At 33.9% G+C, this 57,131-nt stretch carries 51 protein-coding genes, 1 other RNA gene and 1 pseudogene; 19 read left to right on the top strand and 34 right to left on the bottom strand.

What is annotated here, in order from left to right; translation table 11 throughout:
- From A9G31_RS03720 to rpsU, 7 genes are all read right to left on the bottom strand, one after another.
- On the bottom strand, positions 1-682 hold a 682-nt coding region (locus A9G31_RS03720; protein WP_065560492.1), incomplete at its 3' end, for an SDR family NAD(P)-dependent oxidoreductase.
- Between the two features lie 181 nt (positions 683-863).
- The gene (uspA, locus tag A9G31_RS03715; protein WP_065560491.1) at positions 864-1,316 is read right to left on the bottom strand and encodes a universal stress protein UspA; all 453 of its coding nucleotides are present in this window, start codon (positions 1,314-1,316) and stop codon (positions 864-866) included.
- A 65-nt stretch (positions 1,317-1,381) separates the two neighbouring features.
- Positions 1,382-2,896, bottom strand: a complete 1,515-nt coding sequence (gene pitA, locus A9G31_RS03710; protein ID WP_065560490.1) for an inorganic phosphate transporter PitA — start codon at positions 2,894-2,896, stop codon at positions 1,382-1,384.
- A 70-nt stretch (positions 2,897-2,966) separates the two neighbouring features.
- Positions 2,967-3,938 (bottom strand): bile acid:sodium symporter family protein, encoded by a 972-nt coding sequence (locus A9G31_RS03705; protein ID WP_034914119.1) that lies wholly within the window; start codon positions 3,936-3,938, stop codon positions 2,967-2,969.
- A gap of 73 nt (positions 3,939-4,011) precedes the next feature.
- Entirely contained in the window at positions 4,012-5,853 is a 1,842-nt protein-coding gene (rpoD, locus tag A9G31_RS03700; protein WP_065560489.1) for an RNA polymerase sigma factor RpoD, read from the bottom strand.
- An 80-nt stretch (positions 5,854-5,933) separates the two neighbouring features.
- The gene (dnaG, locus tag A9G31_RS03695) at positions 5,934-7,715 is read right to left on the bottom strand and encodes a DNA primase (RefSeq protein ID WP_065560488.1); all 1,782 of its coding nucleotides are present in this window, start codon (positions 7,713-7,715) and stop codon (positions 5,934-5,936) included.
- Between the two features lie 143 nt (positions 7,716-7,858).
- The gene (rpsU, locus tag A9G31_RS03690) at positions 7,859-8,074 is read right to left on the bottom strand and encodes a 30S ribosomal protein S21 (RefSeq protein WP_034882800.1); all 216 of its coding nucleotides are present in this window, start codon (positions 8,072-8,074) and stop codon (positions 7,859-7,861) included.
- A 185-nt stretch (positions 8,075-8,259) separates the two neighbouring features.
- On the opposite strand from rpsU, the gene hemB reads away from it, so the two are divergent.
- Positions 8,260-9,273: a porphobilinogen synthase gene (hemB, locus tag A9G31_RS03685; protein WP_065560487.1), complete on the top strand. Its 1,014-nt coding sequence runs from the start codon at positions 8,260-8,262 to the stop codon at positions 9,271-9,273.
- Between the two features lie 281 nt (positions 9,274-9,554).
- Positions 9,555-10,325: a hypothetical protein gene (locus tag A9G31_RS03680; protein ID WP_065560486.1), complete on the top strand. Its 771-nt coding sequence runs from the start codon at positions 9,555-9,557 to the stop codon at positions 10,323-10,325.
- A 164-nt stretch (positions 10,326-10,489) separates the two neighbouring features.
- Here the strand turns inward: A9G31_RS03680 and nudC are convergent, their stop codons facing one another.
- The 6 genes from nudC to epmB form a co-directional block, all read right to left on the bottom strand.
- Positions 10,490-11,293 (bottom strand): NAD(+) diphosphatase, encoded by an 804-nt coding sequence (nudC, locus tag A9G31_RS03675; RefSeq protein WP_065560485.1) that lies wholly within the window; start codon positions 11,291-11,293, stop codon positions 10,490-10,492.
- A 58-nt stretch (positions 11,294-11,351) separates the two neighbouring features.
- Positions 11,352-12,980, bottom strand: a complete 1,629-nt coding sequence (gene yidC, locus A9G31_RS03670) for a membrane protein insertase YidC (protein ID WP_065560484.1) — start codon at positions 12,978-12,980, stop codon at positions 11,352-11,354.
- Positions 12,980-13,222 carry a membrane protein insertion efficiency factor YidD gene (gene yidD / locus A9G31_RS03665; RefSeq protein ID WP_065560497.1) on the bottom strand — a complete coding sequence of 81 codons (243 nt, stop codon included), beginning with the start codon at positions 13,220-13,222 and terminating at the stop codon, positions 12,980-12,982. Before yidD ends, yidC begins: the two co-directional genes overlap by 1 nt.
- A gap of 47 nt (positions 13,223-13,269) precedes the next feature.
- Positions 13,270-13,626 (bottom strand): ribonuclease P protein component, encoded by a 357-nt coding sequence (rnpA, locus tag A9G31_RS11385; protein ID WP_081298058.1) that lies wholly within the window; start codon positions 13,624-13,626, stop codon positions 13,270-13,272.
- 11 nt (positions 13,627-13,637) lie between these two features.
- Positions 13,638-13,778 carry a 50S ribosomal protein L34 gene (gene rpmH, locus A9G31_RS03660; RefSeq protein WP_025314679.1) on the bottom strand — a complete coding sequence of 47 codons (141 nt, stop codon included), beginning with the start codon at positions 13,776-13,778 and terminating at the stop codon, positions 13,638-13,640.
- 203 nt (positions 13,779-13,981) lie between these two features.
- Positions 13,982-15,010, bottom strand: a complete 1,029-nt coding sequence (gene epmB, locus A9G31_RS03655) for an EF-P beta-lysylation protein EpmB (RefSeq protein WP_065560483.1) — start codon at positions 15,008-15,010, stop codon at positions 13,982-13,984.
- Positions 15,011-15,043: 33 nt separating this feature from the next.
- On the opposite strand from epmB, the gene efp reads away from it, so the two are divergent.
- Positions 15,044-15,610, top strand: a complete 567-nt coding sequence (gene efp / locus A9G31_RS03650; protein ID WP_065560482.1) for an elongation factor P — start codon at positions 15,044-15,046, stop codon at positions 15,608-15,610.
- 559 nt (positions 15,611-16,169) lie between these two features.
- The gene (locus A9G31_RS03645) at positions 16,170-16,385 is read left to right on the top strand and encodes a DUF4177 domain-containing protein (protein ID WP_065560481.1); all 216 of its coding nucleotides are present in this window, start codon (positions 16,170-16,172) and stop codon (positions 16,383-16,385) included.
- Positions 16,386-16,598: 213 nt separating this feature from the next.
- Here A9G31_RS03645 and A9G31_RS03640 read toward each other — a convergent pair whose 3' ends face one another.
- Genes A9G31_RS03640 through A9G31_RS03620 form a run of 5 tightly spaced genes read right to left on the bottom strand, consistent with a single transcriptional unit; the run spans position 16,599 to position 18,518 of the window.
- On the bottom strand, positions 16,599-16,982 hold the full coding sequence (locus A9G31_RS03640) for a DMT family transporter (RefSeq protein WP_065560480.1): 384 nt from the start codon (positions 16,980-16,982) through the stop codon (positions 16,599-16,601).
- On the bottom strand, positions 16,982-17,338 hold the full coding sequence (locus tag A9G31_RS03635; RefSeq protein WP_065560479.1) for an EamA family transporter: 357 nt from the start codon (positions 17,336-17,338) through the stop codon (positions 16,982-16,984). Before A9G31_RS03635 ends, A9G31_RS03640 begins: the two co-directional genes overlap by 1 nt.
- Entirely contained in the window at positions 17,326-17,760 is a 435-nt protein-coding gene (gene zur / locus A9G31_RS03630) for a zinc uptake transcriptional repressor Zur (RefSeq protein WP_065560478.1), read from the bottom strand. The genes A9G31_RS03635 and zur overlap by 13 nt, the downstream gene beginning before the upstream one ends.
- Positions 17,761-17,776: 16 nt before the next feature.
- Complete coding sequence (locus tag A9G31_RS03625) at positions 17,777-18,055, bottom strand: RnfH family protein (protein ID WP_065560477.1); 279 nt, start codon at positions 18,053-18,055, stop codon at positions 17,777-17,779.
- Position 18,056: 1 nt separating this feature from the next.
- The gene (locus A9G31_RS03620; protein ID WP_081299331.1) at positions 18,057-18,518 is read right to left on the bottom strand and encodes a type II toxin-antitoxin system RatA family toxin; all 462 of its coding nucleotides are present in this window, start codon (positions 18,516-18,518) and stop codon (positions 18,057-18,059) included.
- 33 nt (positions 18,519-18,551) lie between these two features.
- Between A9G31_RS03620 and smpB the strand changes: the two genes are divergently transcribed.
- Positions 18,552-19,034: an SsrA-binding protein SmpB gene (gene smpB, locus A9G31_RS03615; protein WP_034913656.1), complete on the top strand. Its 483-nt coding sequence runs from the start codon at positions 18,552-18,554 to the stop codon at positions 19,032-19,034.
- 90 nt (positions 19,035-19,124) lie between these two features.
- Here the strand turns inward: smpB and A9G31_RS03610 are convergent, their stop codons facing one another.
- The 6 genes and pseudogenes from A9G31_RS03610 to uxaC form a co-directional block, all read right to left on the bottom strand.
- Positions 19,125-20,252 (bottom strand): glycoside hydrolase family 28 protein, encoded by a 1,128-nt coding sequence (locus A9G31_RS03610; RefSeq protein ID WP_065560476.1) that lies wholly within the window; start codon positions 20,250-20,252, stop codon positions 19,125-19,127.
- A 26-nt stretch (positions 20,253-20,278) separates the two neighbouring features.
- Entirely contained in the window at positions 20,279-20,431 is a 153-nt protein-coding gene (locus A9G31_RS11965) for a glycosyl hydrolase family 28-related protein (RefSeq protein ID WP_218056362.1), read from the bottom strand.
- Positions 20,432-20,558: 127 nt separating this feature from the next.
- A pseudogene (locus A9G31_RS12080) lies at positions 20,559-22,061 on the bottom strand (MFS transporter).
- Positions 22,062-22,158: 97 nt separating this feature from the next.
- A complete protein-coding gene (locus tag A9G31_RS03600; protein ID WP_065560495.1) occupies positions 22,159-23,658 on the bottom strand; it encodes a UxaA family hydrolase in 1,500 nt (499 codons plus the stop codon).
- 13 nt (positions 23,659-23,671) lie between these two features.
- Positions 23,672-25,135: a tagaturonate reductase gene (locus A9G31_RS03595; RefSeq protein WP_065560475.1), complete on the bottom strand. Its 1,464-nt coding sequence runs from the start codon at positions 25,133-25,135 to the stop codon at positions 23,672-23,674.
- A 42-nt stretch (positions 25,136-25,177) separates the two neighbouring features.
- Positions 25,178-26,590 (bottom strand): glucuronate isomerase, encoded by a 1,413-nt coding sequence (gene uxaC / locus A9G31_RS03590; RefSeq protein ID WP_065560474.1) that lies wholly within the window; start codon positions 26,588-26,590, stop codon positions 25,178-25,180.
- A 294-nt stretch (positions 26,591-26,884) separates the two neighbouring features.
- Here uxaC and exuR point away from each other — a divergent pair, with 294 nt between their 5' ends.
- Positions 26,885-27,664, top strand: coding sequence for a transcriptional regulator ExuR (gene exuR / locus A9G31_RS03585; protein ID WP_065560473.1), 780 nt, complete (start codon positions 26,885-26,887; stop codon positions 27,662-27,664).
- A gap of 135 nt (positions 27,665-27,799) precedes the next feature.
- Here the strand turns inward: exuR and lolA are convergent, their stop codons facing one another.
- On the bottom strand, positions 27,800-28,393 hold the full coding sequence (lolA, locus tag A9G31_RS03580) for an outer membrane lipoprotein chaperone LolA (RefSeq protein ID WP_065560472.1): 594 nt from the start codon (positions 28,391-28,393) through the stop codon (positions 27,800-27,802).
- 178 nt (positions 28,394-28,571) lie between these two features.
- Here lolA and A9G31_RS03575 point away from each other — a divergent pair, with 178 nt between their 5' ends.
- From A9G31_RS03575 to A9G31_RS03555, 5 genes are all read left to right on the top strand, one after another.
- Positions 28,572-29,909, top strand: a complete 1,338-nt coding sequence (locus A9G31_RS03575; protein WP_065560471.1) for a replication-associated recombination protein A — start codon at positions 28,572-28,574, stop codon at positions 29,907-29,909.
- Positions 29,910-30,451: 542 nt separating this feature from the next.
- Positions 30,452-32,740, top strand: a complete 2,289-nt coding sequence (gene nrdA, locus A9G31_RS03570) for a class 1a ribonucleoside-diphosphate reductase subunit alpha (RefSeq protein WP_065560470.1) — start codon at positions 30,452-30,454, stop codon at positions 32,738-32,740.
- A 144-nt stretch (positions 32,741-32,884) separates the two neighbouring features.
- Positions 32,885-34,015: a class Ia ribonucleoside-diphosphate reductase subunit beta gene (gene nrdB, locus A9G31_RS03565; RefSeq protein ID WP_065560494.1), complete on the top strand. Its 1,131-nt coding sequence runs from the start codon at positions 32,885-32,887 to the stop codon at positions 34,013-34,015.
- Positions 34,016-34,193: 178 nt separating this feature from the next.
- Positions 34,194-36,848, top strand: a complete 2,655-nt coding sequence (glnD, locus tag A9G31_RS03560) for a bifunctional uridylyltransferase/uridylyl-removing protein GlnD (RefSeq protein ID WP_065560469.1) — start codon at positions 34,194-34,196, stop codon at positions 36,846-36,848.
- 15 nt (positions 36,849-36,863) lie between these two features.
- Complete coding sequence (locus A9G31_RS03555) at positions 36,864-37,787, top strand: AEC family transporter (protein ID WP_065560468.1); 924 nt, start codon at positions 36,864-36,866, stop codon at positions 37,785-37,787.
- 90 nt (positions 37,788-37,877) lie between these two features.
- Here A9G31_RS03555 and A9G31_RS03550 read toward each other — a convergent pair whose 3' ends face one another.
- Complete coding sequence (locus tag A9G31_RS03550; RefSeq protein WP_065560467.1) at positions 37,878-38,567, bottom strand: HD domain-containing protein; 690 nt, start codon at positions 38,565-38,567, stop codon at positions 37,878-37,880.
- Positions 38,568-38,857: 290 nt separating this feature from the next.
- Here A9G31_RS03550 and mprF point away from each other — a divergent pair, with 290 nt between their 5' ends.
- Complete coding sequence (gene mprF, locus A9G31_RS03545; protein WP_065560466.1) at positions 38,858-41,461, top strand: bifunctional lysylphosphatidylglycerol flippase/synthetase MprF; 2,604 nt, start codon at positions 38,858-38,860, stop codon at positions 41,459-41,461.
- Between the two features lies 1 nt (position 41,462).
- Positions 41,463-42,743, top strand: a complete 1,281-nt coding sequence (locus tag A9G31_RS03540) for a virulence factor family protein (RefSeq protein ID WP_065560465.1) — start codon at positions 41,463-41,465, stop codon at positions 42,741-42,743.
- A gap of 112 nt (positions 42,744-42,855) precedes the next feature.
- Here the strand turns inward: A9G31_RS03540 and A9G31_RS03535 are convergent, their stop codons facing one another.
- The gene (locus A9G31_RS03535; protein WP_065560464.1) at positions 42,856-43,752 is read right to left on the bottom strand and encodes a DMT family transporter; all 897 of its coding nucleotides are present in this window, start codon (positions 43,750-43,752) and stop codon (positions 42,856-42,858) included.
- A gap of 692 nt (positions 43,753-44,444) precedes the next feature.
- Between A9G31_RS03535 and A9G31_RS03530 the strand changes: the two genes are divergently transcribed.
- The 3 genes from A9G31_RS03530 (at position 44,445) to A9G31_RS03520 (ending at position 47,161) form a co-directional block, all read left to right on the top strand.
- Positions 44,445-45,422 carry a 2-hydroxyacid dehydrogenase gene (locus A9G31_RS03530; protein WP_065560463.1) on the top strand — a complete coding sequence of 326 codons (978 nt, stop codon included), beginning with the start codon at positions 44,445-44,447 and terminating at the stop codon, positions 45,420-45,422.
- Positions 45,423-45,486: 64 nt separating this feature from the next.
- Positions 45,487-45,851: a transfer-messenger RNA gene (gene ssrA / locus A9G31_RS03525) on the top strand.
- A gap of 821 nt (positions 45,852-46,672) precedes the next feature.
- Entirely contained in the window at positions 46,673-47,161 is a 489-nt protein-coding gene (locus A9G31_RS03520) for a hypothetical protein (RefSeq protein ID WP_065560462.1), read from the top strand.
- Between the two features lie 112 nt (positions 47,162-47,273).
- On the opposite strand, the gene A9G31_RS03515 is transcribed toward A9G31_RS03520, so the two are convergent.
- The 3 genes from A9G31_RS03515 to mazG all read right to left on the bottom strand — a co-directional run bounded on the left by A9G31_RS03515 (position 47,274) and on the right by mazG (position 49,299).
- Positions 47,274-47,966: a glutathione S-transferase family protein gene (locus A9G31_RS03515; protein ID WP_218056358.1), complete on the bottom strand. Its 693-nt coding sequence runs from the start codon at positions 47,964-47,966 to the stop codon at positions 47,274-47,276.
- A 96-nt stretch (positions 47,967-48,062) separates the two neighbouring features.
- Positions 48,063-48,503: a hypothetical protein gene (locus tag A9G31_RS03510; RefSeq protein ID WP_034913613.1), complete on the bottom strand. Its 441-nt coding sequence runs from the start codon at positions 48,501-48,503 to the stop codon at positions 48,063-48,065.
- Positions 48,496-49,299 (bottom strand): nucleoside triphosphate pyrophosphohydrolase, encoded by an 804-nt coding sequence (mazG, locus tag A9G31_RS03505; RefSeq protein WP_218056357.1) that lies wholly within the window; start codon positions 49,297-49,299, stop codon positions 48,496-48,498. The genes A9G31_RS03510 and mazG overlap by 8 nt, the downstream gene beginning before the upstream one ends.
- A 225-nt stretch (positions 49,300-49,524) precedes the next feature.
- Between mazG and A9G31_RS03500 the strand changes: the two genes are divergently transcribed.
- Entirely contained in the window at positions 49,525-51,528 is a 2,004-nt protein-coding gene (locus A9G31_RS03500) for an OPT family oligopeptide transporter (protein ID WP_065560460.1), read from the top strand.
- Positions 51,529-51,674: 146 nt separating this feature from the next.
- Positions 51,675-53,597 carry an ABC transporter ATP-binding protein gene (locus A9G31_RS03495; protein ID WP_065560459.1) on the top strand — a complete coding sequence of 641 codons (1,923 nt, stop codon included), beginning with the start codon at positions 51,675-51,677 and terminating at the stop codon, positions 53,595-53,597.
- Positions 53,598-53,664: 67 nt separating this feature from the next.
- Here A9G31_RS03495 and A9G31_RS03490 read toward each other — a convergent pair whose 3' ends face one another.
- Positions 53,665-54,237 (bottom strand): TetR/AcrR family transcriptional regulator, encoded by a 573-nt coding sequence (locus tag A9G31_RS03490; RefSeq protein ID WP_065560458.1) that lies wholly within the window; start codon positions 54,235-54,237, stop codon positions 53,665-53,667.
- Positions 54,238-54,417: 180 nt separating this feature from the next.
- Here A9G31_RS03490 and A9G31_RS03485 point away from each other — a divergent pair, with 180 nt between their 5' ends.
- Positions 54,418-54,969, top strand: a complete 552-nt coding sequence (locus A9G31_RS03485) for an HPP family protein (RefSeq protein WP_065560457.1) — start codon at positions 54,418-54,420, stop codon at positions 54,967-54,969.
- 218 nt (positions 54,970-55,187) lie between these two features.
- On the opposite strand, the gene nusG is transcribed toward A9G31_RS03485, so the two are convergent.
- From nusG to tuf, 3 genes are all read right to left on the bottom strand, one after another.
- Complete coding sequence (gene nusG, locus A9G31_RS03480; RefSeq protein ID WP_034913625.1) at positions 55,188-55,733, bottom strand: transcription termination/antitermination protein NusG; 546 nt, start codon at positions 55,731-55,733, stop codon at positions 55,188-55,190.
- Position 55,734: 1 nt separating this feature from the next.
- Positions 55,735-56,136 (bottom strand): preprotein translocase subunit SecE, encoded by a 402-nt coding sequence (gene secE / locus A9G31_RS03475; RefSeq protein ID WP_065560456.1) that lies wholly within the window; start codon positions 56,134-56,136, stop codon positions 55,735-55,737.
- Between the two features lie 134 nt (positions 56,137-56,270).
- The coding region (gene tuf, locus A9G31_RS03470) for an elongation factor Tu (protein ID WP_065560455.1) at positions 56,271-57,131 on the bottom strand (861 nt) is incomplete at its 5' end.

Below are 57,131 nucleotides of genomic sequence, written 5' to 3'. Positions count from 1 at the left end.
TAAAATGATTTGGTGTATTAATTAACCAAGACACAGTATTAGCTATATCTTCTGGAGTAATAAATTCAACACCTTGATAAACCTGTGCGGCTTTCTGGTTATCGCCATGAAAGCGAACATTTGAAAACTCTGTACCACCACATAATCCCGGTTCGATATTAGTGACTCTAACCTTTTTTCCTAACAAATCGGTACGCAAATTAGCACTAAATTGTTTAACAAAAGCTTTAGATGCACCATAAACATTTCCGCCTTTATAAGCATAAGTACCAGCCACAGATCCAAGATTAATAATATAACCAAAATTGCGCTCAACCATTTCTGGTAAAATTTGTCGAGTTAGATTTACTAGCCCAATAATGTTAGTTTCAATCATTGTTTCCCAATCGTTATAATCTGCTTCATAAGCAGGTTCTAAACCTAATGCTAGACCTGCATTATTTATTAAAATATCTATGGGCTTAAATTCATTTGGTAGTTGCAATAAAATAGTATTTACTGCATCTTTTTTAGTTATATCTAATGGTAATGAAAAGAAATTAGCACCTAAGTCATCTGCAAGGTTTTGTAGTTTATCTGCACGTCTAGCTACGCCTACAACTTTATAACCATCTGCTATAAGCTTACGGCAGATAGCTTGCCCAAATCCAGAGGATGCACCAGTAACCAAAGCTATATTCATATAAAATCCCCTTATAAACTAAGTTAAAATTGGAGTATATTTCGATAAACGACTATATGTATAAACAAAAAGTAGTAAATAAAAATATACTGAAACACATAGTTACCGGAAAGTTTTTTACAAAAAACTATCTAATATCTATAAAAAAACCCGCTAATTAAGCGGGTTGATATTTAATACTTCATTTAGCAGGTTCTTCTGCTAGTTCTTCATCTTTTAGCGGAACAATCAAAGTATCAATATGTGTATTATTGATAAGTTGACGAGCAGAAGACATTAACTTACTCCAAAAATCCTGATGATGACCACACACGACAAGATCAGCGCCATATTCATGAATTGCTTCGATTAATACTTGGTCAAATTCGCCATTCCCAGAAAGAGTATGAGCTATAGGATATCCCGCATCATTGGCTAGTTTATTTAATGCAATATGCGCATCTTCAGTAATTCGGTCTTTCATATCATTCATATTAATATCAACTAAACCAGTATAAAGATCCGAATAATTAATACCAACATGAATCAAAGATATTTGAGCATTATATGGCCTAGCCATAGAAACTGCTTTTTCGACAAGAACTTCACTTTCAGGTGATAAATCTACTGCAACTAATATGTGTTTATAAGCCATGATACATTACTCCTTCCAATTTAACGGTCAGATAAAACTACAAAATTGATACTCTCTTTTTACTACTAAATCAATTTTTGAGCAAGCCAAAAAAGTGACCCAGATAACAAAATTGAAATTGGAAGTGTTAAAATCCAAGTTAATGCAATATTTTTAATGGTCTTACTTTGAACGCCACCACCATCAACAATCATTGTACCTGCCACAGATGAAGAAAGAACTTGAGTTGTTGAAACAGGCATACCTGTATAACTTGCAATCCCAATTGATAAAGCCGTAGTGATTTGTGCCGACACGCCCTGTGCATAAGTCATCCCTTTTTTACCAATTTTTTCACCAATAGTAATAGCTACACGACGCCATCCTATCATTGTTCCAATCGCTAGCGCTGAAGCTACCGAAATAATGATCCAAATCGGCGCATATTCAACAGTTTTAAGTAAATCGTTATGCAAAGATTTCAGATATTGTTTTTCCTCTGCTGTTACATTAGCTTGTTTAGCAACATGCGAAACAGTATCCGATAAACATAATAATATGCGTCTAGCTTGTGAACGTTGTTCAACAGTGAGTGATTCATAATTATTCATTTTATTAAATAAATTATGAGCAATACCCAGTGTGATAAATGAATGTGAATAGTCACAATGATACTTATTCAAATCGCCTTCTGGAATACTTGTGTCTAATGCAGGTTGTTTACCTATTATCGTAGTTAGATCATCATTGTGAGTAACAAAGTACTCCTGAATATTATCAATAGCATTACGAGTGTTAGTAATATCATAGGTAGACGCATTCATATTAACAATAAAGCCAGCAGGAGCAATACCCATCAATACTAACATTAATAAACCAATACCTTTTTGTCCATCATTAGCACCATGAGAAAAACTCACACCTGCAGCAGAAATAATAAGCATTATTCGGATCCAAAAAGGTGGTTTTTTCTTACCATAAAGTTTTTCTCGCTGCTCTGGAGTCATAAAGATGCGTTCTCTTTTTTTACTACTTTTTTTACTTTGCCCTTTACGTGTCCAATACTTACGCAGACAAAAAATCATTAACCCAGCAATAACAAGACCAACTATTGGTGAAACAATCAAGGATAAAAAGATTTGAATCATCTTAGGAATATTAAGCGCATCAATAATTGATGTATCCATAACCAATGCATTTGCAAGTGCTACGCCAATAATAGAACCAATTAAAGTATGTGAACTTGATGCAGGAATACCAACAAACCAAGTACCTAAATTCCAAATGATTGCTGCAAATAAAATAGAAAATACCATAGCAAGCCCATGAGCAGAGCTTACATTAAGTAATAAATCAGTTGGTAACAAATGCACTATAGCATAAGCCACACTAAGCCCACCAAGTAGTACGCCAAAGAAATTAAATACTCCGGCCATAAAAACGGCAAGTTGTTCTTTCAATGCCCTTGTATAAATAACAGTGGCAACAGCATTAGCAGTATCATGAAATCCATTAATAGCCTCATAAAAGAGTACAAAAAGTAAAGCTAAGACTAATAATATAATGGTTGAAAATTCTAAATCAGCAAATAGATGAAACATAATATATCTTTCTGTTGTTAATTAGCGCCACTATTATCCTTGAGAATAAGCTAATGAGCAAAACAATTTTTTACATTTTTCGTTTAGCATAACGTGCCGCCAAAAAAGCACAAATCATTAATTGGATTTGATGAAAGATCATTAAAGGTAGGATCAAAATACCCATCATCGACATGGGGAAGATAACACTTGCCATTGGAATACCACTTGCTAGGCTCTTTTTTGAACCACAAAATACAATTGTGATTTCATCTTGTTTGCTAAAACCAAAAAATCTTGCACTATAAGTGGTAATAAATAAAACTATAACTAACAGAATAATTGAGAAAAATATAATATTTAACAAAGATAAAAAACCGACTTGCGACCATATACCATTAACAACTGCATCACTAAACGCGACATAAACCACTAATAAAATCGACAAACGATCTGTTTTAGAAATAATATTTTTATACTTATCTACCCATTGACCAATAAAACGTCTAGATAAATGCCCGACAACAAAAGGCAACATCAGTTTCAGCATAATAGAGGTAATGGCATCAATTATGTTCATTGATGCCGAGGTTTGAGTATGTATTAACAATCCAACTAAAAGCGGGGTAATAAACACCCCCAATAACGTTGATGCTGAGGCACTGCAAATAGCTGCTGCCACATTACCTTTAGCTATTGAAGTAAATGCTATTGCAGACTGCACTGTTGCTGGTAAAACACAAAGATAAACAAAACCTAAATAAATATCATGTGATAAAAAAGTGGGCACTAATAACTGCATCATCATGCCTAAAACTGGGAATATTACAAATGTAGTTGTAAATATTAACAAATGTAATCGCCAATTTTTTATACCAGAGACAATTGCTTGAAAAGAAAGTTTTGCACCATGCATAAAAAATAGCAAGCCAATAGCAAAAGTTGTAAGGTATTCAAAAACCGTTTTAGCCTGCCCTTCACAAGGAAAAAAGCTAGCTGTAATCACAACACAAATTAGAATCAATAAGAATGAATCAATCTTAACACGTTGAAATATATTCATGATTTTTAATATCTTTGATTAACAAGAATAAAAAAATCGCCACAAAAGTGGCGATATACAAGAAAGATAAAATTTATTCTAAGAAACTACGAAGCACATCAGATCGACTTGGATGACGTAATTTTCTCAGCGCCTTAGCCTCAATTTGACGAATACGTTCACGAGTTACATCAAATTGCTTACCAACTTCTTCTAGCGTATGATCTGTATTCATATCAATACCAAATCGCATACGTAACACTTTCGCTTCTCTAGGCGTTAATCCTGATAAAATATCGCGAGTTGCGCTACGTAAACTCTCAGAAGTCGCCGCATCTAGCGGTTGCTCAAGAGCTGTATCTTCAATAAAATCACCTAAATGCGAATCTTCGTCATCACCAACTGGTGTTTCCATAGAAATTGGCTCTTTAGCAATTTTAAGCACTTTACGAATTTTATCTTCAGGCATTTGCATGCGTTCAGATAACTCTTCAGGTGTTGGTTCACGACCGATTTCCTGTAACATTTGGCGAGAAATACGATTTAACTTATTAATTGTTTCAATCATATGTACCGGAATACGGATTGTCCTTGCTTGGTCAGCTATAGAACGAGTAATCGCTTGTCTTATCCACCAAGTTGCATAAGTTGAGAATTTATAACCACGACGATATTCAAATTTATCAACTGCTTTCATCAAGCCAATATTACCTTCTTGGATAAGATCTAAGAATTGTAATCCTCGGTTGGTGTATTTTTTCGCAATAGAAATAACTAGTCGTAAGTTAGCTTCAACCATTTCCTTTTTAGCTCGACGAGCTTTAGCTTCACCAATAGACATACGGCGATTAATATCTTTAATTTGCTCAATAGAAAGGCTTGTTTCAGTTTCGATTTGTTGTAGCAAATCAACTTGCGCAGCAATTTGAGTTTCAAAATCTTTTAAATTAGCCGCAAACGCACCTTTCGACGTTAAAGCTTTCTTAAACCAATCCATGTTATTTTCGTTGCCGGTAAAATAAGTCATAAACAGTTTTTTCGGCATTTTGCATTTTTCAACACAAATCTTCATAATAACACGTTCATGAGTTCTAACACGCTCCATCATGCTTCTCATGTTATTAACAAGAATATCAAACTGCTTAGCAACTAAGCGGAATTGTTTAAATATTTCTGATAGGTTTTCGATCTCTTGTTGTGCTTTTTTATGAGCTCGACCATATTTTTTAATAGCATCAGACGTTTTGTCGTGCTGCTCTTTTAATTCGGCAAATTTAGCTTTAGCAACTTCGGGATCGATAGAAACATCATCATCAGTTGATGCCTCGTTTTCGTCATCCTCGCTCTCATCATCGCTATCATCAATTTCAATTTCGGTTTCACTAACCTCTAAATCTTCAGGTAACTCTTCAGCAACTTCTTCAGCATTTGGATCAACAAAACCTGTAATCAAATCAGATAAACGAACTTGTCCGCTTTCGATTAAATTATATTGCTCTAAAAGATAAGTTATTGCTTCTGGATATTCCGATACTGAAGTTTGCACTTGATTAATGCCATCTTCAATACGCTTAGCAATATCAATTTCGCCTTCACGCGTTAACAGTTCAACCGCCCCCATTTCACGCATATACATACGAACAGGATCGGTTGTTCTACCAATTTCTGACTCAACATTAGATAATACTAATGCTGTTGCTGCTTCAACGGCCTCTTCATCAGGGACATTATCTGAAAGTAATAACTCATCAGAATCAGGGGCTTCTTCAAGAACTTGAATCCCCATATCATTAATCATTTGGATAATATCTTCAATCTGATCTGAATCAATAATCTCTTCAGGCAAGTGATCGTTGACATCAGCATAGGTCAGGTATCCTAGCTCCTTACCTCGAATGATTAGGAGTTTTAACTGTGATTGAGAATTTTGCTCCATAAAGGTATCCATTTTAGTTATTTGGTCATTTATATTATGCATGTAGAACAATATCTGGAATCTACACGTATTCTATATATTTAGTCTTTTTTTGATAAAACAAGTATTAAAGTCGCCAATTCTTTTTTCTCTGCGGTGCTTAAGCCGGAGACTCTCTCTTTTGCGATTAGTTCATCTTGCCTTTGGGCGAGTATATTATCATATAACTCTTTTAAAGTATGTGAAAAAATTGAGCCTATTTCGCCATCTTGATAATGACACTCCCAGGTGGATAAACGATTCAACTGCTTATAAAACGGTCTATCCATACACTCTATTAATATTTGTGCAGTAGTTATATTGGGATAACGTTGACATAGTTCAAGTAATTCAACAAAAATCTCGATCCCGGCCATTTTAACCTGGCGAATCACATTTATATCAGAAACTTGCTCTGCAAGATTAGGATATTGAAGTAATAAACCAATTAAAACTCGCATCGTTGTTAATTTCATTTGTGATGTAGGCGCTTTTTCATTTGCCTTTTCATCACGTTGGGAACGATTTTCTTGAATTAATTGTTCTAATTGAGATACATCAAGTAAACCTAAATAATTACCGAGCTTCTGCAATAAATTTAATCTAAAGGCTTTTGCCTTAATTTGATCAAGTAGCGGTAAAGCTAGCGAACTCAATTTTGCTTTTCCTTCAGCCGTTTTTAAATCAACCTGTTTCAAAAGTTCATCAAATAAAAATTTCGACAAATTTGAAGATTCATTTAAATATTTTTCAAAATTATCCTTACCGACTTTACGCACAAAACTATCAGGATCTTCATCTTGAGGTAAAAAAGCAAAAGTTATTTTCTTACCATCGATTAAGCAAGGTAATAAAACATTAAGTGCCCGCCAAGCAGCGCTTCGTCCAGCATTATCGCCGTCATAACAAAATATTACCGAATCTGTTGCTCTAAATAATAATTTAATATGCTCCTCTGATGTAGCCGTACCTAAAGCAGCAACAGCATAATCAATGCCATATTGAGCAAGCGAAACCACATCCATATAGCCTTCAACCACCATCAGTTGTTGAGGATTACGATTGACTTCTAGCGTTTCATAAAGTCCGTAAAGTTGAAAGCCTTTATGAAATATGGGGGTTTCTGGTGAATTAATATATTTTGCAGAATCATTAATGATAGTTCTTCCACCAAACGCTATAACATTGCCTTGTCTATCGCGAATAGGAAACATGATTCTTCCACGAAAACGGTCATATTGATTACCCCTATCGTGGCTGACTTGCATACCGGCTTGTTCATAAAGTGCTTCTTCAGCTTTTGTTTTAACCACACTTTGTGAAGTTAAACGCCAGTCATTAGGCGCAAAACCAATTCTATACCGTGCTATAATTTCTGCATTGAGTCCCCGTTGCTCAAGGTATTTTTGAGCATCAGTGGATGTAGATAATGCTAATTGTTGCTGATAAAAATCGGTGATTTTGCCCATCAAAGTATATAGATCTCGACGTACATTTCTAGATTCAATGTGCTTTGCTTGATCAATTTGATTTTTATCGTCATCAATATAAGGGACACGAATTCCTTGCAAGCTAGCTAATTCTTCAATAGCTTCAGGAAAAGATAACCGCTCATATTGCATTAGAAAATTAACAACAGATCCTGATGCGCCACATCCAAAACAATAAAAGATCTGTTTTTTCTCATTAAGAGAAAAAGAAGCTGTTTTTTCATCATGAAAAGGGCAACAACCAAAATAATTATTCCCCTTTTTTTTCATTTTAACCCGTTTGCCAATCACATCAAGGATGTTGGTTCGAGCAGTTAGATCCAAGATGAAATCGCGAGGAATAAGACCTTTCATGATAAAACTTTAACCAATTATGGTGTTATAAAAAGACAACAAGCCGTATCAAAATACGGCTTGTTAGAATTCTTTATATCAAAAAGATAATAAATTGATTTTTAATATCAATTCTAGTTTTCAGTATAAATAATCTTAAAAGATTAATATAAGCGAGTACGACGAGCGTTTTCTCTTTCTAATTTTTTAGCATGGCGTTTAACAGCTGCTGCTTTAGCTCTTTTACGAATAGTAGTTGGCTTTTCGTAAAATTCACGATTACGAACTTCAGCTAAAACTCCTGCTTTCTCACACGAACGTTTGAAACGACGTAACGCTACATCGAAAGGTTCATTTTCACGTACTTTAATTACTGGCATGTGCCTCTCACCTCAAATTTGTTTAATATCACAAGGGATTAAAATTAGTGCGCAATTTTACCCTCAATCGATATATGTTGTAAAGTAAAAAATAGAATTATTATAAGATAACAAATTAATTTGCTAATAAGTATACAGAGTCAGATAATAAAACAAATCTAATTGAAAATAAACAGGAGTATTTCATGTCATCATTAATTACTGGTCAATATCCAAAGCGCCGCTTACGCCGTAATCGTGCCCATGACTTTAGTCGTCGTATGGTTGCAGAACATAGTTTGACGGTCAACGATCTAATCTATCCAGTTTTTATTGTTGAAGGCAATAATATTACTGAATCAATTACCTCGATGCCAAACGTTAATCGAATGAGTATTGACGTATTGTTAAAAGAAGCGGAACAAGTAGCTAAACTAGGAATTCCTGTTCTTTCACTATTTCCTGCTATTGAACCATCAAAAAAATCTTTATTAGCACAAGAAGCATATAACGAAAATGGGTTAGTACCAAAAGCTGTTCGAGCATTAAAAAAAGAAATTCCAGAGCTCGGTGTACTAACTGATGTCGCACTTGATCCATATACCACGCATGGACAAGATGGCATTATTGATGAACAAGGGTATGTACAAAATGATATCTCTGTTGAAACGCTTGTTAAACAAGCGTTAATGCAAGCTCAAGCAGGTGTAGATATTATTGCGCCAAGTGACATGATGGATGGACGCATTGGAGCAATACGTAACGAACTCGAAAAGCACGGTTTTTTTAACACACAAATTATGGCTTATTCCGCAAAATACGCATCAAGTTTTTATGGCCCTTTTCGTGATGCTGTCGGATCAGCAAAAAATATTAAAGGTGGTAATAAAAAAACTTATCAACTCGATCCTGCTAATAGTAATGAAGCATTACAAGAAATCTATCAAGATTTAAGTGAAGGCGCAGATATGGTCATGGTTAAACCTGGTATGCCTTATCTTGATATTGTTCGAAGAGTGAAAGAAACTTTTGCCGTCCCAACTTTTGCTTATCAAGTTTCTGGCGAATATGCTATGTTAACAGCGGCAATTCAAAACGGCTGGTTAGATGAAAAATCAGCAATTATGGAATCTTTACTTTGCTTTAAACGTGCAGGTGCCGATGGCGTATTAACCTATTTTGCCAAACAAGTAGCCGAATGGTTGCATCAGCAAAAATAATATTTTTTAAATGCTGCTCTTTCCAAATAGGAAAGAGCATTTAATTACCTATATAGCATCTCATATTCATCAAATCACATTATCAATCATACTATTTTAGAGCAATTTTTTACTTCTTCTTAATTCACCAGTCTAAGAAATCTATAATAAACATTAATTATCATATTTATACTAAGTCAATTATTATACTTTACTAGAAAGTGTAAAAAAGTTTCAGGGAAGCTATATGTTTACGTAAAAATCTGATAATATTTACTAGGGTAAGCGATAAGGGAATAAAAATGATTTATGAACTCGTACCGAACGAATTACATGATGAATTTAAAGCTTTTCATCATGACCTAGAAAAATTAACATCACAACATGTGCAATCTTGTCCCTTTTGTAAAAAAACTGAATTCTATATAATTCGTTCAAAACCTAATAAAACATATCGTTGCAAAGGCTGTCATAAATATTTTACCGTTTCAACCAATACTCCTTTCAATCGTTTAATGCCTTATAATTGGTTTGAGTTTATTTTTATTAACCGAATAAATAAAATGGGTTATAAAGAAATTGCGGACCGACTCGAAACCTCACTCGAAAAAGTTACACGACGAGATCGAGCTATTATTAACTATCTTCAAAACCATTATCCATCATTACATAGCTGGTATATACATCAAAAACAAACTAAGTTAATGCCATCTTTAGAGGAACAATATAGCACCATTAAAGCTAAAGTAACCGCCTTATTGAATGAACAAAATCCAACTTGTAAACACTGTGGTTCTAACGAAACAACCAAAATAGGTTCTCGCACTTGCTATCGCTGTAAGCGATGTCGACATAGCTTTAACCTTTTAAGCAACACTAGTTTAAACCGTATACCCAAACCTGAATTGTGGCTACAATTCATTGATTTACTTGTTTCTGGAGCTAATAATTCACAAATAGGAAAAGCTCTAAATTTACACAATGATACAGTTCGTAAATGGCGTTCAGCTTGGTACTACATGATGATAGATTGGCAATGTGAAGCGCTTGCTATTTGGTGTAAAAATAAATAAGAAAATAGGATAAAAAGAAAATGTTCAGTATATTAGCTCTAGAAAAAGATAACGCATATATAACGCAAACCCGTAATTAAAAAAAACATTAACAAAAGCTTTTAATTAGCATCAAACAGTGACGAATCAAAAACAGTTAATCTAACAAGAACAATTCAATATAATTAGTCATTGCCATATTCATCATATTCGCGGCAAAGTATAATTGTATCCTCAATTAATCGTCTAGCAATGGTGCCATACTCAGGAATTTTAGGTAACTCTGTATAATGGTACCAATTTGCTTCAATGAGTTCGTTTTTATCTACCACTATTTCACCACTATCATAATCAGCTAAATAAGCCATCATTAATGAATTTGGAAATGGCCAAGGTTGCGATCCAACATAACGAATATTTTTAATTTTTATTTTTGATTCTTCAAATACTTCTCGTTCAACGGCTGTTTCCATTGTTTCGCCGATTTCAGTAAAACCAGCTAAAACGGTATATAAGTTATCTTGATTATGCCTAACATGTTTTGCTAATAAAATTTTATTATTATGACGAATAGCCACAATAATAGATGGTGAAATTTGTGGATAATAACGCTCTTTGCAGTGATCGCATAGACAACACCATTCCGTGCTACTGATATACATCTCATGTCCACAATATCCACAATATTTGTGGGAACGATAAAACTCAGAAAGTTGCACTGCTCGACCAGCTAAATTAAATAATGATTGATCTGTTCTATCAAGTAATGAACGAACTGAGCTCATCGCATTTTTCATTTCATCACAAATCAGCCAAGCTGTTTTCCCATTCCATTCACCTATCGGTTGAGCAAGTTTATTGATAAAACCAAATTCATCAGCACGCCCAACAGGAAGTTCACCATTAGGCAACCATAATCGTCCATTAGCACTTACAAACCAATAACCGCTTTCATTACCTATCAAATTAAATTGTTGCTGTATATTCATATTATTAACACCAAAGATAAAAACAAAAAAGGAGGATTACTCCTCCTTTTAATCAATACTATTTCTTTTTCTTCTCGTGAAGTCCCTTTTTCTCAAGTTCCCAGTAAATAATTCGTTGCTGAGCAATTGTAAATAAGTTACTAACGATATAATATAAAACCAAGCCTGATGGGAACCATAAGAAGAATACCGTAAAAATTAATGGCATGTAAGTCATTAATTTTTGTTGTAATGGATCGGTAACTGGTGTTGGTGACATTTTCTGAATTAAGAACATAGTACCGCCCATTAATAAAGGCAAAATATAATATGGATCTTGTGCTGATAAGTCATAAATCCATAGCGCAAATGGTGCATGGCGTAATTCAACTGTATTACCTAGCATGTAGAACAATGATAGGAAAATCGGCATTTGAATAATTAATGGCAAACAACCACCTAATGGATTCACTTTCTCTTGCTTGTAAAGCGCCATTGTTTCCATACTCATTTTTTGCCTATCATCACCATAACGCTCTTTCAGCGCTTGTAAGCGGGGTTGTAATAGCTTCATTTTCGCCATTGAACGATACTGAGCACGAGTTAATGGGAATAAAATACCTCGAACAATAAATGTAATAACAATAATTGAGAAGCCCCAGTTACCAACAAAACTTTGAATAAATTTTAATAAATAAAACAACGGTTGTGATAAGAACCATAACCATCCATAGTCAACAATTAAGTCAAGATGATTGGCTGTTTCTTTCAATTGGCTTTGAATTTCTGGTCCTAACCATAATTTTGCACCAATAATTTGAGAACTCCCCGCAGGAATAACTGCTGATTCACTTTTGAAACCAATTGTTGCTTGAGAGTTATTAGCCGTTGCACGAGAATAAAATAAATTATTTTTATCCTGTGCGGGTACCCATGCAGAAGCAAAATAGTGTTGCAACATCGCAATCCAACCCGTTTGGGTATCAACCGATAAAGCTTTATCTTTGATGTCATCAAAACTGTATTTGCTATAATTAGTACTAGAACTAGAATAAGCTGTACCACGGAATGCACTTTGCCCTAATCCACTACCGCCTTCGGTTGGAATATCATCAGGTAATTTAATTGTTTGTTTTAATTGACCATACATGGCAACATCAACAGATGCACTGCTTTGGTTATTAATAGCATACTGAACATCAACAGCATAACTACCACGGTGTAATATATAATATTTAGTATAACTTACACCATTAACTTGATAAGTAAGAGGAACACGCAATTCATCTTGCCCATCAGCTAAAACATATTCTGAATTTTCAGTTTGATAGACAGGACGTTTTGATCCTTGAGTTGCATTATCAGGACCATCCTTACCGGTTAATCCACTTTCAGCAACATAAACAAAATCAGGACGAGATGTTAACAATTGGAAAGGCGTACCAGAATGAAGCGTTTGCTCATATTTCAATAATTGTGCAGCTTGAACATCCCCGCCATAAGTATTAATAGTGAGTGACAACACATCCGATTTTACAATAATTGTTTTACCTTGTGCTGCACCAGCTGTTAACTCATCATCACTTATTTGTTGTGTTAATTGGTTTTCGATTGGAGGTTTAGGAGCGTGATCTTCTTCCCACGCTTTCCAAATAAAAAAAGATACAAAAAGTAAAGCAATGACTAAAATATTACGTTGAGATCCCATTAGTGTTTTTCTCTATTGGTTTTAGTTTTTGGAGGAACAAAATCTTCTCCCCCTTCATGTAAAGGATGACATTTTAATACACGTTTAACGGTTAGCCAACCACCTTTTATTAATCCAAAGCGTCTTAGTGCAATTATTGCATACTGTGAGCACGTCGGTGTAAAGCGACATTTAGGACCTAATAAAGGGCTAATAAAACGTTGATAAACACGAACAAAAAGCACAAAAATATTAACTATCATATAGTTACATGCATAAACATGCTGTTTGATAATCAATTTAAATTTATTTAAGCCTCGTATTTGGCTATGATTCGTTGGCATAATTTATTCAATGTTTCAACGAGTTGCTGATTATCTAAGTCGATAACTGGCTGTTTAGCCATCACAATAAAATCAATATTAGGAAATTGATGTTGGTGAAGCCGAAAATACTCTTTAGACAGTCGCTTTATACGATTACGCTCATGAGCCCGTTTCACTTGTTTTTTAGCTATAGCAAACCCTAACCGCATATGATTACAGTTATTTTTTCGTGCAACTAAAGTTAAAAACGGAGAACCAGCCCGAATGGACTCTTGGAAGACATGATTGAAATCAAAGGGAGTTAACAATCGTAACTCCCGAGGAAAAGTGAACTTAATCACCCAACTTTAAATCAGCTAGCAACAGTTAAACGAACACGGCCTTTAGCACGACGGCGAGCAAGAACTTGACGACCGTTTTTAGTTGCCATACGAGCACGGAAACCGTGAGTTCTATTGCGTTTTAATACTGATGGTTGAAATGTGCGTTTCATGACGATTTATATCCAAATCTAATTATCAACAGGTTGCAGAGTAAAAACTCTACAGCATTAATTAAAGAGGTCGGAATTATAGTGCCTATTTTATTTTTCGTCAATGAGATTTTTACAGATTAATCCCATTAACACCTAGTTACCATACGATAAAATAAAATAGATTATAAAATAATAAGTTATAACTAAAAAAAAACAATTAACTAATTCCAAAAAGTAAGTACTTGTTTGCTTTTCTCACCACCGATTTCGCGCGCTAATTTAGGCACTAAATAACCCGACACTTGCTCGGCAAGCTGTTTCATTATTAATTTAGCTGATTTATCATCAACTAAAAAATGAGCGGCACCTTGCACTTTATCTAATAAATGAATGTAATAAGGCAAAATGCCAATATCAAAAAGTTTATTACTTAACTGAGCCAAAACATTGACATTATCATTAATATTTTTCAGTAATACACTTTGATTTAGCACAATCACATCACTCTTTTTTAAAAGCCCAATTGCGCCAGCAACTGCATTATCAATTTCATTTGGATGATTAATGTGAGTAATTACTACAATTTGCAACCTACTTTCAACAAATAACCTACAAAGTTCAAGCGTTACTCGAGAAGGAATAACAACGGCCAAACGCGTATGAATCCGTAAACGCTTAACATGAGGGATTTTTTCAAGTGCATTAATCAAAAAAGCCATTTCATGATCTTTTGCCATTAATGGATCACCTCCTGATAAAATAATTTCATCAAGTTCAGGATGATTCGCAATATATTCAAGCGCAACAGCAAGATTCTTTTTAGTACCTTGATTATCATAATAAGGAAAATGCCGTCTAAAACAGTACCGGCAGTTAATTGCACAAGCGGTCTTCGTAATCAATAATGCGCGATTGTGATACTTATGCAATAATCCGGGAACAGCGTTATCTTGCTCTTGTAATGGGTCATGACTATACCCTTCAACTTTTAATAACTCCCTATCATCACAAAGCACCTGTAACAAAAGTGGGTCATTACTATCCCCCTTTTCCATTCGATTAATAAAAGCCCTAGGAACCCGAAGTGGAAACTGTTTTTTCGCCTGTTGCATAGGGATTGAGATGGTATTAGGATCTAGTCCTAAATAGGAGTATAAAACATTGATATCTGTTACAACATTGGCAAGATCAAAAATCCACTCATCTTTATTATTTGGTAGTTCAACTTTTTGCTGTATAATATGGCTCATTTTTTGTAATTCAGAATTTTAGTTGGAGCTTTTATGGCATCTTATAGTACTAATGAGTTTAAAGCTGGTCTTAAAATAATGCAAGACGGCGAACCGTGTGTCATTGTTGAAAATGAGTTTTATAAACCGGGTAAAGGTCAATCTATTAATCGTGTAAAAATTAAAAAATTACTTTCAGGCAAAACTGTCGACAAAACATTCAAATCAGGCGAATCAGTTGAAGCTGCTGACGTTATTGATATGAATTTAACTTATCTTTATACTGACGGTGAATTTTGGCATTTTATGAATAACGATACATTTGAGCAACTTTCGGCTGACGCCAAAGCGGTTGGCGACAATGCAAAATGGTTAGTTGATCAAGCGGAATGTATTTTAACTTTATGGAACGGCCAACCGATTGCAGTAACACCACCAAATTTTGTTGAACTTGAAGTGATCGAAACCGATCCAGGTTTAAAAGGCGACACAGCAGGAACAGGCGGTAAACCAGCAACATTATCAACTGGAGCAGTTGTTCGCGTGCCTTTATTTGTACAAATTGGTGAAATACTTAAAGTGGATACTCGTTCAGGCGAATATGTATCACGCGTAAAATAAAATACCGCACAGTGTAATTTAACGTTTATCGTAAAAAAGAGAGTTTTTTAGCCTCTCTTTTTTACTCAAAGATCGATGAACCTAGTCCAGCAAGTCTAATAAGGATAATCAGAGTTATTTAACTGCTATTTACCCTAGGAACATTTAATATTACCCACATTACATATTTTGAACTATCACTAATCCATCTATCTTCGTTTAAGCCTTGGTTTGACAACTTTTTGAGTGACCGGAAACCATATTAACTAACTTGCTTTCACCTTTTACTTTAATTTTATCTAGTTTTTGAGATGTGTTTTTTATAAAAAATGTAAGTAGGTGAACTTTGCCATTTTCTATTATTAATTCATATTTCAATGTTATTTTAAATAATTAAACTATTTTTCTAGCTACGTTGTAAGGTAATTTTACAACTCACACACTAAATTTTTTGAGTAAATCCCAATTATTATGTGCTAGATACTAATATCTAAACAATATATAATGTCGTAAACATTTAATGTTATTTTACTATTAAATATCGTGTTAATTTGAAATAAAATTTAAGGTTATAATTATAATGAAAGAATATAAGGTAGTTGTTTTCCAAGAAAGCGCATTATCTTCGTTAATTTTAGGCTCCGCTATCGCTAATGAAGTTAAATTCTCAGAATTTTTAAATAAACATGCCCAAGAAGGTTGGCGTGTAGTAACTATGGAAAAAGATTTGCGTCGTCTGTTCTTATTTTGGACAAGAGAGGCCTATTTAATTGTGATGGAACGAGAACGTAGTTAAAATAAATTATAACTTTTTTAAAAGTCTTATCAGTAATAATGTTTCAAATTAATAATTGTAAGATTGAAATTTAATATGCTTATTAGGACATATTATTTCCACTAAATAAGATAAACTCAAACTGATCAATTGCTAAATTCAACAAATTAGAAGTATTGCTCTATTGTTAAAAAGTTTCAGGAAATGCTATGTTTCAGTATAAAAGAGGTAACTTTAGGATTTATGTTGTAATTTTTGCTCTGCTAGAGCTAAAAAAACAATACCTATAATGATAGCTAACCCACCAAGCATGCGCGTCAATGTAATTTGCTCATCAAAAACAATAACCGAGACCAACATTACTGTAACTACTTGTAAATGAGAAGCAGCAAAAGCCGGACCCACTGGGGCTTTTTTTAATAATACCATCCAAGTGACAAATGCTCCTGTATAGCCAAGTATGACTAAATAAGCCCAACCATAAGAAAAAATACGAATTAACCAATCAATACTTATTTCAAATGGCATAGCTGATATTGCAGTTAATTTAAAGCTTGTTTGACCAAATGTGTCAAAAAATAATAGTAAAATAAATCCAATAATATAAAATTTTTTCATTATGTAAGCCCCACTAAAACTACGCCAGTAGTAATAAAAAATATACCAATGACACGGAATAAAGTAAGGTGCTCTTGAAATAAGATACGCCCAGCTAACATAACAGTAATGATATTAAATGAACCTAGTAAAATACCTTGCGATAAAGGCACTTTACTTAAAAAAGCTAGCCAAAAAATAAAACCGATAAAATATGTACCAAACCCCAACCAAAGCCAAAAATTACTAATTAATTTTTGCCAATAATGTAAACCTTGCTTATTTTTTGAAGTAATTGCGGCATACTTAAATGCAATTTGCCCAACAGTATCGCAGGCAATATTAATTAGCCAAAGAACAACAATTAAGGTTGACACTGTTGACAAAATCCGTGTATTTCAAGCACACTATGTTTGATTAAAAAATCACTTTGCTGTGCTAACTGTTTAAATTGATATTCAATATTTTGTGAGTGTTTTTCAGTGATTCGCTGACATTTATCGCAAATAAATAAAATTGAAATATGTTCAGGGTCTTGAAAATGTGGACAAATAATATAGCTATTAGAAGATTCCACTTTATGGATAAAACCTTGTTCAAGCAAGAATTCAAGTGCACGATAAATTGTGGGAGGTTTAGCTTGAGGTTCGCTTAGTTTGAGTAGATCTAAAAGATCATAGGCACTCATTGCTTTATTTGCCGTTAACATAATATCTAAAACTGTTCGACGTTGCGTTGTCAGTTTAATACCACGTTTTTTGCATAAAGTTTCAATCTTTTCAATTAACAGATTATGCATTTAATATCCTTTGCCTTTAGCCATAATTTTTTTGTGCAGCTTTTCTTCGTCTTATTTCTTTGGGATCATTGATTAAAGGGCGATATATTTCAATACGATCGCCATTTTTAACCAATTCATTAAGATCACAACGTTTTCCATAGATGCCGATTAAATGCTCATCTAGTTTAATCTGACATAACGATAAGATATTGGATTTTGTAATTGCTTGCAAGACATTCGTTTGCTCATCAACATTACAGTTAATTACTGTAGAATTATTCGGTAACGCATAAACAACTTGAATATTGATCATTTTAATAAATCTGCCTTGCTCTTTTTGAAAACGCATTAACCATACTAGTCATGATTTCTTTAAATACAGGGGTAAAAGTCATATCTAATAATTTATTTTTGAACTCAAAATCTAAATTAAAACTAATTTTGCTTTGGTTTTCAGTAATTTTAACAAATTGCCAACAACCCGATAATTTTTTAAACGGGCCTTCTAAAAGAGTCATATCAATTGAGTTAGGTTCATTGGCTCTATTTAATGTAGTAAAAGATTTTTTAAAACCGAACTTTTCAACCTCAATAAATGCAGCCATAATATTATCTTGTTTTCTAATAATACCAGATGCGATACAATCAGGAATAAATTCTGGATATTTCTCTATATCATTAACTAAAGCAAACATTTGCTCAATTGAGTAAGGCTCAATAACTTCGTGAAAAACATGCGCCATAATAATAAAATAAAAAGTTAAAATTAGTAGCATATAATATCACGTAACTCTATAATAACGCACATTATGACTAAGAAAAAATCACACAAGCCGGGATCGGCAACTATTGCATTAAATAAACGCGCACGCCATGAGTACTTTATTGAAGAGGAAATTGAAGCGGGATTATCCCTGCAAGGTTGGGAGGTAAAATCACTCCGTGCAGGTAAAGTAAATATTAGCGATAGCTACGTTTTACTTAAAGATGGTGAAGCATGGTTATTTGGTGCAACTATTACGCCATTAAATGTTGCTTCAACACATGTTATTTGTGAACCTATGCGCAATCGTAAGTTACTGCTAAATGAGCGTGAACTCAACTCATTATTTGGTCAGATTAACCGCCAAGGCTATACGGTTGTTGCCCTTTCGTTATATTGGAAAAATGCCTGGGCAAAAGTAAAAATTGGTGTTGCCAAAGGTAAAAAAGAATACGATAAACGTACCGATATTAAAGAACGCCAATGGCAAGTTGATAAAGCACGTATTATGAAAAACGCAAATCGGTAATGCTTGGCTTTGATATTGGTTTTACCAATATTGATTTAAAAATTTTATCAAAAAATAACCGCTTTGTAGCGGTTATTTTTTACAGTGGTTTTAAGCGCTAAGGCTTATTAATTTACCATCTTTTTTTACAAACGACTGATTAACATAAATATTAGTACTATTTCTGATATCCAGTGGATCACTGACAATATTATCAATAATTACATTATTAAATAAAAAACTATCTGCATTTTCGATAAAAAATCCCTTTCCTGCTGTAGGTTTAACATCTTTGAACATGTCAACTTCTCCCGCTTGGGCATCAATTTGCATTGATACACGGATATTATCAAACGATATATTAGATATTGGTAATTCTGGAATACCATATAAAAACCCAGCGTAAGCTCGGACATTTTTTGCAATAATATTAGAAAAACTGATATTATTGCATGCTGGTGTTGATTCATTAACTTGTAATGCATCTTTATTCCAAACAATAGGATCATTGCCTTTAGGTCCACAATAATAATAGTAGTTCATGACGAATGCTGAAAGTACTTCGTCCATAACAATATTACTAAAAGTAATATCCGAAATTGTACCTCCTCGACCACGGCGAGTTTTAAATCTTACTCCTCGATCGGTTTTTTGGAACACACAATTAGTAATAGTCACATTTCGAATACAACCACTCATTTCACTACCTAATACTACAGCACCATGACCATGAATCATATTACAATTAGTAATTAAAATATTTTCACAAGGGCTTTTTTCGGCTGTTTCTTCTGTGCCTGCTTTAATTGCGATACAATCATCACCTACATCAATATAGCAATTTGATATTCTAACATTACGGCAAGATTCAGGATTTATACCATCTGTATTTGGTGAATCCGCTGGATTTGAAATCGATACATTATCTACAACCACGTTATTTGATTCCATTGGATGTACCGTCCAGCTTGGTGATTGAGTTAAAAACAGTTTTTCAATCGTTATGCGTTCACAAAAATCAAATCCTATCAAATAAGGTCTTGGATATTTGAGGTTACTACGATCATTACGAAAAATATGCCACCATTTTTTACCATTCCCATCAATTTTACCATCACCAGTGATAATCACATTTTCAATGTTTTTTCCATATATACAAGGCATATATACATCTTGCTTTACCCCTTCCCAACGCGAATTGACAATAGGATAATCATTTGAATTATCAGAAAATAGCAAAGTTGCACCTTGTTCAATAAAAAAAGTTAAATTGCTCCTGTATAATAAATGCCAGCAGGAACTATGAGTTTTCCTCCACCTGATTTTTTAATATGTTGTATTGCCTTTTCAAAAGCAATGGTATTGATTGATTTCCCATCACCAATAGCGCCAAAATCTATTACTGATACAGTTGTCATTATTTTTCCTTTTTATTTTATGAACGGTAATTCAACAGTTTTCTTTACCGCTCACTAATCAACTAATAAATAAAAGAATTTATAATAATTAATCCTGATAATTTATTTAATAAATTCTATTTTGTCGTCATACTTTTTGTTTAAAACCAATATTGTTATTACCAAAGCATTTTTCATAAGCAATACCTGATAAATCTTCTACAACTTTTTTAGTTTCAGGGGTTACGTCTTCCATTTTTCCACCTTCTCGAATACGTGCAACTTCATTAATAATGACAGAATGGGTTGCATGATCTAGCTTCATTCTCCATGCAAAGAAACAACCAATCAATGCCATACCAATAACACCATAAATAATAATGCCATTAATAGCATGAATAGCACTTTGCGGCTGTACATGTGATTTTGATTCAAAACCATATGTGCTTAATACAATACCAAGTATAAACACAATAGATGCCCGAACTAATTTTCCAGCCATCGTCATTGCACCCGCATAAACACCTTCACGGCGTCGATTAGTTACCACTTCGTCAACATCAGCAAGGAAAACATAAACACTCCATGGAATGTAATAAACACCACCTGTTCCTAAACCAAACCAAATAGTAATACCAATAACAATCCAAGTCGCCTGAAGAAGATTAAAATAGTAGATGCCGACATAACCAATCATTGATGAAATAACAATTAGTAGCGCAATAATGAATGGTTTTTTAAAACCTTTTTTCGCACAATACATCATAAAGAAAGCAGTTGAAAATAACTGACAAATACTACTTAATGAATTCATTGAAGCAACAAATGATCGCGGTTAACCTAAACTAAATACAATGAAATAAGTGAATACAGCAGTAAATAACCATTCAGCACCAAAACCAAATAAATACATACCTAAATGAGCTCTAAACGTTTTTATACGGAAGGTTGAAAAAATATCAATAAAAAGCTTTTTGATTGCTTCAAAAAAACTATGTACATATTCATCTTTAACTTGCTCTTTTGGTTTCTCCCAACTGTTACAATAGAGCAAAATTAATGCGGTCATCATAATTGCAGCATAAGTAATACCTGTTAACAAAAATGGGGTTGCTGACTCTTTACTATAAAAATAAAAGAAAACTCCCGGTATTGCAGCGCCTAAGAAATTAGCTACTTTACCAAACATTGCCTTTGAACCAGTCAAATAAGTACGTTGAGAAAAGTTAGATGTCATTTCAACAGGTAAGGTATTAAATGGGATCATAATACTGGTATAAATAATTTCAAATAAAATATATGTAATAAGGTAATACCAAAATCCCATTCCGTTAATCCATAGCATTGGATAAATCGTCATCAACGGAATGCCCATTAGTATGAAAAATCGACGCCTACCAAAACGTTGACCTATTTTAGTTTGATAAAAATTGTCGGTAATAAAACTCATTAATGGGTTTAAAATCACATCTAAATAAGTTGCAATTGAGAAAATTAATGCTGCTTGAACAACTGTTAATCCGCAAAATGTAGTATAAAAATAGAGTAACCAAGCTCCACTAATTGCAAGGGCACCACTCCCGATTAAATTACCACTCCCGTAAGAAAATCTTACTAGCCATGTGATTTTTTTATCTTTATTGTTATTCATGTTATGATTCCTATATTATTTACAAAAATAATAGCCTCCCTGCATTAAGCCAAAAACGACTTAATGACATTATTAACAATTAAATGAATAATTATTTTTAGAGGGTTACGCCACTTTTTAGAATGGCCAAATTCCTGAAATTATTTTCTTCATTGCATGTTTTCTTTCCGTTAGCAATAAGAACGATGTGTTCAATGAATTCAATTAATAATGATTTCATTGAAACTCCTTGGATGAGTTTTCCTGCATTGAAATCGATCCAATTTACTTTTTTATCTGCTAATTGGCTATTAGTAGCAATTTTGACAGTAGGTACAACTCCACCATAAGGAGTTCCTCTTCCTGTTGTAAATAACACCATATGGCAACCCGCTGCAGATAAAGCACCAGTTGCAACCGCATCATTACCTGGAGCGCTGAGTAAATTAAGACCATGTTTTGTTAACATTTGTCCATAGTTAAGGACATCAATAACCTTGCTTCCCCCTGCTTTTTGGGTACAACCCAGTGATTTTTCTTCAAGTGTGGTGCTCCCACCAGCTTTATTACCAGGAGAAGGGTTTTCATAGATAGGTTGATTGTTTGAAATAAAATATTGTTTAAAATCATTAATCATATGCACTGTTTTATCAAAGGTCGACTCATCAACACAGTGCGACATTAGAATATTTTCAGCACCAAACATTTCTGGCACTTCAGTAAGTACACTTGTTCCACCATGCGCAATAATATAATCAGAAAATAAACCGAGCATTGGGTTGGCAGTAATACCAGAAAAACCATCTGAGCCACCGCACTCTAGACCAAATTTCAATTCACTTAAACGACCTAATTCACGCTTATCATTTTTCATAATGGCGTAAAGTTCTCTTAGATGACTTAGAGCTGATTCAACTTCGTCTAATTCTTGTTGTGCGACAAGAAATCTAACTCGAGATTCATCATATTCTCCTAAATCAGCTTTAAACTCTAATATCTGATTATTTTCACAACCTAGCCCAATAACTAACACGGCTCCAGCGTTAGGATGTTTAACTAAATCTTGTAAAATAATTTTGGTATTATTATGATCTTGCCCTAATTGAGAACATCCGTAAGGATGTTCCAGTACGGTGATACCATCAATTTCCAATTGATTATTAAGTTCTTCACAAAACTGTTTAACAATTTGCTGTGCAATACCATTAATGCAAGTTACCGTTGGTATAATCCATAACTCATTACGGATGCCTACTTCACCATTTTTACGACGATAAATTTGAACTTCTTTGTCAGGGATCTCGTGTAATAAATCATTTTTTGACAAATTAGGTTGATATTGGTAATTATTAATATCACTTAAATTAGTTTTTAAATTTTGTGAATGAATATGTTCGCCAACTTTAATAGGGCAAGTTGCATGCCCAATCGGTAGTCCATATTTAATAACATTTTCGCCTTGCTCAAAGTCTTTAAGAGCAAATTTATGTCCTTGTTTGATAGGTTGTTGTAAATCGATATTATGACCATCAACCACAATATTAGCTTCATGCGCTTCTAAATCTGTTAATGCTACACCAACATTATCTTTATTGTTTATTTTTATAAATTTAATCATTATATTGCTCATTTTATTTGCTACACATAACACATTTTTCAATTGCCTGACGCATGCCCTCTTGAGTAATAATCGTTAAATACTGCGTTATTGTTTGGGCTAAGTGAGGAATAGTTAATAAATCATATTCCCAATGTGCATTATCACTTAATACAAAATCAACCAATTGTGCTAATGTCCATTTACCGTCAGCTATATTTTTCCAGCCTAAATCAAAACGCTCTAACCAAATAGCATCATCTTGTAACGGATAACGTTGGTTATTGCGTATGCCACGATAAAAGGCAATTAAAGCAGCAAAAGAGAACACTAAATGTTTAGGTAGCATACCTTTCTCTTTTTGATATGCGATTAATTGAGGCAAGATGCGAGTTTTGAATTTTGTCATGCTATTTAAAGCTATCGACATTAATTGATGTTCAATAAATGGATTTTTAAAACGGTTAATTACTGATTGAGCAAAGTCAACCAATTCTTGATGAGGTAAATTTAAAACAGGGATTATTTCATCAAAAATCGCATTTTTAAGGTAAGATAAGATTTGGGGATCATTCATTGATTCACCCACTGTGTCAATCCCTGCAAGGTAAGCAACAGGTACTAATGCAGTATGTGCACCATTTAAAATAGCTACTTTTCGCTCTTTATATGGTTTGATATCATCAACAATTTTGATATTAATATCACACTTATCTAAACAAAGTTTTTCAGCTAACCAATGCGGCCCTTGAATAACAAATAAATAGAAGTACTCGGCTGAATCAATGAAATTATCTTTATATCCTAACTCTGATTCAAGTTCCGCAATTTGCGTTTTTGGATAACCCGGTACAATTCTATCTACTAATGTTGAACAAAATAAGTTATCATTTTCGAGCCATGAAATAAATTTATCTGATAACTGCCATTGTTCAGCATAATTAAGTATTAATTTTTTAAGGGTATCACCATTATAATCAATTAATTCACAAGGAATAATAATTAATCCACTTTCCTTAGTACCTGAAAAATAGACGAATCTTTCATATAAGAAAGCCGTTAATTTAGCTGGGTAGCTTGTAGCAGGTTTGTCGGTAAGTTTATCACTTTCTACATAACTGATACCGGCTTCAGTAGTATTAGAAAAAACAAATTGAATATTGGGATCTTTCGCCAATGAAAGATACTGCTCATACTGAGTATAAACATTTATTTCGTTATTGACTGAACGAATTAACCTAAATTCTTTTACTGCTTCGTTTTTTTCATTTAAACCACAAATCAAGGTAGTATATAACCCATCTTGAATATTTAACGGTAGTGGAAAGTCTGTATTTAATGGACGAACAATGACAATGCCGGCATCAAGATCTGTTTTTTCATTAAGGATATCTAATTGCCAATCTAAGAATGCACGTAAAAAATTACCTTCGCCAAACTGAACAACTCGTGTGGTATATTTTGCACCAGGAAAATTTTCTCTATTTAATGTTTTCATGAATATAACTCTTTTTTGATTAATTTTTCAACAGGTTAATATCTAACTTAGTTCAATACCAAAATAGTTTTTAGCATTATCAAAACTAATGTTTTTAACCATTTGACCTAATAACTCAATATCACGAGGAGCTTCTCCATCTTCGACCCAATGCCCGATCATGCGGCATAAAATGCGTCTAAAATATTCGTGTCGAGTATAAGAAAGAAAGCTACGGCTATCAGTCAACATACCAACGAAACGACTTAATAAACCAAGTTGAGCAAGTTGCGTCATTTGACGAATCATGCCGTCTTTCTGATCGTTAAACCACCATCCTGAACCAAATTGCATTTTTCCACAAATACCTTCTCCCTGAAAATTACCTATCATCGTACCTAGAATTTCATTATCAGAAGGATTTAAACAATAGAGTATTGTTTTAGGTAACGCATTTTGTTTTGCTTGCGCATCTAGTAATCGTGATAGTGGTTGAGCAATTGGTGAATCATTAATTGAATCAAAGCCCACATCAGCACCCATCAAATTAAACATTCTTGAATTATTATTACGTAGTGCGCCAATATGATACTGTTGTACCCAACCGCGTTTGTTATATTCGCTACCTAAAAAGATAAGTACGGCTGTTTTAAATTGCGCAGTTTCTTTAGCACTTAATACAATGCCCGATAATCGCTTAGTTAAGATGGCATTCAATTCTTTTTCTGAAGCTTCTTCATAAACAACTGTATCTAAAGCATGGTCAGAAACTTTACAGCCGTGTTGCTCAAAATGATCCATTCGTTTTGATAGCGCTTGACAAAGTACATGAAAACTCGAAATCGTCATATCGGAAGCCGCAGATAGTTTGTCCAAGTAAGTAACAAAAAATTCGGAATCAATATTAAATGCTTTATCTGGACGCCAACTTGGTAATACTTTGATATCAAATGAACTATCTTGTGCAATCGTTTTATGATGAACTAAATCATCAATAGGATCATCAGTAGTTCCAACCATTTTGACATTCATTTTTTTCATAATGCTACGAGCAGAAAACGCTTTGGTTTCTAACATTGCATTACATTTATTCCAAATCGTTTCGGCGGTTGATGGGGATAATAAAATATTATCAATACCAAATGGTCGGCGAAGCTCTAAATGAGTCCAATGATATAAAGGATTACCAATTGTATGTGGTACGGTTTCAGCCCAAGCCTTAAATTTTTCAAAATCATCTACATCCTTACCAGTACAAAATTTTTCAGCAACGCCATTAGCTCTCATTGCTCGCCACTTATAATGATCACCTTTCAACCAGATGTCATACAAGTTTTTAAATTGATAATCTTGAGCAATTTGCTCAGGGGGTAAATGACAGTGGTAGTCAAAAATCGGCTGCTCAACAGCATAATTATGATAAAGTTGACGAGAAAATTCAGTATCTAATAAAAAATCTTCAGTTAAAAAATGCATTTATTTCTCCATTAACATTGGAACTTATCTTACAGCTGCAAAACTTAATCTATTTTTATGTATTAGTAATTTATGGGAGCTGTTTAAGTTAACAATAACATATCAGTCAACTTAAAAAGTTGACTGATATCACATAATTAAAACTATTATTTATGTATGACTAAATATTTATTTGTAGGCTATCTTTTATAAACAGAATTTTAATTGCAGAAAATAGAACAATATTATTTAACTCTATTCAATTAGATGGTATTTTAAAACGATGACAAGTTCAGGAGTTAGATAAAAATCACCATGGTTCAAGAACAAAATGAATATCAACGGCTTTACCAAGTGATTGCAACAGAATTAAAAAAACGAATTATTAATGGTATTTATCCAGTCGGTTGTAAATTACCATCTGAAAGATTAATTTGTGAAGAACTCAAAGTAAGTCGTTCTGTTGTAAGAGAAGCGATTATAATGCTTGAAGTTGAAGGCTTTGTTGATGCTAGAAAGGGATCAGGTATTCATGTTATATCAAATAGTATAAAAACCAATATTTTAACAACGTCACAAGGTTTAAATTTTTCAACAACAGGGCCATTTGAACTATTACAAGCCCGTCAACTTATTGAAAGCAATATAGCAGAATTTGCTGCAACGCAAATCACCAAAGACGATATAGCAAAACTTCTTGAAATTCAACATAATGCACATAAAGAAGACCATTATAGAGACTCTGATTGGGATTTAAAATTCCATACACAAATTGCTATGATAACTCGTAATACAGCCCTTACAACTATTGTTCAAGAAGCATGGCAACAACGAACACTAAATCCTTTATGGAAAAAATTACATGAACATGTTCCTGAGCAAGATATTGATAGTTGGTGGGATGAACATGACAAAATACTAGAAGCATTAATTAACCGCGATCCTAAGGCCGCCAAATTGGCAATGTGGCAACATTTAGAAAATACTAAAAAAATGTTATTTGATGCTGCAAGTAAAGATTTTGAGACGAAACTCGATCACTATCTATTTTCGGATAATCCAGTCATCAGTATCAATGAAGATAACTATGAGTAAATATCTTCCTAATCGATCATAAAATCAATAAGATAAATATATTTTTCTCATAGACTTTTTCTTGCTCAATTGGTGTTATTGACATGCAACTTAGCATCAGTTGAGCTTGGACTAAGTTAACCATTAAACAGCATACTAACGTTGATCATCAACAGTTACACCTGCTGGCGGGGTAAATTTAAATTTATCTAATGCGACTTTACCTAGTGTTTGTCGAGACAAGTCATAAAAACTACGTTGGCCATCTTCTTCTATAATAGTAAAGTTAGAAATCATACCTGTAGGTAATACCGAAATAATAAAGTCTTGATTAGACCCATCTGTTGGTTTTAAGGTAAACGAATCTTGTTTACGAGTGACATTATAAACATTCCAAATTGGGTTATGACTGTCAGTAATTAGTAACATTAATCGGTTATCGATCGCTTTTTTCAAGTCCATTACACTAACTTGTTGAACTGCTGGTGTGTATACCCACATATTCTTTCCATCAGAAATAATCGATGTTTCATCAGGTTCGTTCATCGTCCAATTAAAATAGTAAGGTCTACTAACCCATAAATCGCCTTTACCTTCTTGTACTTGTTGATTATCGGCCGTTTTCACATCTTGCGAAAACCTTGCATAAAACCCGTCAATTTTATCTAAACGTTGTTGTAATACTTCTTTATCGCCAGCCCATGCAGATAAACTAACTAATGCTCCAATTAAAAGTAAAAACTTTTTCATAGCCAATCCTTATGTATTTCTTCTATAAAAATATGTTAAATATATTTTGATTACTATATAAGATTGAAATATTACCGTTTTTATTCTAGTGGGGAAAGATATTTTCTTTTCTTTTTTCACTTACAAAATAACAAGTATATAATAGGTTTTATTTTACAAATGCGGATAAATACCTGCCATGCCGAGTATGTCTTTTGAATTTACTACTGATGAATTCAAACCTTTAGCAGCTAGAATGCGCCCACGTAATCTAGCTGAATATATAGGTCAATCTCATCTATTGGATAAAGATAAACCACTGCCCAAAGCGATTGAAGCAGGGAATTTACACTCAATGATCCTTTGGGGGCCGCCAGGCACGGGCAAAACAACTTTAGCTGAAATTATTGCTCATCATGCTAATGCTAAAGTTGAACGAGTTTCTGCCGTTACATCTGGCATAAAAGATATTCGTGAAGCAATTGAACGTGCTAAAATTAATCAGCAAGCAGGGATGCGCACTATATTATTTGTTGACGAAGTTCATCGTTTTAATAAAAGCCAACAAGATGCGTTTTTGCCTTATGTCGAAAACGGTACTGTTACGTTTATTGGAGCAACAACTGAAAATCCATCATTTGAATTAAATTCTGCATTATTATCTCGTGCAAGAATCTATTTGCTCAAATCATTAACCAACCATGACATTGAGCAAATTTTACAGCAGGCAATGGACGATACTAAGCGTGGTTATGGTAATAAAAACATCAATCTACCAGAAGAAACAAAAAAACAAATTGCTGAATTCGTTGGTGGTGATGCAAGGCGAGCACTGAACACACTTGAACTATTAATTGACATGTCAGATGGGCATGAACTTACACCTGATTTACTCAAAGAAGTTATGGGAGAACGTAGTGCGAGATTCGATAATCAAGGCGATCGTTTTTACGATTTAATTTCCGCGGTACATAAATCAATACGTGGTTCCGCACCTGATGCCGCTCTGTATTGGTATGCAAGAATTATCTCTGCTGGGGGGGATCCGCTTTATGTTGCACGTCGATTATTAGCCATTGCCTCGGAAGATGTTGGTAATGCCGATCCTAGAGCTATGCAAGTCGCGCTTGCCGCATGGGACTGCTTTACAAGAGTTGGTCCTGCTGAAGGTGAACGTGCAATTGCACAAGCAATAATCTATCTTGCTTGTGCACCAAAAAGTAATGCAGTTTACCTTGCATTTAAACAAGCAATGACTGATGCCAAATCAAAACCTGATTACGATGTTCCTGAGCATTTACGCAACGCTCCAACAAGCTTAATGAAAAACTTAGGTTATGGCGCTGAGTATCGTTACGCCCACGATGAACCCAACGCTTTCGCCGCAGGTGAAAATTACTTCCCACCAGAAATGGCTAATACAAAATATTATCGCCCAACAACTCGTGGTGCTGAAAAAAATTATACTGAAAAATTAGCATGGATAGAAGAACAAAACCTCTCAAGCTCTATTCAACGTTATAAGTCTAAAAAATAGAGGCTATGATTATTTTTATAAAAATATTTTGAAAGAATTTGATCTAACGAAATACTAACTCAATAATCTTCAACTAAAAATAAAAGAAGATAACAAAAATGCTTGTAAAATAGAGAGTAGTATTTCTACGGACTAATTTGCGTACCCTACTTTCAAATCTTAAAATAATGTTAAAAACTTTCAGGAAAGTATGTTTTTGATTATAAAATATTAAATAATAAAGTACTATTTATCTAAAAATAGCAATCAAATTCTTGTACAAGAAGTACATTTTACCCCATATAAGTTTTACTTTGCTGATAACCAATTGAATGATATCCACTGCATGGCGTAACTTGCATGAATTCTTTCTTTCATTTTTTATGAAAAATAAATTTTAACTATTAAAATCAATAACGTTTTATTTTAATTAATAAATTTAAACCATTGATTAATAATACTACATATAGTGACAAATTCAATTAATAGGTACTACATATTGTATATTTTGATAAATATCAATTATCATAATTAAAAACATACTTTAACATTGGAATGAAAGAATGAATAAATCAATACTCGTCACCAAACGAGATGGAAAGAAAGAACCAATAAACCTTGATAAAATCCACCGCGTCATTACATGGGCTGCTGAAGGATTAGAAAATGTTTCTGTTTCTCAGGTTGAATTACGTTCACATATTCAATTTTACGATGGTATTCGCACATCAGATATTCATGAGACAATTATTCGTGCTGCAGCCGATCTGATCTCACAAGAAGCACCAGACTATCAATATTTAGCTGCACGCTTAGCGATTTTCCATTTACGTAAAAAAGCCTTTAATCAATTTACTCCACCTTCACTTTATGAACACGTTAAAAAATTAGTCGACAGTGAACGTTATGATAAACACTTGCTTGAAGATTATACGCAAGAAGAATTTGAACAAATGGATAAGATTATCGATCACTGGCGAGATATGTCTTTTTCGTATGCCGCAGTTAAACAACTTGAAGGAAAATATCTAGTACAAAATCGTGTCACTGGCGAGATTTATGAAAGCGCGCAGTTTTTATATATTCTAGTTGCAGCTTGCCTTTTCGCTAATTATCCTAAAGATACACGTCTTAGTTATATCAAACGCTTTTATGATGCCGTTTCAACCTTTAAAATTTCGCTACCAACGCCAATTATGGCGGGGGTTCGTACTCCTACTCGACAATTCAGTTCTTGCGTATTAATTGAATGTGATGATAGTTTAGATTCTATTAACGCCACAGCAAGCGCTATTGTTAAATATGTATCACAAAGGGCTGGAATTGGGGTTAATGCAGGGCGAATTCGTGCGTTAGGAAGCTCAATTCGTGGTGGTGAAGCTTTTCATACAGGCTGCATTCCATTTTATAAATATTTCCAAACAGCGGTTAAATCTTGTTCGCAAGGTGGTGTGCGAGGAGGAGCAGCAACTGTTTTCTATCCTCTTTGGCATTTAGAAGTTGAAAGTTTATTAGTATTACGTAACAACCGTGGCGTTGAAGAAAATCGTGTCCGTCATTTAGACTATGGCGTACAAATCAATAAATTAATGTATCAACGTTTAATCAAAAACGAAAATATTACTCTATTTAGCCCATCGGACGTTCCTGGACTTTATGATGCCTTCTTTGCCGATCAAGATAAGTTTGAAACGCTTTATCACCAATACGAACAAGATCCAAATATTCGCAAACGCGAAGTTAAAGCCGTTGAACTCTTTGCATTATTAATGCAAGAGCGCGCATCAACTGGACGTATTTATATCCAAAATGTCGATCACTGTAATACTCACAGCCCATTTAATGCACAATTAGCACCTGTTCATCAATCTAATTTATGTATGGAAATCGCACTGCCAACAAAACCGCTTAACAACGTTAATGATGAACATGGCGAAATTGCCCTTTGCACATTATCAGCCTTTAATTTAGGTAAAATAGAATCTCTAGATGACTTTGAAGAGTTAGCCGATTTAGCGGTACGCGCTCTTGATTCACTACTTGATTACCAAGATTACCCTGTACCTGCAGCTCGTCATTCTTCATTAAATCGTCGTACATTAGGTATTGGTGTTATTAACTATGCCTATTATTTAGCAAAACATGGGGTTAAATATTCCGATGGCAGCGCCAACAATTTAACTCACCGTACCTTTGAAGCCATGCAATACTATTTGCTAAAAGCATCGAATAATCTAGCTAAAGAAAAGGGAACCTGCCCATTATTTAGTCAAACCACATATTCGCAAGGTATTTTACCTATTGATACTTATAAAAAAGATTTAGATACCATTACTAAAGAGCCATTACACTATGACTGGGAATCACTACGAGCATCAATTAAAACCTATGGACTTCGTAATTCGACATTATCGGCATTAATGCCATCAGAAACTTCGTCACAAATTTCCAATGCAACAAATGGTATTGAACCACCACGTGGTTTTATTAGTGTAAAAGCATCAAAAGATGGTATTTTAAAACAAGTGGTTCCTGAGTATAACCATCTGAAAAATTTTTACGAATTACTTTGGCAAATTCCAAATAACACTGGTTATTTACAATTAGTAGGCATCATGCAGAAATTTATTGATCAATCAATTTCTGCTAATACTAATTATGATCCGGCTAAGTTCCCAAATAATAAAGTACCCATGAAACAGCTATTATCAGACTTATTGACTGCTTATAAATTTGGCGTAAAAACACTCTATTATCATAATACACGCGATGGCGCTGAAGATATTCAAGGTGATATTGTTCCAACAACCCATTCGGATGATGGCTGTGAAGGTGGCGCTTGCAAAATTTAACCTTGATTAAAACTAAATAGCTACACGCTAAAATTCAATTTTTTATCGGGGAAAACTAGTAATTTCCCCATTCAACTTGCCTTTTACACTGTCAAAAGGAAGCGGTAAAAGCAACAGTAAATGAGTAGGAGTTCTTTTATGAGTATGAATTACAGTACCTTTTCGCAAGTGCATAACGACCAGCTTAAAGAACCAATGTTCCTTGGACAATCAGTGAATGTTGCGCGTTATGATCAACAAAAATATGAGATGTTTGAAAAGCTAATTGAAAAACAACTTTCTTTCTTTTGGCGCCCAGAAGAAGTCGATATTTCACAAGACCGTATTGATTATGCTGCGTTACCAGAGCATGAAAAACATATTTTTATCAGCAATTTAAAATATCAAACTCTGCTTGATTCCATCCAAGGTCGTAGCCCTAATGTTGCTTTACTGCCACTTATTTCAATACCTGAATTGGAAACATGGGTAGAAACTTGGTCGTTTTCTGAAACCATTCATTCTCGTTCATATACTCATATCATTCGTAATATCGTTAACGATCCATCTGTGGTTTTTGATGATATTGTCACTAATAAAGAAATTCAAAAACGTGCTGGGGACATTGCAGGTTATTATGATGATCTTATTAGCTATGCAAGTTACTATAATTTATTTGGTGAAGGTGAACATAACATCAATAATCACACTGTTTGCATTAATTTACGTGAACTTAAAAAGAAACTTTACTTATGTTTAATGAGTGTCAATGCACTTGAGGCTATTCGCTTCTATGTTAGTTTTGCCTGCTCATTTGCTTTTGCTGAACGAGAACTAATGGAAGGGAATGCCAAAATCATTAAACTTATTGCCCGCGACGAAGCGCTGCATTTAACAGGCACTCAGTTTATGATCAACACACTACGCAGTGGTGAAGACGATCCCGAAATGGCTGAAATTGCCAAAGAGTGTGAACAAGATTGTTATAACTTATTTTTACAAGCCGCTAATCAAGAAAAACAATGGGCCGAATACCTGTTTGAGGGTGGCTCAATGATTGGTTTAAATAAAGATATATTATGCCAATATGTCGAGTATATAACGAACATTCGTATGCAAGCGGTCGGACTAAAATTACCCTTTGAAGCTAAATCAAATCCAATTCCATGGATCAATAACTGGCTTGTTTCTGATAATGTGCAAGTAGCACCACAAGAAGCCGAAATGAGTTCATATCTAGTTGGCCAAATTGATTCTGAAATTAATGAAGATGATTTAAGCAATTTTACATTATAATTTTATACCCAAACACATATTTACCGGAAACTTTTTTACAAAAGGAACAAATTATTGTTCCTTTTGTATAATTAATATCAATCACTAACAATTTGCTTTCTTATAAACGTAGCTTGACAGTCATTTAAAATCGGGTAACGATATAGTTATTGAATTGTCTTAATTTGATAATATAGCTATGACTAAAGCCCATTTGTGTTACCCTGTCTCTCCTCTTGATTTCAGTGATGAACAGATAAATATTACATATCTAAAACAACAGCTTGACGAGTTTCAACAATGGTCCATGGTTCAGTTTGAACAACAAGCTGACATTGATAAATTAGTGCATTTTCGCAGTCAATTTATTGACCGTTTACTTAAGCGCTTATGGCGTTTTTATCAAATACCTAAACATGTTTCTTCCTTCTTTAAACGTAATCGTATCGCTTTGGTTGCTGTTGGTGGTTATGGTCGAGCGGAATTACACCCACTGTCAGATATTGATATTTTAATTTTAAGTGATTATCCGTTGACTAAAGAGATAGAAAAACAGATCAGTGATTTAGTCCGCTTGTTATGGGATTTGCATTTAGATATAGGGCACAGTGTTAGAACATTAAGAATCTGCCTACAAGAAGCAAAAAATGATATCACAATAATGACTAATTTGATTGAATCAAGGCTTATTTCTGGCAATCAATTACTATTAGATGAACTACACAAGCAAATTTTTAGCGATAAAATCTGGCCGTCTCGTGCTTTTTATAAGGCAAAAATACAAGAACAACATGAACGTCATAAGCAATATCACAGCACCTCTTATAATCTAGAGCCTGATTTGAAAAATAGTCCGGGTGGATTGCGAGATATGCAAATTATTCAATGGATAGCGATTCGTCACTTTGGTGGAGAATTTCTACAAAAAATAGCTGATTTCAACTATTTAACCCCTGAAGATATTGAAGACTTTAAAACTTGTCGTAAATTTTTATGGAGAATACGTTTTGCGCTTCATTGTGTCATAACTCGTTATGATAATCGTTTGTTATTCGATCGTCAGTTAAGCATTGCTAACATGTTAGGTTATCAAGGCGAAGGTAATGCTCCTGTTGAGAAGATGATGCATGATTATTATCGTGTTGCTCACAATATTACTGAACTTAATCAAATGTTATTACAACTGTTTTATGAATCTATACTTGAACATAATCCACACAACAAACCTTACGATATTGATAAATATTTTCAAGTTCGGGACAACCTAATTGATGTAAAAGATAATGACATTTTCAAAAAAGATCCCGTCATGATTATGCAGCTTTTTTACACTATTTTGTTGAATCCTCAAATTACAGGACTGTATTCTAATACAATTAGACAATTACGTTCCGCTCGGCGCACACTAACCACTTTACTTTGTGAAGATGCCAAAGCAAGAGTGCTTTTCATGTCGATTATCAGACACCCAGATGCAATTAATAAAGCCATTTTACCAATGCATAAATACGGTATACTTTCTGTCTATATACCGGGTTGGAAACATATATCTGGGATGATGCAATTTGATCTGTTCCATGCTTACACTGTTGATGAACATACCATCCGCTTACTGCTTGAACTTGATAGTCTTAAAACCGAAAGTGGCAAACAAAAACATCCTAATAGTGCAAAAGTCTTTGCTAAATTACCTAAACTCGAATTATTGGTAATTGCTGGTCTATTTCATGATATTGGTAAAGGTAGGTATGGCGATCACTCGGAAATTGGCGCTCATTTAGTTGAAAAATTTTGTCAACTACACGAACTCGAAACCAAAGATACTGATTTAATTTGCTGGTTAGTACGTTATCACTTACTGATGTCTGTTACAGCCCAAAGCAGAGATTTACAAGATCCTGCGGTAATTGGAGAATTTGTTCAATTGGTCAAAAGTAAGCGTCGCTTACAGTATTTGTTATGCCTAACAGTAGCTGATGTTTGTGCTACAAATGAAACGCTTTGGAATAATTGGAAACAAAGTTTAATGCGCGAACTCTATCTTAGTGCAGCAAGTTCCTTTGACTCTGGTATACACCAAATACCCGAACAACGAAGTGTTGCACGTAAAAATAAGCAAGAGGCATTAACCATTTTAGTTAAACAAAATTATGATGAACTAATTATTAAAGAGCTTTGGCAAAACTATCGCATTGACTACTTTGTCCGTTATACAACCGAACAAATTGTATGGCATGCAAAAATTTTATTGCAACATGACTTGGGCAAAACATTAGTAGCCATAAATCCAAATCCATCTCATGGTGGTAGTGAGCTTTTTATTTATTCGCCAGATAGACCTTATCTATTTGCAACTGTATGTAATACGCTAAGTATGCATAATTTAACTATTCATGATGCACTTATCATTACGAATAAAAAAGGATTTGCACTCGATACATTTATCGTATTAGAGCCTAATGGACAGACAGTACAAGAAGATCGAAACCAAGGTCTAGTAAATGCACTTGATAAAGCACTACAACAACCTGTATACAAACCTGTCACCATAAAACCACCGAAACAACGATTGCGATCGTTTTCAGTGCCGACTCAGGTTAACTTTCTTTCAGCCTTTAATGACAGCCAAACCTATATGAAGCTCATAGCACTTGATAGGCCGGGATTGCTGGCTTGTGTGGGCGAAATATTTGCTAATTTAGATTTATCATTACGTAGCGCTAAAATAGCAACTATCGGCGAACATATTGAAGATCTATTTATTCTAACTGATAAAAACAATCAAGCGCTTGATGATGAAACATGTCAAAAACTTCGAGAATCAATCATTATAGCTTTTGATTCAATGAATTAATTTAATTAATAACTTATGCAATTTTTTATTATCTTATTTCCTATTTTTTGTATCTTTATTGTAGGTTTTATCGCACAAAAAGCCTTAAAATTTGATGTCGCCAACTTATCGAAAATGTCACTTTATGTGCTATCGCCCTTTTTGGCATTTAAAACGTTTTATACTCATACTTTAACCACAGATTATCTATTTTATATTGGTCATGTCTTTGGTTTATGCTTTTCATTAGTCATTATCGTCTCAATTTGGTCGATACTCATGAAGTATTCAGTTAAAGAGCGCTGTGCAATGATTTTGAGTTCCTGTTTTATGAACAATGGTAACTATGGTACTCCTGTACTATTAATCTTTTTTGGAGCAGTCGGCTTTGATCTTGGCGTAATAATGATGGTATTACAACAGTTTGTAATGAGCACTGTCGGCATTTACTATGCGGCTAAAGGTAGCGCTCATAGTGACATTGTAAATCAAAAAGACGTTATTAATAAAGTTATTCGCATGCCTGTAGCGTATGGCGCTTTTTTAGGTATTATTTTCCAATTGTGCCACATCCCTTTATCTAAATCGATTATGACTTCAATCGGAATGATCGGTGACGCATCAATTGTAGTGATCATGATTATTTTGGGCATGCAACTGGCAAAAATAAAACTTACTCAGCTTGATTATCCTAAAATCTCATTTGCCTTGCTTGCACGTATGGTGATTTCACCAATTGTGGCATTTTGTATGGTTTACTTTATGCCAATTGAGCCTGTTTATAAACAAGTTTTAATTGTCCTAGCTGCAATGCCAAGTGCCGCCAATACCACATTAATGTCAGTACAATTTGATACTCATCCAGAACTGGTATCAAGTGCGACCTTGCTCAGTACTTTATTAAGCTTGATCACTCTTCCTATTGTACTTGGATTAGTTGGAACACCAATTCCATTTTAGTAAAACCTGTCTTCTTAAAAGAGGCAGGCGTTATACAAATTTTTAAAAAATTAATTATTCATACTCTAACTATTATCGATAAACTAATTTTCAGTAAGAATAATCCTCTCCTTGCCATTCTTTTTCAAATTGTTTAACAAACTGAACTAAAAAATGATGTCTTGGCTCGGCTAGCTTTTTTGCTATGGAGGTATTCATCATATCTTTAAGTAAAAAAAGTTTTTCATAAAAATGATTAATAACGGTATTAGGATGTTTATAATTATTTTCATCCAATGAAGTTCGTGGTGAAATATTAGGATCGTACATAATATTATGCTTATTACCGCCATAATAAAAGGTGCGAGCAATACCAATTGCACCTAATGCATCTAAACGATCGGCATCTTGTACGATCTGCCCTTCTAGTGATAATTCTTTTTTCTGATTAAGATTTTTTCGATATGACATATTCTCGATGATAGCAAAAATCATCTTAATTTCAGTGTCGGTAAGTTTTAGAGACGTTAAATAATCACGCAATTCCATTATTGCTTGCCTCACATCAGCAACCACTTTTTCATCAATCACATCATGTAAATAAGCGCTAACAATCACAATAAAACCGTTCGCTTTTGGTTCATGCTGTAAAATCTTTTTTGCTAACTTTACAACACGTTCAATGTGTGCCATATCATGACCTGAAAAATCATTGGATAGTTTCTGTTTAACAAAAGATTGAACATCCAAAACAAGCTTTTGTTGTTCCTTTGTTAAGAAGGTATTTGATAATTCGTTCATCTCGTTTTTACTCAACAAATTAATTAAAGACAGAATGATAAACATATAAAAATTTTATGTATATATATGCTAAATAATTAGCAAATACGTTATTTAATATAGTAAATCAATATCAATTTAGGCTAAATAGATAGTCTTATTATTTTTATATGAAATATTTACATATAGAAAAACATTGAATGTAAATATTTTTTATCTTTTTTTTATTTTATCACGATTGTTTTCACTAAAATGGAAAGGTAGAATGCGCACATCAAAATATTATCAAAGCAAATATTGGAGTTGATTAAGTGAAAATATCAACGCGTAAAGTTTTGCCTTGGCAGTTAATAGAATACTTCACTCGTTATCGCCAATTTATAGCTCTACTATTTGGTCTATCTATTTTTTTTATAGCACTGATTGTGTGTTGGCACTTACTTAAGGCAATCAATCTTAATGAACTAAAAAGAGCTATTCATCACCTTTCAATGCCTACAATTTTATTTTCGTGTTTATCTGCCATTGGCAGTTATTTAATGTTGATCTGCTACGAATGGTCAGCTGCACGTTATGCGGGCGTCAAATTGAAACCCACAACTATTGTACTAGGCGGAATTTGTGCCTCAGCTATTGGTAATGCAATCGGATTGTCGATCTTATCTGGTGGTGCGGTGCGTTGTCGTCTCTATTTTAAACAAGGATTAACAACTATTGATGTTGCCAGAATGTCAATTTTTGTTACCTTATCATTAGGATTCACTTTACCACTATTAGCAGCGATTACCGCTTTAATTCATCCCCAAAATACGATGTTAGCTTTGCATTTATCAGCAAATAGTGTGTGGATAATTGCATGTAGCGTAATTTGCTTTTATGGTGTGCTATTTATCTTTTTGCAAAATAAGCGATTAGCAGAAAAACCGAATAACAACACCCAATTATATCAATTATTTCGATGGTCTATCCGTCTTCCTAATCTTCGTTTAGCATCTTACCAATTTATTATTACTCTATTTGATGCCATTTTAGCTGGCGCAGTACTTTATTTTCTTTTACCAAAACACCCTGATTTTGCTACCTTTATTATGATCTATATTCTGGCGTTAGTAGCTGGAGTATTGAGTCATGTTCCTGGTGGTGTTGGTGTATTTGAAGCCATTATGTTAGCGGCATTTTCATCCGAAATTAATATAGCTTCATTAACCGTTGCATTAATCATTTATCGCATTATTTATATTTTAATTCCCCTTATTTTGGCGGCTATTTTGCTTTTAATAAACGAGGGAAAACATTTTTTAACCGCACCTCAGGTTAAAGAGACAGAAACAGGGATTGCAGCGCCTATCATGGCGGCAGCTGTATTTTTTGCCGGTGTGGTGATGATGTTTTCAAGTGTACTTCCTGGGTTTAATCACCATTTAGTCAGCACCTTTATCCCCAGTAAAATAGTCAATATTGCTCATCTAATTGCTAGTTTAATTGGCGTTTTATGCATATTACTTGCAGTAGGAGTAAGACGAAGACTCTATTTTGCATGGGGCATTTCGATTATTTTATTATTTTTAGGTAGTATCTGCTCGCTTTTACGCGGATTACATTGGATTGAAGCCAGTGTATTATTAATTATAGCAATATTATTAATCCATTTTAAACATGCTTTCTATCGTAAAAGTCGATTAAGCATATTACCTTTTTCAATTAAATCCTTTGTCATTTGCTTTTGCATTATTGCGCTTTTTGTATGGCTAATTTTATTTATATATCAAGATATTCCTTATAGTCACGATTTATGGTGGCAATTTGAGTTAGACAGCCGAGTACCGCGTGCTCTTCGTGCCGCTTTAGGCAGTTTTATTTTGTTAAGCTTTATTATGTTGTTTTGGTTATTTCGCCCTGCACCACCAATTCTAACTCAACCAGAACAAAACGAGCTAAATAAAGCCTATCAAATCATTTTAGATTCAAAACAACCTGAAGGTGGGCTTGCCATGAGTGGCGATAAGTCATTACTTTTTAATGAATCACAAACAGCTTTTATAATGTATGCCAAACGAGGCAGAAGCATGGTTGCCCTTTATGATCCAATTGGAAACAATACTGATCGTGCTAGTTTAATTTGGACTTTTCGAGATTTGTGCGATCAACATAATCTTCGTCCGGTTTTTTATCAAGTTAAAGCAGCAAATTTACCTTTTTATATGGATATTGGTCTTAGAACTATTAAGCTAGGTGAAGAAGCCTTAGTTAATTTAAAACAATTTGATTTAAGCTCAAAAGATTATAAAGATCTTCGCTACACTTGGAATCGTGGTCAACGAGATGGTCTATCTTTAGTATTTTATTCTCCAGGCACAGCACCACTTGATGAATTAAAAGCAGTTTCAGATGCATGGTTAAAAAGCAAACACGCTAAAGAAAAGCAATTTTCGTTAGGATCTTTTTCCGAGCAATACTTGAACAATTTCACTATTGCGGCAATAAAATATGAAGGTCGTATTATTGCTTTTGTAAATCTGCTAGAAACAAATCAAAATTATAGTGCAAGCATTGATTTAATGCGTGTTGTCCAAGATATTCCTAAATTAACTATGGAGTTTTTAATGGTTGGGTTGATTTTACATTATCAACAAAAAGATTTTAAATTTTTCAGTTTAGGGATGGTTCCACTTGCAGGTATGCAAAGACGTCGAGGAGCTCCCATGATTCAAAGACTAGGTGCATTAGTTTTTAGACGGGGGGGACGTTTTTATAACTTCCAAGGATTACGTCGCTTTAAAGAGAAGTTTGCAACACACTGGGAGCCACGTTATATGGCTGCACCAGCAGGACTTGATCCTTTAGTTGCAATCATTGATACCACCATGCTAATTTCAGGTGGAATAACGGGATTAAAAAAGAATAAGAGATCATAATATGAAAAAAATAATACGCTGCATTTTGTTGTTAATTGTTATGATACTCATAGTACTAGTAGGATTTATTGGTTGGTATCTGATAAAAAACCAAGATAGTGCATCAGTAAAAACGATAACAATCGAAAATGGATTTTCGATTATATCGGCAAAACCTAAACAAACAGCCGAAGCTGCGGCTATTATTGTCGCAACTAACAACAATCATTTTACAGAACAACAACTATTAAACTTATCTGAAAAAATGGGCGCCAAACTAGTTCAGTTTGAATTAAAACCGCAAGCAACTTGTGCTGAGCAAAAAAATCGCTTTAACCAAGCTGTAAACATATTAGGAGAATCTAATTTTGCTGTTGCAGGTATGAGAGAAGGTGCCACTTTTGCTTATCGATGGCTAGCAGAACAGCAAAGTGATGATGCTAAAGCATTATCAATAGAATTCATATTAGATCATAAAGATTGTGATGATCCATTGCCAAAACAAGCTAACCACGGAACGTGGCAAGTAATTTGGAATAATCCACCCGAAGAAAATGTTGCCGTATTCCCACGAGAACAGAAAAAGATTGCTGTCACCACAGGAATTGGCGAATACCAAACCTCACCTGTTGAGCTTTTAAGTTTGCATTTATCTTCAATTTTATTTGGTGATCATCAACAGCTACCTCTTATTGAATTACCCGCAACGAGTAAAGAAGTTCATCCTAAAACCGTTACTCTTTATTATTCTGGCGATGGGGGATGGCGTGACTTAGACAAAGTATCTGCTGAATATATGGCAGCGCATGGTTACCCTGTTGTTGGTGTCGATGCTTTAAAACTGTTTTGGCAACACCGTTCTGTTGAGCGTAGTGCAAAAGATCTCGCCTATTTGATGCAACAATATCGCGAAAAATGGGGTACAACTCGTTTCGTGCTTACAGGCTATTCATTCGGTGGAGATATTTTACCTGCACTTTATAACCGGTTATCAACTACAGATCAAAATAGTGTTCAAGCGATTGTGATGATCGCATTTTCAAAAAATGCCAATTTTGAAATTGAAATCAGTGGTTGGCTTGGTCAATCTGGTAATGAAATGAAAACAGGTCCAGAAGTCAATAACATACCAGCGAGTAAACTATTTTGTATTTATGGTGAAGAAGAGAAAGACGATACTGGATGCTTACAGCCAGAAATGAAAGGTGAAGCATTCAAATTACCCGGAGGGCATCATTTTGACGAAGATTATCAGCATTTAGGGCAAATTATCATGGATGCAATTGATAAAAGAATACAATAATTTCGATTAGTGATATCAAAATATTGCAAATTTATTAAATAAAATCGAGTTCTTTGTCATCAATCTGAAAGGAGCTAATGCTCCTTTTTATATGTTCGACTTAATAAAAAAATTATTTTTTTGTTACTCTAACTACACCTTCTGATAATAACACACCACAAAGCGTAAATAATGTTCCGATAGCAGCAATCCAAGTGAAAGGTTCGTTCAAAATAATAACAGCCGCAATAATAGTAAGAATTGGAACTAAATATAAATAAATACTAATTTTAACTGCACCAATTAATTTAACAGCATAGTTCCAAGATGAAAAACAAATAGCCGAGGCACCAACACCCAAGAATAAAAAATTAAAAATGTTAACGGGATCGGTAAAACGTGATAAATTCCAATCAAAGTCGAAGAGAGATAACACAGGAAACATTAACATCAAACCATAAAAAAAGAATCGCCTTGTTAACAAAATAGTATTGTAACCATAATTGCTACTTTTTTTAGTTAAAATCGAATAACAAGCCCAAAATAAACAAGCCAAAATAGTAAGCAGATCACCAAGTGGATTTAACGAAAGCACAAACTTACCATTAAAGCTAATTAGTCCAACACCAATAATTGCAAATAAACAACCAATATAAAAACGTTTAGGTGGTGTTTCGGTTTTTAAAAAGAAAATAGATAGTATTGCAGTAAATATTGGTGCTAAAGTGGTAATTACTCCAACATTTGAAGCTGTAGTATAAGTTAATGCAATATTCTCACATAAAAAGTAACAAGTTACACCACACAGCCCTGCACATAAAAACATAAACTCTCGCTTAACCCCCTGCCAAGCCAAAAAGCACGGTGATAAGATCCAAAGGGCTAGATAGCCAAGTCCAAATCGAAAAAACAAGATCTCTATTGGCTTAAAATCCGTCAATAAAACTTTAGTTGCAATAAATGTTGTTCCCCAAAGAAACACTGTCATTAATGCGATTAAGTGCCCTTGTGTCCTTTTTGAAAATAACATAATAATCTCTCTGCTCACATAATTATTTCGCAACCAAAGTACAGCTCATTGCTTAATCTTTTATTTAAAATAGTAGTATTCAAAAAAATTTAAAACAATTTATAAGAAGATTTGATAACGAAAGAAAAGGCGCTATTTAAATAATTAAAATTCTAGCAATACTAGCTTTCTATACGTATTAGTGCAAATTATATCAAACAAAATAAGCAAAAAAACTAAAGCAAGTAGTTCTTAATAGATAATGGAAGAAGAAAGGATTTTACAAAATATGCAAATGGAAAAAATATTAGGCAAAAAAAATCCACCCGAAAACTCGAATGGAAGGCAAAAAATGAAAAACGTAATCTGTTAATATAGACAAACTAATTAGAGAAAAGTTCAATTTAATTTCATATATTTCTTAATATTTAATGATAAAAAAAGTAACTTAATGATTTTTAATATAAATTATTTTTAAATTTTTATAAAAATCATCATTCTTATCCATTTAGTTTAATCAAATTACTAAATGATAATACTGCACATTTTCCAATTTATCTGTTACAAGCTTTATTTTTATACTGAAACACATAGTTACCGGAAAGTTTTTAACAAATTTTTAAATCTTCAATTTATGATTGAATTGCTATCCTAAAATCAATAGCTATATACTGTCATAAAATAGCCATGATTAAAATTGTCTAGGAGAGCATATGAAAAAAAATGTTGTTTTATTTAGTAAAATTCCTGCTGACCAACAGGCTAGATTAGAAGAAGCGTTCAATTTAGCTGTTTTTAATCGCGGCTCAAATTCTGATTTAGCTAATTATGCCAAAGTACTAGCGAACGCTGAAGGTATGATTGGAAATATCCCGACAAAGGTTAATGATGAATTTTTATCCCAAACGCCAAAATTAAAAGCGGCTGCAACCATTTCAGTTGGTTTTGATAATTACGACCTCATTGCATTAAAAAAACACGGCATTAGGTTAATGAACACGCCTAAAGTGCTAACCGAAAGCACCGCTGATCTTATTTTCACCCTACTAATGGCAACGGCTCGCCGAACCGTTGAATTATCTAATCTAATTCATAATGGCAAATGGAAAAAAGGGATCACACCGGAATATTATGGAACTGATATTTATGGCAAAACCATAGGTATTTTAGGAATGGGACGAATTGGTCAGGCCATTGCCAAACGGGCTTATTGTGGTTTTGATATGAATATCATCTATTACAATCGTTCCGCTCATACTGAAATTGAACAAGCTTATAAAGCTAAGCGCCTTGAACTAGACAATGTATTAAAACAAGCCGATTTTGTTGTTATCATTCTACCTTTAACCAAAGAAACTACTCAACTAATCACAAAAGAAAAATTAACTTTAATGAAGCCTTCGGCAATACTTATTAACGGCGCCCGAGGAAAAATTGTTGATCAACAAGCTCTGTTTGAAGCACTAAAAAATAAAACTATTAAAGCCGCAGGACTTGATGTATTCGAAGTTGAACCACTACCGACCGATTCCCCCTTACTACAACTTAATAATGTCTTATTATCACCTCACGTCGGCTCTGCAACGGCTGAAACACGATATGCGATGGCAAAATGTGCTGTTGATAATATCATCGCAGCATTAAAAGATGAAAAACCAACTGATAACTGGGTTAACCCTGAAGTTGGCTAACTTGTATTCCATCTTGAATTCACCTATAATGCCCTGATATTGTTCTTAGTTACAATTCACAATTGGGGCTGATTCTGGATTCGACGGGATTTGCGAAACCCAAGGTGCATGCCGAGGTGCGGTAGGCCTCGTAAATAAACCGCAAAAAAATAGTCGCAAACGACGAAAACTACGCACTAGCAGCTTAATAACCTGTATAGAGCCTTCTCTCCCTAGCCTCCGCTCGTAGGACGGGGATCAAGAGGAGTCAAACCCAAACGAGATCGTGTGGAAGCCTTGCTTGGGGCGGAAGCATTAAACTTAATCAAGCTAGTCTATCAGTAGCGTGTTTGTTCGCAGCGGGTAGATGAAATTCAAAAACAAACTACGCATGTAGTACCGAGGATGTAGAGATTTCGGACGCGGGTTCAACTCCCGCCAGCTCCACCACTATATTGCTATATAGAACTCCATAAAGATAATAATATCTAAAAAAACAAAAAATTACTTAATTTTTATGTTTAATTAGACACAGTTAACTCATAATCACTAATCGCCCAATGATCAACATTTGAAACATCTTTTGTTAATTTTTTAGGATCATTAAAATTGCCTTTTTTAGCATTAATCGAAATTTTTTAATGATTTGTTCTGTGAATGTATAAAAACAATATTATTTTACCCTGTTTAAAAGCGACATAAAGCTTTTTTGGCAATATTTCTAGCTATTTTGATAAGGCTAAAATCGCATTTCTCTGTTTAATTTATTAATAAATAAGATGTTTTTTAACTAGGTGAAAGTGTGGGCTGTTTTTGTAAATAAACGTAAATAGAAGTAAGAAGGGTTGTTTTTTGATTGGGAGATATAGCGTGTTTTTCAACATAAAACCTCTCCGATAGGATATTGATTTTATTTGACTTTTTAACAAATTAAGTAGTTTCTGACCAGTTTCTATTTTTATTGCGATGTTATTGATATTATTTTTGGCACATTATCAACTACCAATAACTGCGGCTATGTATCTTTTCAATCAGGGATGTGTGGCTACGTGTTATAAGATTTTGCATAAAATAACATAACTTGGACATTATCACTGATATTAGTTCCCCCGAAAAAAATCTCAAAATACCGGAAACCTTACCACTCCTAACAGACATTGAAAAACCAAAAATATTTAGACTATTATACGCTTAAATATAAAAATTATTGATTGATTATATTTAATATTCCTTTCAAAATATAATTTACACATAAGACAAAGGAGATATGGGTGTTATTTTCAATTACAAGATTTATTGCTGGCGGATGTTTGCCACTTTTGGGAGCCTTTTCTTTTTGCAGTTTTTTATTCAAAAATTATTATATTGGACTCACATTTATCATTATTGGCGTTTTAGCTTACTATCTGGTATTTATTAAATACACAAATATTATTATTAATAAACATATTACAATTTTTAAAAGTGAGTTTAAGGATGAGTTTGTGCGTTCAAATTTTTATTGCGATAAAACCTACGAGAATTTTATGTATTTTGATCGAATGAACAAACAAATTTGTTTTACAGATAAAGATACAAATAAAATTGTATCAAGGCTTAATTATGATGATTTATTCTCTGCTAAATTTGATTTTCTTCCTTATGTTATTATGAAATTTAAATTAATAAACCAAGAGATAGAAATTAAATTTAATTATTTTTCAAAAGATTATATTTCATTAAGAACAAGATTTTCTCGATTAACAACTATTTATGAATAATTAAGTTATTTAGACAGTAATAACGTTGCTTTTAGTGTGCAAAGTATCTGTTTAGCCTCAAAGATTCGAGGCTATCACACGAGTAATTTAAAAATATCTTAGAATTTGTTAATTAACGGTGTAGGCGATAAGGTTCATCCACAACAATAAAATCTTTTTCTTGCATTGCCTCACTTATCCATTCTTTAACACTATGAGTTTGACAAATAGTGTTAATGTAGTTGGTTAACGTTGCCGATGTTTTGATACCGAAATTTTTTAGTCTTAAACACATTGGTGCATAGAAAGCATCAGCAATAGTAAATTCACCAAATAAGTAGTTAGATTGAGGTAAATTAAAATTTAAGAAAGAAGATAATAATTCATCAACAAGAGAAATTTCATTTTTGACATCAGCATGATCACGTAAAATAATTTGCCCAATTTCGAAAAACTCAGCTTCAATATTCATTGGTAAATGTTTTCTAATAGCAGAAAATCCTGAATGCATTTTAGCCACTAAACTGCGAGCATTAGCCCTTTTTTTAGTATCTATCGGCCATAAAGCTAAGTTGGAATGTTTTTCAGCCAAGTATTCACAAATAGCCAAAGAATCAGATATCACCACATCATTATCAACTAAAATTGGTACTGTACCATATTTCGATATTGAGGATATTGTTGCTTTAAAAGCAGATTTATCGTCAAGGTTATCAAATCTAACAAACTTTTCATCAAAAGGAATACCAAAGTGTTTCATTACAACCCAAGGGCGCATAGACCACGTTGAATAGTTTTTATTACCTATATAAAGTTTGTAATTCACTTTCAATCTCCATCCAATTCAGTAATGTAAAGTTTGTTAATATTTATCTACTTGCTTAGTTTTATCGGTAAAGAATTTTAAGAATGATTATTTTTATTACAAATAAACCACATGAGTGCCTTTTTCGGGTTGAAAAGTAGCTTTGCCAAATTCATCTAAGAAATAAGCAATATGATCGGCTTTATCCCCTACTAATCGTCCTTTTACTTTGTTCCATGTCATGAGGACTATCATGGCATCAGGTTCACAGCAAATTAACATGGGTTGTTGAAATTCTTCGTTCCAATAAAATTCACCTCCGTATATTTTATGGGCGGTGAGCAATAAATAACATCCGTATTCTTGCGATATCATGTTGAGTTGTTCTTCTGGAATGCTAAAGTTTTTTTCAGCCAGTTCACTGATGATCATTTCAACAACCGTAATACTTTTTTCAGAGTAATCGAGCTGATTAATGCTCCATTTTGGACTATTTAATATCGCATTTTGTGCCCATGCTTCGATCTCTTGATATAATTCATTTTTTTGTTCAGTCATTTTTATTCACTTCGCTATTGAGTTTAATCTGTTCTAATTGCTTAACACTTTGCCACGCGTCTTCCATTTGTTCAAGCGTTGCATCAATTAAAGATAAGTTTTTTTGTTTGAGTATCGATTCTACTTGTTGAAATCGTCGGGTAAATTTTTTATTGGCTTGCTGTAAACAGAGTTCTGATTTAACTTTTAAATGCCTAGCTAAATTGACGGTAGCAAACAATAAATCACCTAACTCTTCTTCAATTTTTTGTGGATCTTGTTTGGCTCGTTCTAATTCTTGCTCAACTTCACCAATTTCTTCTTTTACCTTATCAAGCACAGATTTTATATCATGCCAATCAAAACCAACCGAGGTGCAACGTTTTTGAATTTTTTCAGCTTGCATTAAGGCGGGTATTGCTTGGGGAATATCATCAAGCAATGAGTATTGTGCTTTTTGATCGCGCTCTTTTTGTTTAAGTTGTTCCCAGTTAGGTTTTTCAACCTTATTTTTGGTGAAAATATGAGGATGACGATAAACTAACTTATCAGCAACCGCTAAACAGACCTCATCTAAATCAAAGCTTCCTTGTTCTTCGGCTAAATCAGCATAAAAGACAATGTGAAATAGTAAATCACCAAGTTCTTTTTTTAGCTCATCCATATTTTGTTTATCAATGGCATCAAGTACTTCGTACGTTTCTTCTAATGTATATGATTTTAAAGATGCAAAAGTTTGAACTCGATCCCATTCACAACCATTAACAGGATCACGAAGTTGTTTGATAATAGCTTGTAAGCGCTGTAATCCGTTCAAAATATACCCCCACAAATAAGTCATTGATCAGTGTCATTGTAAAGGTTTCATAACAAAATGGTTATTTTTTTAAAGGTTAATAGCAATATATTTTGATGTTATTGCTAATTATTTCACCAAAAATGATGATAAAAGCGACTGAAATGTAGCTATTTACGGAACTTCTAGCCGATAAATACTAATTAAGTATATAATATACCCCTATTAAATTAACTTTATTGATATATGAATAATTTACGTGAACTTACTTTAAGAGGTACCATCCTTGGTGCTTTTATTACTGTCATTTTTACTGCATCAAATGTTTATCTTGGTTTAAAAGTGGGATTAACGTTTTCATCCGCAATCCCTGCTGCAGTAATTTCAATGGCAATATTGAAACTATTTTCGGGTTCAACTATTTTAGAAAATAACATGGTGCAAACTCAAGCATCAGCGGCAGGTACATTATCTTCAATTATTTTTGTGCTTCCGGGTTTGTTAATGATTGGTTACTGGCAAAACTTTCCATTTTGGTTAACCTTTGCAATATGCGCCGCAGGTGGAATGCTTGGGGTTTTATTTTCAATTCCATTGCGACATGCCATGGTCGTTAAAAGCAATTTGCCTTATCCTGAGGGGGTGGCTGCTGCTGAAATTCTAAAGGCAGGCTCTAAAACCGATAATAAAGAAGCTAATGATGGTTTAAAGGATATTTTATTTGGCGGCATCGTTGCCTCCACAGTCAGCCTTTTTACTAATGGTTTTCGTGTGTTATCTGAAAGTACTGCTTATTGGTTTACTGCTGGCAAATCCATTTTTCAACTTCCTATGGGATTTTCGTTAGCGTTACTAAGTGCAGGTTATTTGATTGGGATTATGTCAGGAATTGCCATTTTAATTGGAACCATTATTGGTTGGGTATTTGGCGTTCCAATTTTAAGTGCAATTACCGATTATGATACTAGTCTGCCTTTATCTAAAGTTGCAATGGGATTTTGGGAAAAAGATATACGCTTTATTGGTGCGGGAGTCATTGCTATTGCAGCAGTTTGGACACTATTTACATTAATCAAACCAATGATTGAAGGTTTAAAAATATCATTTAAAAGTATGCGTTCAGATGCGTCTGACGATGATATTGCATCAACCGAGCGGGATTTATCACCTAAAACTATTTTATTAATTATGGGTGGTATGTTAGTTATTTTGTTAGTCACTTTTTATAGCTTTATTACAGATAGTGGGCTATCGGCAGGCGTTGCTTGGTCATTAGTGTTTTGCGCTACATTGTTTGCTTTTATTATGGGCTTTTTAGTGGCTGCCGCTTGTGGTTATATGGCTGGACTTGTTGGTTCATCGGCTAGCCCAATATCAGGCATTGCCATTGTTGCTATCATTGTTATTTCATTAGTTCTATTGGGCTTAGGTGAAGCTAATGGTATGTTAGCTTCTGCCGAGGGCTCTAATTTTGCCACAGCTCTTACGCTGTTTACTACCAGTGCAGTGTTATCAATAGCCTGTATTTCAAACGATAATTTGCAAGATCTAAAAACAGGTTATTTAGTTCATGCTACACCATGGAAACAACAAGTGGCGTTATTAATTGGCTGTGTTGTTGGTGCGATTGTTATTGCGCCTATTTTAGAAATTTTATATAACGCTTACGGCTTTACCGGTGCGCTTCCACGCCCTGATATGGATCCAAAACAAGTTTTATCAGCACCTCAAGCAACATTGATGACAAAAATTGCCAAAGGAATAATTTCAAATAATCTTGATAAAACCATGATATATATCGGGCTAGGTATAGGTGCTATTATTATTATTATCGATTCAGTTTTAGCAGCTAATAAAGCTAAGTTTAGGTTGCCAGCGCTTGCTGTTGGTTTAGGTATTTACCTACCACCAAGCATTACCATGCCTATTTTCATTGGTACTTTCTTATCATGGATAATAAAACGTTATGCTTATAAAAAAGCACAATCACAAAATTTAGATCCAGAACAGCAATTTAAGAAAGTTGATCGTAAAGCAGCATTGATTGCGTCAGGGCTAATTGTTGGCGAAAGTTTAGTGGGCGTATTATTGGCGGTTGTAATTGTTATTAGTATTACAAGTGGTGGAAATGATGCACCGCTTGCAATTTCGGCTGATTTAGGTATGTTACCTCAATTTTTAGGTCTCTTTGTTTTTGTTGGTATATGTACGCTCTTTATTCGTCGCGCTTTATCAGCAATTAAGAAATAGTCCTATTGAATAATTAAATTTAAGCCCTTTTCGTTTCAACAAAGGGCTTTTTTGTTTAAATTGATTGTTTTATAACGTTCCTGATTTTAGATGATTAAAACAATTTTTATTAACCTACTTTATTTTGAATAATAGACAAAAATATCATGATAATTTTTGATTCAATCCAAGTGCGCCGAGGCGTTAACTTGCTTTTAGATAATGCATCAGCAACCATTAATCTTCAACAAAAAGTTGGGTTAGTAGGTAAAAATGGTTGCGGAAAATCGACGCTGTTTTCACTAATTAAAGGTGAAATTCAAGCTGATGCCGGCACGTTAAGTATACCATCGCAATGGCAACTTGCTTGGGTCAATCAAGAAACACCTGCATTAGATATCCCAGCGATTGAATATGCTATTGATGGTGATCGTGAATATCGTCAATTAGAAAAGCAGTTAAATATTGCCAATGAGCAAAATAATGGTCAACAAATTGCAGTCATTCATGAAAAGCTTGATACCATAGATGCATGGACAATTCGTGCACGAGCTGCAACATTATTACATGGATTGGGGTTTTCTAATGAGCAATTAATGTCATCCGTTAAATCCTATTCTGGTGGTTGGCGAATGCGATTGAATTTGGCACAAGCGTTAATGTGTCGTTCTGATTTATTATTGCTTGATGAACCAACCAATCACCTTGATTTAGATGCTGTCATCTGGCTTGAAAAATGGCTAAGCAACTATCAAGGAACTTTAATCTTAATTTCTCACGACCGTGATTTTTTAGATCCTTTAGTCAATAAAATTATTCATATTGAACAAAAAAGTTTATTTGAATATACGGGCAATTATTCCTCCTTTGAGATCCAACGTTCAACTAAACTTGCTCAACAACAGTCTCTTTATGAAAGCCAACAACTCAAAGTTGCACACTTACAAAATTATATCGATCGCTTTAGAGCCAAAGCAACAAAAGCTAAACAGGCACAAAGCCGTATAAAAATGCTAGAAAGAATGGAACTGATTGCACCTGCTCATGTTGATAATCCATTTCATTTTAATTTTAAGCCATCTGAATTCTTACCAAGTCCTTTGTTAAGGATGGAAAAAGTTGTAGCGGGTTATGATGATAAAATTATACTAGAAAAAATTAAGCTTAATTTAGTCCCTGGTTCACGCATTGGCTTATTAGGACGCAATGGTGCTGGGAAATCAACACTGATTAAATTACTGGCCGGAGAACTTGCACCTAAAGAAGGCCATATTAATCTCGCTAAAGGTGTTCAATTAGGCTATTTTGCTCAACATCAATTAGAATATCTACGCCCCGATGAGTCACCACTTTGGCATTTAACGCAACTTGCCGAACCGAAAAATACAGAGCAAGAACTACGTAATTATTTAGGTGGATTTGATTTTCAAGGCGACAAAGTCACCGAGCCAGTTAAAACTTTCTCGGGTGGTGAAAAGGCGCGACTTGTTTTAGCTTTAATTGTCTGGCAAAAACCAAATCTTCTTTTATTAGACGAGCCAACCAATCATTTAGACTTAGATATGCGACAAGCTCTAACTGAGGCATTGATTGATTTTGATGGTGCATTAGTGGTGGTGTCACATGATCGCCATTTGTTGCGTTCGACCACCGATGAATTCTATTTAGTCCATGATCATAAAGTTGAACCATTTGACGGCGATCTTGATGATTATCAAAAATGGTTAGCCGAAGCACAAAAAGATGATAACCAGTCAAATGACGAAATAAATTCACCCAAAAAAGAAAATACAAGTAATATATCAGCTCAAGATCGTAAAGAGCAAAAACGTAAACAAGCTGAATTACGTGCACAAATGCAGCCAATAAAAAAACAGTTACAAAAAGAAGAACAAATGCTTGATAAATTAACCCATCAATTAAAGCAAATTGAAGAACAACTGTCTGATCCTGCAATCTATGATGCAAGCAAAAAAAACGAACTTACAACTTTGTTACTAGAGCAAAGCCAACTTAAAAATCAATTAGAAGAAACAGAACTACAATGGTTAGAATTACAACAACAATTGGAATCGTTTAACTTAGATTAAATTGATCATTTCGGTTAATAGGCTTGAGGTAATGGCTATCCATTGTCTATAAGCCAGCTATTTAAATTCATAGGTTATCCTCGCCAATGTTATCGACGATATCATAGATGTACATTTTTGCCTGTTCAAAATCATATCCCTCAATACCAAAAACGGATGTGCAAGATATCATACCTTCAAGTATTAACATAATTAGGCAAGATGCTTGTTCACATGACTTTGTGCCTCCTAGACATTCAAAAATCCTATCTTGAATCCACTTTTTATGTTCACTAACAATAGCGCATATTTCTTCACTTTTATTGTTATATTCAGACTTGGCTCGTACAAACATACAACCACGGTAATTATCATTCTTAAACCATTTTATATGCCATGAAATAATTGCATTGATTTTGTCTTTTTTTTCAGAAAAAACAGCGATAACATCTGTAAGTGATTTTTTAAAACAATCATTCCGCCTAAGTAACACTTTACTTACAAGCCCATTTTTGTCACCAAAATATTTATATAATGTTCTTTTTGATACACCTGCATTTTCTGCAATAAGCTCTAAACTAACAGGATGATAACCATATTCATTAAACAGCGATTCAGCCGCAGCAAGTATCATATCAACAATTTCAGGCTTCAATTTCATTTTTTATTATTTGTAATTGCTAGAATATTTTTGATTCTATCACAACAACTCTAATATAGTTAATTATAAATAATATTTGACCTTTATGGTTAATAAATATACATTAAGTAAACGAGACAGTTTACTTAATAGACTTACTAGTTTTATTAAAATCCCACATTAACCAAACAGGAGAGATTTATGCTAGAAAAATTAAAAGGAGGAGAGGTGATCTCACCTAAACCTAACGCAGTAGCTATATTGAGAGGATTTATTGGGGGTGCTTTAGGGATTTTAACTTTGCTCGTAATCACTCAGTGGGGAGGTACATTAGCAATTATGGCTCCATTTGGTGCAACATGCGTCTTGTTATTTGCTGCACCTAAATATCCATTAGCACAACCAAGAAGTGTTATAGGAGGGCATTTTATTTCGTCTTTTATAGGTGTGTTGTTCATTAATTTATTTAGTAATGGAATTATACCGATAGCATTAGCAGTTGGGACATCTATCGCATTGATGCAGTTACTACGTGTAGTTCACGCTCCAGCTGGTGCAAACCCTATTCTAATCATGATGTCTGGAATTACTAACTATTCATTCTTGATAACACCAGTACTTATAGGTTCGGTTTTATTAGTCATGGTTGCTTTAATAGTTAATAATATAGGAATCGAAGCACGTTGGCCTAACTATTGGTTGGGATATCACTTTGATATGGGTAAAAGAATAAAAAAATCTAAAAAAGAGTAGACTGCCTATATTATATTAATAATAAGTTAAATTATGATCCTATAGTGGTTTTATCTACCTTGGCGATTCACTTTAATAAAATATATTGGCAATAGAACTATTATTCTCAAATTTTCTAAAGGCATTATATTTCTTTCATAAAAACAAAAACCACAAGATAGACTCTTGTGGTTTTCTAAAAGATACAGTTAATTCAGTGAAAAAACTATATCAAAAGATTAGCTCTTTTCAACTTGACTAAAATCTAGTTCTACAGGTGTCGAACGCCCAAAAATAGAAACGGATACTTTTAAGCGGCTTTTTTCATAATCAACTTCTTCTACTACACCATTAAAGTCAGCAAATGGACCTTCGTTAACACGAACAAGCTCGCCTGGTTCAAATAGTGTTTTAGGGCGTGGTTTATCGCCTATTTGTTGTAAACGATTCATGATTGCATCAACTTCACGTTGGCTAATTGGTGCAGGACGATCCGAAGTACCACCAATAAAGCCCATTGTTCTTGGTACACTTTTTACTAAATGCCAAGTTGCATCATTCATCATCATTTCAACTAATACATAACCAGGAAAGAATTTACGTTCACTTTTTCGACGTTGACCACTTTTCATTTCAACAACTTCTTCAGTGGGTACTAAAACTTCACCAAATGCATCTTCCATATTATGTAATTTGATGTATTCACGTAATGACTGTGCAACCCTAGCTTCATAGCCAGAATAAGCTTGAATAACATACCATCGCTTTTGTTGTGTTTCGCTCATATTAACGCCCTATTAATGTTAAATAAAAGATAATTGAACGGAATACCGAGTCCATTCCCCAAAGCGCTAAACCAACAATAAGTGTGATAGCTGCAACCAGTAAAGTTGTTTGTGCTGTTTCTTTACGAGTTGGCCATACAACTTTTCTTAACTCTTTTCTAGATTCTTGTAAAAATAACAAAAATGATTTGCCTTTATTTGTTGTGATCGCAATTAGCAATGTTAATAGTGAAATTACAGCAACCACAATAATCCGAACGATCGTATTAGGTTGATATATATCATTAGGTCCAGCAAAATAAAAATTTCCCCAAACAACAAACGCAATCAATACTAAAACTAAAAACCACTTAAATTTATCTAGAATAGTGTTTGTATCTTGACTCTCGTTACTTACTAGCATATAAAACCCATAATTATGTTATTTATAGTAATATCTATTTTCCAAAATGCTCTTTTATTAAAAACATTTTGCTAAACAGGCTAGATAAGAAAGGGCATCTATCGATACCCTTTCTATGGTAGCTAATACTTAGATTATTTAATAACCCTAGCAACAACACCTGCACCAACAGTACGACCACCTTCACGAATCGCAAAACGTAAGCCGTCTGCCATTGCGATTGGGTGAATTAATGATACTGTCATTTTGATGTTATCACCAGGCATTACCATTTCTACGCCTTCTGGTAATTCGATAGTACCAGTTACGTCAGTTGTACGGAAGTAGAACTGTGGACGGTAACCTTTGAAGAATGGAGTGTGACGACCACCTTCATCTTTGCTTAAGATATACACTTCTGATTCGAAATCAGTATGTGGTGTGATTGAACCTGGTTTTGCAAGTACTTGACCACGTTCGATTTCTTCACGTTTTGTACCTCGTAGTAATACACCAACGTTTTCACCTGCACGGCCTTCGTCAAGTAATTTACGGAACATTTCAACACCAGTACAAGTTGTTTTAGCAGTTGGTTTGATACCAACAATTTCAACTTCTTCACCAACTTTGATTACACCGCGTTCAACACGACCAGTTACTACTGTACCACGTCCTGAAATTGAGAATACGTCTTCAATTGGTAATAGGAATGGTTTGTCGATATCACGCTCTGGTTCTGGAATGTAGCTATCTAATGCTTCTGCTAATTCAACAATTTTGTCTTCCCATGCTGCATCGCCTTCTAACGCTTTAAGCGCAGAACCACGAATTACTGGTGTATCATCACCAGGGAAATCATATTGAGATAGAAGTTCACGTACTTCCATTTCAACTAATTCTAATAACTCTTCGTCATCAACCATATCACATTTATTTAAGAATACGATGATGTAAGGAACACCTACTTGACGACCTAAAAGGATGTGTTCACGAGTTTGTGGCATAGGACCATCTGT

Origin of the sequence: Gilliamella sp. Gris1-4 (genome assembly GCF_001690335.1) — a bacterium.
Taxonomy (GTDB): domain Bacteria; phylum Pseudomonadota; class Gammaproteobacteria; order Enterobacterales; family Orbaceae; genus Gilliamella; species Gilliamella apicola_P.
Note: the sequence above shows the minus strand (reverse complement) of the source record. Positions and strands in the feature narration are given on the sequence as shown.

Coding starts and splice junctions, on each gene's coding strand:
- uspA (WP_065560491.1), bottom strand. CDS start 1,316: ATGGCTTATAAACACATATTAGTTGCAGTAGATTTATCACCTGAAAGT.
- pitA (WP_065560490.1), bottom strand. CDS start 2,896: ATGTTTCATCTATTTGCTGATTTAGAATTTTCAACCATTATATTATTA.
- A9G31_RS03705 (WP_034914119.1), bottom strand. CDS start 3,938: ATGAATATATTTCAACGTGTTAAGATTGATTCATTCTTATTGATTCTA.
- rpoD (WP_065560489.1), bottom strand. CDS start 5,853: ATGGAGCAAAATTCTCAATCACAGTTAAAACTCCTAATCATTCGAGGT.
- dnaG (WP_065560488.1), bottom strand. CDS start 7,715: ATGAAAGGTCTTATTCCTCGCGATTTCATCTTGGATCTAACTGCTCGA.
- rpsU (WP_034882800.1), bottom strand. CDS start 8,074: ATGCCAGTAATTAAAGTACGTGAAAATGAACCTTTCGATGTAGCGTTA.
- hemB (WP_065560487.1), top strand. CDS start 8,260: ATGTCATCATTAATTACTGGTCAATATCCAAAGCGCCGCTTACGCCGT.
- A9G31_RS03680 (WP_065560486.1), top strand. CDS start 9,555: ATGATTTATGAACTCGTACCGAACGAATTACATGATGAATTTAAAGCT.
- nudC (WP_065560485.1), bottom strand. CDS start 11,293: ATGAATATACAGCAACAATTTAATTTGATAGGTAATGAAAGCGGTTAT.
- yidC (WP_065560484.1), bottom strand. CDS start 12,980: ATGGGATCTCAACGTAATATTTTAGTCATTGCTTTACTTTTTGTATCT.
- yidD (WP_065560497.1), bottom strand. CDS start 13,222: ATGATAGTTAATATTTTTGTGCTTTTTGTTCGTGTTTATCAACGTTTT.
- rpmH (WP_025314679.1), bottom strand. CDS start 13,778: ATGAAACGCACATTTCAACCATCAGTATTAAAACGCAATAGAACTCAC.
- epmB (WP_065560483.1), bottom strand. CDS start 15,010: ATGAGCCATATTATACAGCAAAAAGTTGAACTACCAAATAATAAAGAT.
- efp (WP_065560482.1), top strand. CDS start 15,044: ATGGCATCTTATAGTACTAATGAGTTTAAAGCTGGTCTTAAAATAATG.
- A9G31_RS03645 (WP_065560481.1), top strand. CDS start 16,170: ATGAAAGAATATAAGGTAGTTGTTTTCCAAGAAAGCGCATTATCTTCG.
- A9G31_RS03640 (WP_065560480.1), bottom strand. CDS start 16,982: ATGAAAAAATTTTATATTATTGGATTTATTTTACTATTATTTTTTGAC.
- zur (WP_065560478.1), bottom strand. CDS start 17,760: ATGCATAATCTGTTAATTGAAAAGATTGAAACTTTATGCAAAAAACGT.
- A9G31_RS03625 (WP_065560477.1), bottom strand. CDS start 18,055: ATGATCAATATTCAAGTTGTTTATGCGTTACCGAATAATTCTACAGTA.
- A9G31_RS03620 (WP_081299331.1), bottom strand. CDS start 18,518: ATGCTACTAATTTTAACTTTTTATTTTATTATTATGGCGCATGTTTTT.
- smpB (WP_034913656.1), top strand. CDS start 18,552: ATGACTAAGAAAAAATCACACAAGCCGGGATCGGCAACTATTGCATTA.
- A9G31_RS11965 (WP_218056362.1), bottom strand. CDS start 20,431: ATGACAACTGTATCAGTAATAGATTTTGGCGCTATTGGTGATGGGAAA.
- A9G31_RS03600 (WP_065560495.1), bottom strand. CDS start 23,658: ATGATTAAATTTATAAAAATAAACAATAAAGATAATGTTGGTGTAGCA.
- A9G31_RS03595 (WP_065560475.1), bottom strand. CDS start 25,135: ATGAAAACATTAAATAGAGAAAATTTTCCTGGTGCAAAATATACCACA.
- uxaC (WP_065560474.1), bottom strand. CDS start 26,590: ATGCATTTTTTAACTGAAGATTTTTTATTAGATACTGAATTTTCTCGT.
- exuR (WP_065560473.1), top strand. CDS start 26,885: ATGGTTCAAGAACAAAATGAATATCAACGGCTTTACCAAGTGATTGCA.
- lolA (WP_065560472.1), bottom strand. CDS start 28,393: ATGAAAAAGTTTTTACTTTTAATTGGAGCATTAGTTAGTTTATCTGCA.
- A9G31_RS03575 (WP_065560471.1), top strand. CDS start 28,572: ATGCCGAGTATGTCTTTTGAATTTACTACTGATGAATTCAAACCTTTA.
- nrdA (WP_065560470.1), top strand. CDS start 30,452: ATGAATAAATCAATACTCGTCACCAAACGAGATGGAAAGAAAGAACCA.
- nrdB (WP_065560494.1), top strand. CDS start 32,885: ATGAATTACAGTACCTTTTCGCAAGTGCATAACGACCAGCTTAAAGAA.
- glnD (WP_065560469.1), top strand. CDS start 34,194: ATGACTAAAGCCCATTTGTGTTACCCTGTCTCTCCTCTTGATTTCAGT.
- A9G31_RS03555 (WP_065560468.1), top strand. CDS start 36,864: ATGCAATTTTTTATTATCTTATTTCCTATTTTTTGTATCTTTATTGTA.
- A9G31_RS03550 (WP_065560467.1), bottom strand. CDS start 38,567: ATGAACGAATTATCAAATACCTTCTTAACAAAGGAACAACAAAAGCTT.
- A9G31_RS03540 (WP_065560465.1), top strand. CDS start 41,463: ATGAAAAAAATAATACGCTGCATTTTGTTGTTAATTGTTATGATACTC.
- A9G31_RS03535 (WP_065560464.1), bottom strand. CDS start 43,752: ATGTTATTTTCAAAAAGGACACAAGGGCACTTAATCGCATTAATGACA.
- A9G31_RS03530 (WP_065560463.1), top strand. CDS start 44,445: ATGAAAAAAAATGTTGTTTTATTTAGTAAAATTCCTGCTGACCAACAG.
- A9G31_RS03510 (WP_034913613.1), bottom strand. CDS start 48,503: ATGACTGAACAAAAAAATGAATTATATCAAGAGATCGAAGCATGGGCA.
- A9G31_RS03500 (WP_065560460.1), top strand. CDS start 49,525: ATGAATAATTTACGTGAACTTACTTTAAGAGGTACCATCCTTGGTGCT.
- A9G31_RS03495 (WP_065560459.1), top strand. CDS start 51,675: ATGATAATTTTTGATTCAATCCAAGTGCGCCGAGGCGTTAACTTGCTT.
- A9G31_RS03490 (WP_065560458.1), bottom strand. CDS start 54,237: ATGAAATTGAAGCCTGAAATTGTTGATATGATACTTGCTGCGGCTGAA.
- A9G31_RS03485 (WP_065560457.1), top strand. CDS start 54,418: ATGCTAGAAAAATTAAAAGGAGGAGAGGTGATCTCACCTAAACCTAAC.
- nusG (WP_034913625.1), bottom strand. CDS start 55,733: ATGAGCGAAACACAACAAAAGCGATGGTATGTTATTCAAGCTTATTCT.
- secE (WP_065560456.1), bottom strand. CDS start 56,136: ATGCTAGTAAGTAACGAGAGTCAAGATACAAACACTATTCTAGATAAA.